Here is a 56,253-nt window from a genome sequence, read left to right on the forward strand (position 1 = left end):
AATATGAATCACTTCATAAACCTGACTTACTTTAGTGTGAGACTCTTGATACTTTCGCTATCTGATCCGAGGATCAGCTCGCTTTCATCAAGCGCCCACACTTATCGGCTGTTAATTTTTAAAGAGCGTTTCTGCGAGGAACTTCGCGTTTCCCGGCAGCGCTGCGTTTTCAGCAGCAGAGAAGCGAGATTATGAACCGTGTTTCGCAGTTCGTCAACAACTTTTTTACTGCATCGTTGCGACTGCGGGGCTCAACTTCCAGGCCAGCTGCGCGCTCCAGACTGCAAGCACACCACCCACCTTGCTTCCCTTCTCCCGCGCCGCGTTTCCGTTAGCGCGAAAGAGGCGTGATTGTAGGCAGCCTCTTCGATCTGCGCAAGGGGTTTCTCAAAAAAATATAAGGCCCCGCACGCTACCGCGTGCGGGGCCTTATATAGAAGCAGCCGAACCGTCAGGCCGCGCGCACCTGGCGCGCGACGATCTCCATATAGTGATCGAGATCCGGCGTCGCCTTGCCTTCCTCCTTCGCCGTATCGTCCCAGCGGCGCAGACGCAGCGCGTCCTCCGCGAACGGGCGCTGCAGGAACGCCGCCGTCTCCTCTTCACTGAAGATGCCGCCCTGCAGCGCGAGGCTGCGCACCGAGTCCGGCGACAGGCTCTCGAAGTAGCCGGCGTCCGTGCGGCACAGGCAGCGCTTCGCGTCGACGTGCAGCCGGATCGGCTCCAGCACCGCGTCGGAAAACAGCGGCCGCAGGAACGGCAGCACGTAATACTGATGCAGATCGTCGATCCCGCGCGCGCTCGGCGTCTCGCCCTGGCGATTCAGCAGATGCCCGAGGTCATGCAGGAACGCCGCCGCGACCAGCGCTTCGTCAGCCCCCGCCTCTTCGGCCAGCAATCCGCTCTGCAATGCATGCTCAAGCTGCGTGACCGGCTCGCCGCTATAGGCCACATGGCCATGCTCGCGATACAGCCCGTGGATCTCTTCCACCGTCAATGCCATTCATTCACTCCCAAGGCAGCGAAAACGTCTTCAGGTTCGTGAAGCTCTTCATCGCCTCCTGAACGCCTTCCTTGTAACCGAGCCCCGAATCCTTGATCCCGCCGAACGGTGACAGCTCGATCCGGTAGCCGGGCACTTCCCATACATTCACCGTGCCGACGTTCAGCTCGTTCACGAACCGCACGACCGCCGCCGTGCTGTCGGTACAGACGCCCGACGACAGCCCGAACGCCGTCCCGTTGCTGATCCGGATCGCGTCGTCGATCGTGTCGAACGTGATCACCGGCGAGACCGGCCCGAAGGTCTCCTCGCGCACGAGCGTCATCGACGGATCGACGTTGTCGAGCACGGTCGGCGCATAAAGCGCGCCGCGCCGCACATTGCCGGTCAACAAGCGCGCGCCCTGCGCGACCGCCTCTTCCACTCGCGCCTCGAACAGCCGCGCCGCTTCCTCGTCGATCACCGTGCCCATTTCGTTCACGGGATCGAACGGATCGCCGTACTTCCATGCACGCGTCTTCTCGACGAGCAATTCGGTAAACGCCGGCGCGATCGAACGCTGCACCAGCATCCGCTTGACGGCCGTGCAGCGCTGGCCCGAATTCCGGTACGAGCCGAGCACGGCCAGCGACGTCGCGCGTTCGAGATCGGCGTCCTCGAGGACGATCAGCGGATCGTTGCCACCCAGTTCCAGCACGATGCGGCGGTAGCCGGCCCGCGCGGCAATCGCCTTGCCGATCGCCACGCCGCCCGTAAACGTAATCAGCGACGCATGCGGATGCGTGACGAGTTCGTCCGCGATCTCGCGCGGATCGCCGGTCAGCACCTGCAGCATCGGCTCCGGCAGCCCGGCTTCATACAGCAGATCGGCCAGGTAGAACGCCGACAGGGGCACCTTCTCCGACGGCTTCACGATCACGCGGTTGTTGGTCGCGATCGCCGGCGCGATCTTGTGCGCCACCTGGTTCATCGGATGATTGAACGGCGTGATCGCGACGATCACACCGTCGAGCGGCTGGCGCTGCGAAAACACGCGGCGCGCCTTGCCGTGGGGCGTCAGGTCGCACGAGAAACTCTGCGCGTCGTCGCGCAGCGCCTCGACCGCTGCAAACTTCAACACGTCGGCCACGCGGCCGATCTCGTAGCGCGAGTCCTGTTTCGACAGCCCCGATTCGAGCGTGATCAGGTCGGACGCTTCCTCGGTGCGCTCGCGCAGCAGCGCGGCCGCACGCTCGAGGATCTGCGAACGCTCGTACCGCGTGAGCTTCGGCCGGTACGCCATCGCATAGTCGAATGCCGCGCGCACATCGTCGATGCTCGCCAGCGGCACCGTCCCGACGCGCGTGCCCGTGTAAGGGTCCATGACGTCGAGCGTGCGTTCCCGCGTCGCGCGCGTGCCGCACCAGCGCAGCGCCTCTGCACGAAACGCCGGGTGATCGTGTCGGGGATGAGCCATCATGTCGCGACCCGGTTCAGCACGAAATCGAACACGTCGAAGTTGCGCGGGCGACGCGCGTGATCGGCCGGCTCGATACGGCGATTGAACAGCAGCGGCACTTCCTGCTCCGACACGCCGCCATGCGAACGCAGCGGCACCGTGAGGCCCGACAGATCGTGCTCGCGCTCGCGCGTGCCGAGCGTCATGTCGCGGCGGCCGATCACGACGAGATCGCCGATCCGGTCGGCCGGCAGCTCGAAACGGGCTGCGGCTTCCGCGTTGTCGAGCACGAGCTCGACGCCGTCGAGGCCGCCGACGCGCCACATCGCCTCGGCCCGGTCGACGCCCGGTGCCAGATAGACGGTCGCAAACGAGCCGAGCGCGCCGTGGTGCACGACGTACGGATCCGTGATCGGCAGGATCACGCGCGCGGCCTGCGCGCCGTACCAGCCGTCGAATGCGTCCTGCAGATAGATGACGTTCGGCCGGCCCGTCGCGGGATCGTGCTTGGCGTTCATCCCGTGGTCGGCGGTGAGGCCGATCGCCCAGCCGAGCGCGTCGAGCTGCGCAAGATAGCCGTCCATCATCGCGTAGAACGCGTTCGCGCCGGCACTCCCCGGCTCGCACTTGTGCTGCACGTAATCGGTGGTCGACAGGTACATCAGGTCGACCTGGCGCGTCTGCGCAAGCCGCACGCCGGCCGCGAACACGAATTCGGACAACGCCGCGCTGTAGACGTCCGGCGACGGCAGGCCGACCCAGTCGAGCACGTCGACGATCCCGTTTTCCGCGAGATTCGCCTGCGCGGCCTTCTCGGCCGAAAAGCAGATGCCGTTCAGTTGCCAGCCGAGCAGCCGGCGCAGCTTGTCCTTCGCCGTCACGACGGCAACCCGCGCACCGGCGTCGGCCGCCGCCGCGAGCAGCGTGCCGGCCCGCAGGTAGGCCGGGTCGTTCATCATGACTTCGGCGCCGCGTCCGCCGTCGGCGGCCGAATCCCAGAAGTAGTTGCCGCAGATCCCGTGGACCGCCGGCGGCACGCCGCAGACGATCGACAGGTTGTTCGGGTTGGTGAAGGTCGGCACGACGCAATCGGCGCGCCAGGCCGGGCCTTCCGCGATCATCCGGCCGATGAACGGCGCGACGCCCGCTGCCACCGCCCGTTCGAGATAGTCGTACTCGCAGCCGTCGACGCAGACGACGACGGTCGGCTCGACCGGCAGCCGGTAGTGGCGGCCGTTGACGTCGACGGAACGTCCCGCGAGCCCCGTCGATGCGCCGGCCGCCGACGCTTCACCAGGCTGGCGCAAGGCGAACGCGGCGTTCATGATGCCACCCGCTTGCCGCGCGGCACGCGCGCCGCGATCAGCAGCAGCGCCGCGAGCGACGCGCCGAGCATCAGCAGCGACAGCGCCGATGCCGGAAGGTAATACCCGCGCTCCACCTGGCCGATCACGACGATCGGCACGGTGGCGAAGCCGGGCGGATACACCGTCAGCGTCGCGCCGAGTTCGCCGAGCGACAGCGCGAAACCGAGCGCGAGGCTCGCGCGCAGCGCCGGCACGAGCTGCGGCAGCAGCACGCGACGCAGCACCATCGCGGGCGGCGCACCGAGGCTCGCCGCCGCTTCGCGCAGCACGGTCAGTTCCGGACGCAGCGCGGCGGCCGCGCAGCGATAGCAGAACGGCAAGATCAGCGCGAGCTGCACGAGCACGACGATCGCCGCCGAGCTCGACAGGTCGACCGGCTTCTGGTGATACGCGATCAGCACCGCGAGCCCGAGCACGACGCTCGGCACACCGTTCGGCACCATCACGAGCGCATCGACCACCGCGCCGAGGCCGCGCCGGTCGCGCCCTTCGAGCGCCAGCGCGAGCCACAGCCCGAGGACCGTGCCGACCGCCGACACGCCGAAGCCGATTTCCAGGCTCGTCAGCAGCGCATCGTATTCCGGCGACCCGAGCCGCTCGAACCAGCGCAGGCTGTAGCCGGCCGGCAGGATCGTGCCCGACCACTGCGTCGACACGCTCGACAGCGCGACGACGATGACCGGCAACACGAACAGCCAGAAGCACGCGAACGCGGCCAGCGCGAGCGCCGCGCGCGACGCATGCTTGAGCACCGTGTCGCCCCAGCCGATCTGGTGGCGCGGCACGGCTTGCCCGATACGGAATTCAGCGGACATCGTTCCCTCCCGTCGCACGCCGGTTCACCCGGCGATAAACCGCATACAACGCCAGCGACAGCGCGAGCATCACGACCGCGCCGGCCGACGCGGTCGGCAGGTCGAGGTCGACCGTCGCGCTGCTGTAGATCGCAACCGGCAGCGTCACGAGCCGCGCGCTGCCGAGCACGAGCAGAATCCCGAATTCGTTCAGCGTCAGCAGGAAGCACAGCACGGTGCCGGCAGCGATGCCCGGCCATGCGATCGGCAGCACGACGCGACGTGCCAGCATCCAGCCGGACGCGCCGAGGCTGCGCGCGGCTTCGATCAGCCGCAGGTCGAGCGTCGCGAACGACGCGAGCGTCGGCCGCACGACGAACGGCGTATAGAACACGGTCTGCGCGAGAATCACGCCGCCGATGCCGAACAGGAAATCGAGCGGCGGATTCTCGAGATGGAACAGGTGCTGCAGCGCGATGCTGATCGAGCCTTGCGAGCCGTACAGGAAGATCAGCGTGAACGCGACGAGGAACGACGGGAACGCGACGTACAGCTCCAGGAAACGCGTGACGAGCGACGCGCCCGGAAACGGCTTGAAGAACAGCAGCGCGGCCAGCAGCACGCCGAGCACCGACGCGGTGCCGGCGCTCGCGAACAGCACGCCGAGTGTGGTCAGCAGCACGCTGCGCGTATCGGGGTTGCCGAAGAACGTGCGGTACGCGGCGAAACTCAGCCCGTGGTCGCCCGACACGCTCAGCAGCACGAGCCGCACCAGCGGATAGACGACAAGTGGGCCGAGCAGGACGATCGCGAGCGCGGCCAGGTGCAGGTCGCCCATGCGCTTGCGGCGCCGCGCGGCGGCGGCGTGCGCGGCGGCCGACGCGAGCACGTGCGGCGGCAGGCCGGCTTCAGGGCTCGATAAGGACGACATCGTCTGCCTCGCAATGCAGGGAAACGCGCGCACCGCGCTCGGGAGCCGCACCGCGGCCGCGTTGCATCGTGACGCGCACCGGCTCGTCGGGGGCCGCATCGATCGTGACCGCGATCGACAGGTCAGCGCCCTGCCATTCGACGGACGACACCGTGCCGTGCAGCCCGCCTGCGGCCGGCGGCATCAGGGTCAGGCGCTCGGGGCGCACGCAGGCCACCTTGCCGCGCACTTCGTGGCGCGGATCGCCGAGCGGGAAGATCACGTGCGGCGGCAGCAGGTTCGCCGGCCCGAGATAGCGTGCGACGTAGCCGTCCTGCGGCGCGTCGTACAGCTGCTGCGGCGTGCCGAGTTGCGCGATGTGGCCGTCGCGCATCAGCAGCGCGCGATCGGACAGCACGAGCGCGTCGTCGCGGTCATGCGTCACGCAGACGACGGTCAGGTTCGGCAGGCGCTCGTGCAGCGCCTTCAGTTCGCTGCGCACCGATGCGCGCAGGTTGGCGTCGAGCGCCGACAGCGGCTCGTCGAGCAGCAGCACGTCCGGCTCGATCACGAGTGCGCGCGCCAGCGCGACGCGCTGCTGCATCCCGCCCGACAGTTGCGCGGGCAGGTGATGGCCCGCATCGCCGAGCTGCACGAGCTTCAGCGCATCGGCGACGCGGCGCGTCACTTCCGACGACGCCATGCCGCGTGCGCGCAGCCCGAATGCGACGTTCTCGAACACCGTCAGGTGCGGGAACAGCGCGTAATTCTGGAACAGCAGACCAAGATTGCGCTTGTGCGGCGGCGCATAGGTCAGGTCGCGTCCGGCAACGGTCAGCGTGCCGGTCAGGCCGTCGGCCTTCACGAACCCGGCGATGAAGCGCAGCAGCGTGGTCTTGCCGCAGCCGCTCTTGCCGAGCACGGTCAGAAATTCACCGGCACCGATCGACAGCGACAGATCTTCCAGCACCGTGCGTGCGCCGTAGCGCACGCTCAGGTGTTCGATCTGCACGCCGCCCGGCGCGCCGGACCGCAGCGTAGCCTGCGGTTCGGCGGCGCCGAATGCGCCGGGATGGGTCAGGGCGGTTTCCACCGGGTTCATCCTCTTGCTCACAAATACAGGCGGCGTGCGCCGATCACTTCGGCTTGACGACGTCGAGCTGCTTGCCCGAGCTGCCGATCACGTCCTTCTTCCAGCGCTCGATCCATACCGGCTTCTTCGCCATCACCTGGGTCCAGTCGACCGGGATCAGCTTCACGCCCGCGATCGCCTTCTTGACCGCTTCGCCGTTCTTGCCGGCCAGCGGCACGTCCGTGCGGCCCGGGATGCCGTACATGTCCGGCACCTTCGACTGCACGTCCGTCGACATCAGGTAGTCGATCAGCTTCTTGCCGGCGTCCTGGTTCGGGCCGCTCTTGATCAAGCCGATGCCGTACGGGAGCTGGAACGTGGTCGGCTGGTCGCCTTCCTTCGCGGCCAGGAAGATCGGCTTGACGGACAGCGCGCCGTGTTCGGCATCGTCGAGGTCCATCTGCAGGTCGCCGTTCGCGACGCTGATTTCGTTACGCGACAGCAGCACGTTCAGGTAGCCCGTGCCCTTCGTGTGGAACTTCACGCTCTGCGACAGCTTCGCGAGGTAGTCGAACGCCTTGTCCTCGCCCATCAGCGACGTCGTCAGGATCAGCACGGCCATCCCGTCGCCGGCGGTGGCCGGGTTCGAGTACGCGACCTTGCCGGCGTAGGCCGGCGCGAGCAGGTCGGCGAACGTCTTCGGCTGGCTCTTCACGACGTCCGGGTTGATCGCGAACGAGAAGTAGTTGTTCACGAACGTCGCCCACGTGCCGTCTTCAGCCTTCGCGATGGCCGGCACGTTCTTGTAGTTCACGCTCTGGTACGGCTGCAGCAGGCCCATCTGGCCAGCTTGCTGAATGAACGGCGGCAGCGTGACGATCACGTCGGCCTTCGGGGAGTTCTTCTCGATGTTCGCGCGGTTGACGACTTCACCGCTGCCCGCCGTCACGATGTTGACCTTGACGCCTTCCTTCTTCTCGAAAGCCGGCAGCACATCGCGATAGAGGTTCTCGAGGCCGTCTGCCGTATACAGCACGACCGCGTTCGCCGCATGTGCGGGCAGCGCGGCGCCCATCAGGCCGGCGACGCTGGCGGCCAGCGCAAGCTTGCGGAACGCGCCGGCAGCGGCGCGCGAGGGTTTCTGCAGTGTCATCTGACTTCTCCGTAGGCGGAACACCAAATGGCCGGGGCACGATCCGGCTCTCCTGTTATCTCCGGGCGGGGCCGAGCGACGGCCCGCCTCGCTACCGCGCCGAGGTTAGGTTTCGCGCGGCAAGCGAAGGATCACAGCGTTCGATGACAAACCCGTGACGAATGCGGCAATTTCCAAAAAATGACACATTTTGCCAATATCATGCAAGTCATTCAGAAATGCCGCCCGGCGTTTCTTCCGATCTTTGCAAGGGAAAACCATGTCCGATCCGATTCTTCTTACGCCTGGCCCGCTCACGACGTCCGCCACAACCCGCCACGCAATGCAACATGACTGGGGCTCGTGGGATGCCGCATTCAATCAACTGACGGCCAGCGTCTGCGCCGATCTCGTCACGATCGCGCACGGCGGCGACGAGTACGTGTGCGTGCCGATGCAGGGCAGCGGCACGTTCTCGGTCGAAGCCGCGCTCGGCACGCTGGTGCCGCGTGACGGCGTCGTGCTGGTGCCCGACAACGGCGCGTACTGCGCGCGCATCCTGAAGATCCTCGGCCGGCTCGGTATCGAAGCGATCGCATTGCCGTTCGGCGAGGACGCGGCCGTCGATCCGGCCGCGCTCGAAGCCGCGTTCGCACGCGAGCCGCGCATCACGCATGTCGCGCAGGTGCATCTGGAGACGAGCGCCGGCATCCTGAACCCGCTCGACGACATCGCCGCCGTGTGCCGGCGCCACGACAAGCGGCTGATCGTCGACGCGATGAGCTCGTTCGGCGCACTGCCGATCACGCTGGCCGGCAGCGGCATCGATGCGCTGATCTCGGCGAGCGGCAAATGCCTGGAAGGCGTGCCGGGGATGGGGTTCGCGATCGTGCGGCGCGACGCGCTCGACGCGAGCGAAGGCAACTCGCCGTCGCTCGCGCTCGATCTGCACGATCAATATGCGTACCTGCGCAAGACGGGCCAGTGGCGCTTCACGCCGCCGACGCACGTGATCGCCGCGCTGCGCGCCGCACTCGATCAGTACCTCGCCGAAGGCGGCCAGCCGGCGCGCGGCGCGCGCTATGCGGACAACTGCCGGACGCTGGTCGAGTCGATGCACGCGCTCGGCTTCACGCCGTTCCTCGATGCGAGCGTGCAGGCGCCGGTGATCGTCACGTTCCACGCGCCCGACCACCCGGCCTACGATTTCCGCCGCTTCTACGACGCGGTGCGCGACGCGGGCTTCATCCTGTATCCGGGCAAGCTCACGCAGCTCGAGACGTTCCGTGTCGGCTGCATCGGCGCGATCGATTCGAACGATATCCGCCGCGCGGTCGCGGCCATTGCGCAGGCGGTCGAATCGCTCGGCATCGCAGTGCAGCGCGCGTAAGCGCCGTACCACGCAAAAAAGCCCGGCGGCCTTGCGGCTGCCGGGCTAACGCACAGGATCTGCGTGGAGCCGGTGATTACAGCTCGATCCGCTTGATGTCGCCGACCACGAAGATGTACGACGCTGCTCCGACCAGCGCGATCACGCCGATGAACACGAGCGCGCCGACGAACGACCCGGTCGACGCGACGATGAAGCCGACCACGAGCGGCGTGACGATGCCCGCCAGGTTCGCCGCGAAGTTGAAGATGCCGCCCGTGACGCCGAGCAGGCCGTCCGGCGCGATGTCCGACACGAGCGTCCAGCCGAGTGCAGCCATCCCCTGCGCGAAGAATGCGACCGACATGATCGCGATCACGGCTTCGTTGCTCTGCACGTAGTTCGCGAGAATGATCGTCGATGCGAGCAGCAGGCCCGCGATGATCGGCAGCTTGCGCGCGAGGTTCGCGGACTTGCCGCGACGCAGCAGCCAGTCGGAGAAGATCCCGCCGAACATCACGCCGACCGACGCGGCGATGAACGGCATCACCGCGAAGAAGCCGATCTTCAGCCAGCCCATGTGGCGTTCGGTGGCGAGGTAGGTCGGGAACCAGGTCAGGAAGAACACGAGCGTCGAGTTGCCGGCGAACTGGCCGAGGCAGATGCCCGCGAGCTGGCGCTTCTTCACCAATTTGCCGACCATCGACCAGCTGAACTTGGCCTGCGCCGGCTTGTCGCCCTTGTCGCCGCTCTTGCGCGCACCGTGTACGAGACCGCCGCCCGCCTCGATATAGGCCAGCTCCTCCGAGTTCGCACCCGGATGGTTGCGCGGCTCGTGATAGAACTTCCACCAGACCAGGCCGAACACGATACCCACCGCGCCGACGACCCAGAACAGCGAGCGCCAGCCGAACGCCCCCATCAGCGCGAACAGCACCGGGCTGAAGAACGCGAGGCCGATGTACTCGCCGACGGTATAGGTACCCGTCGCCATCGCACGCTCGTTTTGCGGGAACCACGTCGCGACGACGCGGCTGTTGGTCGGGAAGCACGGCGCTTCCGTCACGCCGAGGCCGAGCCGGCACGCGAGCAGCGTCGCGACGCCCGGCACGAAGCCTTGCAGGAACGTGCACAGCGACCACAGCGTCATCGACCAGTAATAGGTGATCTTGCTGCCGAAGCGGTCGAGGAACAGGCCGCCGGGAACCTGCATCGCGACATACGTCCACGAAAATGCGGAAAACATGATGCCCATCACGGCCGCGTTGATGCCGAGCTCCTTGGTGAGCTGAGGCGCAGCCACCCCCAGCACGGTGCGGTCGAGATAGTTGATCATCGTGCCGATCGCGAGCAGCGCGAGAATCTTGTAGCGCGCCGAAGTGCGCCGGACGGTGCCGGACGCCTGCGCCGGCGCGGCGCTCGTGTGGGTGGTGTGCTGCATGGTCGTCTCCTGGTCTCTCTTTATGGAAGGGGTCAGCGCGCGACGAGCGACTGAAAGTGTTCGAACATCCGCTCGGCGTCGGGCGTGCGTCCGGTGAAGATCTCGAACGCGTCGACCGCCTGGTAGACGGCCATCCCGCCGCCCGGCAGCGTGGCGCAACCGGCCGCGCGCGCCGCGTGGATCAGTTCGGTTTCGAGCGGGAAGTACACGATGTCGGCCACCCACATGCCCGCGTGGAGCAGTTCGGCCGGCAGCGGCAGGCCCGGATGCTTGGCCATGCCGGTGGGCGTGCAGTGGATCAGGCCCGTCGCGGCGCGCATCGAGGCCGCGAGATCGTCGCCCTGCACGACGCGTGCCGCCGGGAAGCGCTGCTGCAGCTCGGCGGCGAGCGCGGCGGCGCGCGTGCCGTCGACATCGAAAATCGTCAGTTCGGCCGCGCCCATCTGCAGCGCTGCGTGCGCCACGGCCGCGCCCGCGCCGCCCGCGCCGAGCTGGACGACGCGTTCGAGCGACGCGCCGGGCAACCCGCGGCGGAACGATTTCGCGAAACCCGACCAGTCGGTGTTGTGGCCGATCCGCTTGCCGTCCTTGAACAGCACGGTGTTCACCGCGCCGAGCGCGCGCGCATCGTCCGACAGTTCATCGAGGTGCTCGATCACGCGCTGCTTGCACGGGTGCGTGATGTTCAGGCCGTTGTAGCCCATCCGCTGCGCGGCATCGAGCAGTTGCGGCAGTGCGTCGACGGTCACGCCCAGCACGTCGAGATCGATGCGCCGGTAGACATAGCCGAACCCCTGGCGGAATCCTTCTTCCTCGTGCATCGCGGGCGACAGCGAGCCGCCGATGCCCTGGCCGATCAGGCCGATCAGAAACGACGGACGGCTCATCGTGCGGCTCCCTGCGCGAACAGCGTCGCCAGACGCTGCAGCGCGAACACGTAGCCCTCGGTGCCGCAGCCGCAGATCACGGCTTCGGCGAGCGCCGACACATAGGAATGGTGCCGGAACGCCTCGCGGCGATGCACGTTCGAGATATGCACTTCGATCACCGGCTTCGCGATCGCGGAAAGCGCATCGGCCAGCGCCACCGACGTATGCGTATAGGCGGCCGGGTTGATCACGATGCCGTGCGTGTCATGACGCGCGGCATGCAGCCAGTCGATCAGCTGGTGCTCGGCGTTCGACTGGCGGAAGTCGATTTCCAGCCCGAGCGCCTCGCCCGCCGTACGGCAGCGCTGCTCGACGTCGGCCAGCGTTTCCGCGCCGTAGATATGGGGCTCGCGTGTGCCCAACAAATTCAGGTTCGGGCCGTTCAGCACGAGCACCTTGTGCTTGCTCATCGTGTTTCTGCTCCTGAAACGGGGGCAGACCACGATCGGCGCCGCCCCGAAGACATCGGAATGTGGCGCTAGTGTGCGCCCGTGCAAGCGGGCTGTCTTTTCGGGTTTTCGCTAATTTGTACCACCTAGTTAGTTTGTACAATACGCATCACCAGCCTAGTAAATTCGGGATATGGCGCCCGCCAGGAACTCAACGACTGGTTCATTCAGGGCCGGTTCGGCCGACGCCATGCCCGCTCATCCTCAGGAATCGCCCATGCAGCGCTCGATCGCCACCGTGTCACTGTCCGGCACGCTCGCCGAGAAACTCGCCGCCGTCCAGGCCGCAGGCTTCGACGGCGTCGAAATCTTCGAAAACGACCTCGTCTACTTCGATGGATCGCCGGCCGACGTCCGGCGCATGGCCGCCGATCTCGGCCTCGACATCGTGCTGTTCCAGCCGTTTCGCGACTTCGAGGGGGTAAGCGCGGCCCAGCTCGCCCGCAACCTCGACCGGATCAAGCGCAAGTTCGACGTGATGCATGCGCTCGGCACCGACCGCATCCTGGTGTGCAGCAACGTGTCGGCCGACACGATCGCGGATGACGGGCTGCTCGTCGACCAGCTCGGCGCGCTCGCCGAAGCCGCGCGGCAGGCCGGCGTGGTCGCCGCGTATGAAGCGCTCGCGTGGGGCCGCGTCGTGAAGCGCTACGGCCATGCGTGGAAACTCGTGAATGCCGTGAACAGCCCGCACCTCGGCCTGGCGCTCGACAGCTTCCACACGCTGTCGCTCGACGATTCGCCGGACGCGATCGCGGACATCCCCGGCGACCGGATCGCGTTCGTGCAGATCGCCGATGCGCCGAAGCTCGCGATGGACGTGCTCGAATGGAGCCGCCATTTCCGCTCGTTCCCGGGCCAGGGCGACTTCGACCTCGCACGCTTCACCGCGCGCGTGATCGAGTCGGGCTATACGGGGCCGCTGTCGCTCGAGATCTTCAACGACGGCTTCCGCGCCGCGCCGACCGCGATCACCGCCGCCGACGGTCATCGTTCGCTGCTTTATCTGGAAGAACTGACGCGCGAGCGGCTCGCGCAGGACGGCCGCGCACCGGCCGCAGACCAACCGCTGTTCGCGCCGCCGGCGCCGCCCGCGCACGTCGGGTTCCAGTTCATCGAATTCGCGGTCGACGCGCAGGCGGCGGCGATCGTCGGCGAATGGCTCGGCCGGATGCGCTTCCGGCTCGCGGGCCGCCATCGCTCGAAGGACGTGACGCTGTTCCAGCACGGCGCCGCGTCGATCGTGCTGAACGCGGAGCGCGACTCGTTCGCCGATGCGTTCTTCCAGCAGCACGGGCTGTCGCTGTGCGCATCGGCATTCCGTGTCGACGACGCGAAAGTGGCGTTCGAGCGCGCGGCCGGCTTCGGCTATGCGCCGTTCTCCGGCCGCGTCGGGCCGAACGAGCGCGTGCTGCCGAGCGTGCAGGCGCCGGACGGCAGCCTCGAATACTTCGTCGACGAAGCGCCGAACGCGCCGACGCTGTACGAATCGGATTTCGTGCTGACCGACATCGACGGCCCGAGCGAAGTCGGCCCGCTGACCGGTATCGACCACGTGTGCCTTGCGCTGCCGGCCGACGCGCTCGATACGTGGATCCTGTTCTTCAAGACGGCATTCGGCTTCGAGGCGGAACGCAGCTGGCTCGTGCCCGACCCGTACGGGCTGATGCGCAGCCGCGCGGTGCGCAGCGCCGACGGCTCGGTGCGGATCGCGTTGAACGCGTCGGTCGACCGGCACACGGCGGTCGCCGAATCGCTCGACCGCTACCACGGCACGGGGCTGAACCACGTTGCGTTCCGCACGGACGACATCGTGAAGACGATCGCCGCGTTCGCGGCCGACGGCATTCCGTTCCTCCGCATTCCGCCGAACTACTACGACGATCTCGCCGCACGCTACGCGCTGCCGGACGACCTGATCGACACGCTGAGCACGCATCACCTGCTGTATGACCGTGACGAGCACGGCGGCGAATTCCTGCACGCGTATACAGAACTGGTCGACAACCGCTTCTCGCTCGAGATCGTCGAGCGGCGCGGCGGATACGACGGCTACGGCGCGACGAATGCGGCCGTGCGGCTCGCCGCACAGGCGCAGCGCAGGAAGTAACGGAAGGGAGCCGACCGGGATTCAAGGGGCGCATCACATTCACGGCCCGCGGCTGCTTCAAAGGGCCACATCATGCGCGCACCATCGCGGTGAATCGCTCGGCCGCGCCCCCGCCCGCGCGGCTCGCCGCGATCGGGCCGGAAACCGCATTCCATATGGCGTTACATCCCGTAACCCATACCGCAGCGCAGCATCCCGTCGCCCCGTGCGGTTTTAAGAATCGCTTAAGTCTTCGACGGCACCATCCGCAGCCAGTACCCGATGGTTATCTCGAAAAGGAGGAAAGCGATGAGCGCCGTAGAAGCACCCGCGGGCCGCCCGGCCGCGCCCCCTGCAAAGAAGACGATGCTGCGCCGCCTGCTCAGTCATCATGAAATCGCGACGCTGCTCGTGCTGCTGCACGCACCGATCGGCGCCAATGCCAAACCCGAACTGCCTGCGCTGCAGGAAGCCGGTCTCGTCGAGATGGTCAAGCTCGACACCGAAACGGCACCCAGCTTCCGGCTGACCGAAGACGGCACCGCCGTGCTGAAAGGGCTCGGCTACCGCTGAGCCGCCGTTTTCATCCCTTTCCCGTTTTCCCGCATCACCCCGATTCCCAGCGACTCGCCGGCCCTGTCGGCGTGTCGCGTCACCCTGCCCGCTCCTGCAGCATCAACCGGTATTCCGTCGGCGTGACGCCGACCGTCGCCTTGAACTGGCGCGTGAACGCGCTGTGATCCGTATAGCCGCATAGCGCCGCGACGTCGGTCACCTTGTCGTGCGTGACGAGCAGCGCGGTGGCCGCATCGAGCCGCGTCTTCAGCAGCACCTGGCGCGGCGTCAGGTGGAACACCTTGTGGAAGTAGCGTTCGAGCTGCGCGACCGACATCCCCGCCATCTGCGCGAGCTGCTTCAGGTTCAGCGGCTGCACGTAGTGATCCTGGATGTGCTGCACGACGTCGGCGAGCCGGCTGTACGCCGGGTGCGATCCCTCGTGCGCCTTCAGGTCGCGCGAGATGCCCGCGAGGCCGACCACCCTGCCCGCGGCGTCGCGCAGCGGCTCCTTGCAGGTCAGGCACCAGCCCGGCTGACGGCCCGGATACAGGTGCAGCTCGAGCTGGTCCACCAGTTGCTGGCCGGCGTTGATCGTCGCCATGTCCTGCTCGAAATAGCTGCGGCCGAAGCGGCGCGGAAACACTTCGTCGGCCGTCTTGCCGAGCAGGTCGCGCTTGTCCTTGTAGCCGCAGCGCATCGCCAGCGTGCGATTGACGATCGCGTAGCGGCCGCCCGCATCCTTCACGAAGAACGCGACGTCCGGCAGTGCATCGAACACCGGCTCGAGCAGGCGGAAGTGCGCAAGCATCGCGCCGAAATCGGCGTTGTCGGGCTGGTAGCGCAACGGTTCGGACAGGCTCATGGGCGGTACGGCAAGCAAGGGCGTCATCCCGGCAACCGCAATGCGAGTGGCAGATGGCGTCGATTATAGAAGCGCCCCTTCGATCGCGTCGCGCCGATCGCAAAGGCGGGCAAGTTGGCGGCGGCCGTCGCAACGCGCCGCCGATCGGCCGGCATCGTCATGCGACACAGGTTGCACGCGCAACCACTGCGTCGAGCGTGCGGCGGCCGGCCGCGAATCCGCTTGTGTCGACGCAGCCACCACGCGTGCGCCGGTGCCGACACGCCACGCGCGGACTGCGCATTCGCACACCGGCACCGTACGCCCGAACTCGCCAGCATAGAAATGCGGACGTGCAGCGTCTTGGCGCGTTTGCGCATTCGGCGTGACGATTTCGGCATATATCAGGGTTATCGACGATATGCCGATATCGTCGCCGGCCGCGCATCGAACGCGCAAGACGCACGCATTTTCGCTATCTAGACTTCGCTTCACGGTCACGAGACGACCTCACGCCGCGGCAGCAATCGGCATGCATGGCCTGCGGCATCGGCCATCAGGTGCGCCGATTCCGGCACAGCCCGGGCAGCACGCGGCACGCACGCATGGCCCTCGCATCGGCCTGCCGACCGAACCGTCTCGCCCGGTTTACCGGCGCCGGCCCGCCAGCCGGCGGCGACCCAACCACGCCATCAAGGGGAAGTGAAAGTGAAGCTGAAGGTATCGCACGTCGCGCTGGCCGCTGCCTGCGCACTGTCGGGCGCGCACGCCATCGCCGCCGACGTCGTCAAGATCGGTTTCGCCGCACCGCTGACCGGCCCGCAGTCGAACTACGGCACGGACATGCAGAAGGGCGTGCAACTCGCGATCGCCGATTTCAATGCGACGCGTCCGACGATCGGCGGCAAGCCCGTCACGTTCCAGCTCGATTCGCAGGACGACCAGGCCGACCCGCGCACGGGCACGACCGTCGCGCAGCGGTTGATCGACGACAACGTCCGCGGGATCATCGGACACTTCAACTCGGGCACGAGCATTCCCGCGTCCGACCTGTACGATCGCGCGGGGCTGCCGCAGATCTCGATGGCCACGTCGCCGCAATACACGGCGCGCGGCTACAAGACGACCTACCGGCTGCTGACGAGCGACGCGCAGGCGGGCCGCATCGTCGGCACGTACGCGGTGAAGACGCTGCGCTTCAAGCGCATCGCGATCATCGACGACCGCACGGCCTACGGCCAGGGCATCGCCGACGAATTCGCGAAGGCCGTCGAAGCGGCGGGCGGCACGATCATCAAGCGCGACTTCACGAACGACAAGGCGCTCGATTTCTCCGCGATCCTGACCAACCTCAAGGGGATGAACCCGGACGCGATCTTCTACGGCGGCGGCGACGCGCAATCGTCGCCGATGATCCGCAAGATGCGCCAGCTCGGGATGAAGTCGGCGTTCGTGACGGGCGAGATGTCGCGTTCGCCGACGTTCCTGAAGGTCGGCGGCGACGCGGCCGAAGGCGCGATCGTCTACATGGGCGGGCTGCCGAAGGAGAAGATGCCGGGCTTCGCCGGCTACGCGGCACGCTACAAGGCGCGCTTCAACGAAGACGTGATCACCTACTCGCCGTACTCGTACGACGGCACGATCGCGCTGCTCACCGCGATGAAGGACGCGAACTCGACCGACCCGAAGGTGTATACGCCGTATCTCGGCAAGGTGTCGGTCAAGGGCGTGTCGGCCCCCAGCATCGCGTACGACACGAAGGGCGACCTGAGGGATGCGCCGGTGACGATCTACAAGGTCGAGCACGGCGCGTTCAAGCCGGTCGATACGATCGCCGGCAACTGATACGCAAAACCCTGCCCCGCGCGGCGCGTCAGCGGCTCACCGGCCGCCCGCGCCGCGTGCGCTTTTGCCTCGGCTTCGGCTTCGCGATCCGAACCGTTCCTCGGCGCGCACCCACGCGCGTGCATTTCGCGCTCCTGTAGAATCCCCCCACCCGCTTTGACGCTTCGTCTCCGCCGCGCCCCATCCCGGTGCGGCGGCGCGTGTTTCGTGCCTCACCCGGCACGCGGCACGCTTCGACGACGCAAGCCGCGCCTTGTCAGTCCATGCCGAAAAGCGGGCCCTGGAGACGCAGCACCGACAACTACATTCGAAAACCGATCGTCCTGACCATGCAAGCTTCCGAATTGAGCGGCGTGCCTCGCGCCGCCGAACGCGCGCTCACGCGCAGCGACTACAAGACCCTTGGCCTTGCCGCACTCGGCGGCGCCCTCGAGTTCTACGACTTCATCATCTTCGTGTTCTTCGCGCCGGCGATTGGGCAACTGTTCTTCCCGCACGACATTCCCGACTGGCTGCGCCAGTTGCAGACGTTCGGCATCTTCGCGGCCGGCTATCTCGCGCGTCCGCTCGGCGGCGTGATCATGGCGCACTTCGGCGACCTGTTCGGCCGCAAGCGGATGTTCACGCTGAGCGTGCTGATGATGTCCGTGCCGACGCTGCTGATGGGCCTGCTGCCGACCTACGACACGATTGGCATCCTCGCGCCGGTGTTGCTGCTGCTGTTCCGCGTGCTGCAGGGCGCGGCCGTCGGCGGCGAAGTGCCGGGCGCATGGGTGTTCGTGTCCGAGCACGTGCCGTCGCGCCACATCGGCTATGCGTGCGGCACGCTGACCGCGGGCCTGACGGCCGGCATCCTGCTCGGCTCGCTGGTGGCCGCCGGCATCAACAGCCGCTACTCGAGCGCCGAAGTCGGCGCGTTCGCGTGGCGCATCCCGTTCCTGCTCGGCGGCGTGTTCGGCCTGTTCTCGGTGTACCTGCGCCGCTGGCTGCACGAGACGCCTGTGTTCGCCGAGATGAAGGCGAAGAAGGCGCTCGCGGCCGAAATTCCGCTGAAGGCCGTGCTGCGCGACCACGGCCGCGCGGTGATCGTGTCGATGCTGCTCACGTGGATGCTGTCGGCCGCGATCGTCGTCGTGATCCTGATGACGCCCGCGCTGCTGCAGAAGCAGTTCCACCTGACACCCGCGACGACGCTGTTCGCGAACAGCGTCGCGACGTTGTGCCTGACGGCCGGCTGCATCACCGCGGGTTCGCTCGCGGGCCGGATCGGCGCGAAGCGCGTGCTCGGCATCGGCGGCATCGGGCTGGCCGCGTGCTACTACCTGCTGTTCGTGCAGGTCGCGGCGGATGCGTCGACGCTGCCGCTCTACTACGGGATCGCGGGCTTCATGGTCGGCACGATCGGCGCGGTGCCGTTCGTGATGGTCAAGAGCTTCCCGGCCGTCGTGCGCTTCTCGGGCATCTCGTTCTCGTACAACGTCGCGTATGCGATCTTCGGCGGCCTCACGCCGGTGATCGTGTCGCTGATGATGAAGTCGAATCCGCTCGCACCGGTGGTGTATGTCGCGGCGATCTGCGTGGTCGGCGCGATCGCCGTGCAGTTCTCGAAGGATGCGAAGGAGGATTCGCCGCACTGAGCGGCGACGGTGCGCGTGCGGTAGCGTCCAGCGCCGCATTGAATGACCGAATGCACGCGCTCCATGAACAAAGGGCCGAATCCCGCGGGATTCGGCCCTTTTGTTTTGCTTCAGCGCAACGGCGACGGCGCGAGGATGTGCGATCAGCGCAGGCTGCCGTACGTCGTACTCGGCCGGCGCAGGCCGTCGATGCTCGCGCCGCCGGCGCCGGTGACGAACAGCAGCAGGAAACCGCCGGCAATCGCGATGTTCTTCCAGAAATGGATCACCATGTCGTGCTGGACCGCGGCGTCCGTCGCGTCCCAGAAATTGTGCCCGACCATCGCGGTCGCGACCGTGTAGAACGCCATCAGCAGCGCGAGCGGTTTCACCTTGTAGCCGACGATCAGCAGCAGCCCGCCGAGCCCCTCGATCGCGACGACGATCGGCCCGATCACCTGCGGATACGGCACGTTCAGACCATGCAGATAGCCGATGAAATCGCCGTAGCCGAGCAGCTTCATCACGCCGCCCCACAGGAACAACGCCGCCAGCGCCAGGCGCGCGAAAAAAATGACGCCGGAATCGACGGAACGCGTCATGCCTCTCTCCTCGTATGCAATTCGGCCGCCCGCGCGGGGCGCGCCCGGGCGGTTCGGCGCCGCGCGACCCTGCGGGGCCCGCGGCAAATGGGCCAGCATAGACAGAGTTTCGGCCGTGTCCAAGAAAAAGGTTGTAGCAAATCTTTACACGGCGGCGGCCGCGCGGCCCGAAGGCGGCGGGATGACAAGGCGTTTAGCCCGCGTCGCTCAACAACACGCCCTTCTTGAAGATGAAGCAGCCATAGCCGCGCAGCTCGCCGGTGACGATCACCGCGTACGTCTGCTGCGCGCGCTCGTAGAACGCGAACCGGTCGATGCCCGCGAGCGGCACCGCGCGCCCTTCCGCATGGTCGATCTCGGCCTGCACTTCGCGCTGCACGGGCGGCACCGCCGCCGCATCGCCGACGACTTCCATCCGCCACGCGGGGGTGTCGACGAACGTGTCGAGCGGCAGCACGGACAGCACCGCGCGCACGACGCGCGCCGAATCGGCACCGTCGATCCGCAACGCGCGGCCGACCACCGTGTGCTCCGCGACGGATTCCGCCGGGAAATTCGCATCGCAGATCGCGATTTCGTCACCGTGGCCCATCGCGCGCAGCGTGTGCAGGATGTCGGCGTGCAGCAGCGGGTCGAGATTCTTCAGCATGTCGGCTAGTCTCCGGGATCAGGAACGAATCGCATAACGTTACCCGATCCCGGTGGCCGCTGCGCATGCGTCGCTCGCGTCACGACGCCGCGGCCGGCATTTCGTCGATGAAACCCGTCACTGACGCGAGGCGGCCCGACGCGTCGACGGTGCCGAAGTCCGAGCCCTTCACGATCGCCGCGCCGTCGGGCGACACGAGCGCCCACGAGAACCTCAGGTGCTGGCCGAAGCCGTCGACGTCGGTCGTACGGCGGAAGCGGAACGCGGGAAAGCGCGCCTGCACGGCCGCGATCATCGCGTCGATGCCCGCGTGGCCGTCGCCGGCCATCAGCGGATCGCGATAGGCCGCGTCGCTCGCGTAGGTCGCGTCGATCAGCGCACGGCGGCGCGCGACGTCGGGTTCGTTCCAGGCGTCGAAGTAGCGGTCGATCAGGTCGGCGTGAACCGACGATGCGGACGAAGCGGATTGGGCGGTGTTCATGGCGAGGCTCCTTGGATCGATGAGAGGACGATGTCGCGAACGTGGCGTGTTGCGTGTTCGCGTGCAGACATCGTCGCCGGCCGCGCGCGGGCGGTCGATTACGTGCGGGGTAAGGAAATCGCGCCGGTCGCTTCGAGCCCATGGCTGCTCCGCACGCCGGACGTCGCCCGCCATGCATCAGTTCTCCTCATCGTGGACATCCAGCCGACACGTGCTCCGCCGAAATGAAAACGGGCGCCCTCGGGCGCCCGCTTCGTCCGGCGGCAACAGCCGCGCGTGTCAGGTCACCGGCGCCGGGTTGAACAGCGTCAGCGCATTCGCGAGCTTCCACTGCTCGGCCCACGTGCGGCGCTTGCCGCTCGCGACATCGAGCATCAGCCGGAACAGTGCCCAGCCGGTGTCCTCGATCGTGGCCGCGCCGGTCGCGATCTGCCCCGCGTCGAGATCCATCAGGTCGTGCCAGCGGCGCGCGAGGTCGCTGCGCGTCGCGACCTTGATCACCGGCACCTGCGCGAGACCGTACGGCGTGCCGCGGCCGGTCGTGAAGATGTGCAGGTTCATCCCGGCCGCGAGCTGCAGCGTGCCGCAGATGAAATCGCTCGCGGGTGTCGCCGCGTACAGCAGCCCCTTCTGCTTCGCGCGATCGCCGGGACGCACGACGCCGGCGATCGGCGCGCTGCCCGACTTCACGATCGAGCCCATCGCCTTCTCGACGATGTTCGACAGGCCCCCCTTCTTGTTGCCGGGCGTCGTGTTCGCGCTGCGGTCGACGCGGCCGCGCTGCAGGTAGCGGTCGTACCAGTCCATCTCGCGGATGATCTCGCGCGCCACGTCCTCGTTCGCCGCGCGCGACGTGAGCTGCGCGACGCCATCGCGCACTTCCGTCACCTCGGAGAACATGATCGTCGCGCCCGCGCGCACCAGCAGGTCGGCCGCGAAGCCGACGGCCGGGTTCGCGGTGAGCCCCGAGAACGCATCGCTGCCGCCGCACTGCACGCCGACGACGAGATCCGATGCCGGGCACGTTTCGCGGCGGCGGCGGTTGAGCCGCTCGAGATGAGATTCGGCCATCGTCATGATCGAGTCGATCATCGAGTTGAAGCCGACGTGCGCGGCGTCCTGCAGGCACACCACGCCGCCGTTGTCGGTCGCACCGTCGGCCGCGACCGGAATCGTGCCGGGCGGCAGCAGGCGCTCGGGCTGCAGCTTCTCGCAGCCGAGGCTCACGGTCATCACCTCGCCGCCGAAGTTCGGATTCAGGCTGATGTTGCGCAGCGTGCGGATCGGGATGTCGGCGTCGGGCGCGTCGATCGCCACGCCGCACCCGTACGTGTGCTCGAGCCCGACCACGTCGTCGACGTTCGGGTAGCGCGGCAGCAGCTCGGCCTTGATCCGCTTCACCGCGTGCTCGACGACGCCCGACACGCACTGCACGGTCGTCGTGATCGCGAGGATGTTGCGCGTGCCGACCGAGCCGTCGGCATTGCGGAAGCCCTCGAACGTATAGCCTTCGAGCGGCGGCAGCGGCGGCGCGGCGCGCGTCGCGAGCGGCAGGTCGTCGAGCCCCGGCGGCTCGGGCATGCGCATCGTGCGCTCGTTGACCCAGCTGCCGCGGCGCAGCTCGACCAGCGCATAGCCGATCACCACGTTGTAGCGGACGATCGGGTCGCCGGCCGCGAGATCGACCAGCGCAACCTTGTGCCCCTGCGGCACGCCTTCGCGCAGCGTCAGCCCGTCGGCGAACGTCGCGCCCTCGGGCAGGCCGCCGTCGTTGACGACGATCGCGACGTTGTCGTCCGGATGCACACGGATATAGAGCGGGGAAGCAGTCATCGGAATTCCTGGAGGCTATCGGCCATATCGTTAGTCATCATACGACATTCGACCTTGCTCGGCGATGCTGCGTAAACCCTTATCCGGAAAGACCCTACTATTTATCGAGCAGCAAACCGCTTGCGTCGCCCCTCCCCTCGTTGTACGATGACATACAACGACATCGCCAATGTGGCTCGTATGCCGTTCCCAACGAACCCAGCACTCGCGCTAGACGGACGACCCAACCATGACCTCACCGCAAGAACTCAAACAGATCATTTCCCACGGCCTGCTGTCGTTTCCGCTGACGGATTTCGACGCCGACGGCAGCTTCCGCCCGTCCACCTATGCCGAGCGCCTGGAATGGCTCGCGCCGTACGGTGCGAGCGCGCTGTTCGCGGCCGGCGGCACCGGTGAATTCTTCTCGCTCACGCAGCGCGAGTATTCGGACGTGATCCGTGTCGCGACGGAAACCTGCAAGGGCAAGGTGCCGATCCTCGCCGGCGCGGGCGGCGCGACGCGCGTCGCGATCGAATATGCGCAGGAGGCCGAGCGCCTCGGCGCGAGCGGCGTGCTGCTGATGCCGCATTACCTGACCGAAGCCAGCCAGGAAGGGATCGCCGACCACGTCGAGCAAGTGTGCCGTGCGCTGAAGATCGGTGTCGTGGTGTACAACCGCGCGAATTCGAAGCTGAACGCCGACATGCTCGAGCGCCTCGCCGATCGTTGCCCGAACCTGATCGGCTTCAAGGACGGTGTCGGCGAAATCGAAAGCATGGTGACGATCCGCCGCCGCCTCGGCGACCGTTTCGCGTACCTCGGCGGCCTGCCGACGGCCGAAGTCTATGCGGCCGCATACAAGGCGCTCGGCGTGCCGGTGTATTCGTCGGCCGTGTTCAACTTCATCCCGAAGACGGCGATGGCATTCTACGAAGCGATCGCGAAGGACGACCACGCCACGGTCGGCCGCCTGATCGACGAATTCTTCCTGCCGTACCTGAAGATCCGCAATCGCCGCGCGGGCTATGCGGTCAGCATCGTGAAGGCGGGCGCGAAGCTCGTCGGCCATGACGCAGGCCCGGTGCGCGCGCCGCTCGTCGATCTCACCGATGAAGAAGCGGCGGAGCTCGACGTGCTGATCAAGAAGATGGGGCCGCAATAAGCGGTGTTCGTCGGCGGCGCATGCCTTCATTGGCACCGCGCCGGCAGTGCTACATCGCGGCCGGCATTCGCCGGCCGCGACCTTTTGCGCGCTTTCCGCGATGACGCACGCATCCGCCGCCATGCGTGTCGCCACCGTCACATCTGCGCGATGACCCCGACGATCCGGTAACGCACGTTCCCCAGCTTGACGCGTGTCGCCTCGATCTGGTCCTGCGCACCCGATCGCGCGCGCGAATTCGATTCGCTGCCAAGGATCTGCCCGAGTACGTCGCGGTCAACGACCGCGTCGAAGAACCGGCCGACCGTGATCGTCGCCGACTGCTTCGCGGTCGCGAGCTGGCTGTTCGCCTGCATCAACGCTTCGGAGCGCAGGCCCGGATCGCGTTCATCGATGCCGCGCCGGTACTGGAGCGCGAACACCAGCGCTTCCATGTCCTGCCGGAAACGGCGAACGGCTTGACCGAACACGAGCGAATGCGCGTCGGAACCCGTGACGAGCCGCCCCTGGTTGATCGTGATGTCGAATTCGCTGCCGCCCAGGTCGCGCTGGAATTCCAGCAGTGCATTCGCGAGCACGCGTCCTTCGCTGTACTGGCCGATCTGGGTGCGCACGGATTTCGCGACGTCGCCGATCGCTTTCCACAATCCGGCCGCGAACAGGTGGTCGCCACGTTTGTTGATATTCATGGATTCGGTACCCTTTTAGACTTCTTCTGGATCTCTCAGGCTTCGCCCGCGGGTCGGTCGACCCGGGGCTTCGGTACTGTAGGAGAAAAGCGGGAGCGGCGAAAGTCTGCCGGGGTGGCATGCATCCGTTCTCCGACAGTTTCCGAAGCACGAAAAAAAGGCGGAAGCAGCCGACCGGCTACCTCCGCCTTTCCGATTTCAGGCATGAAATCGGCGCATTGACCGCCGTCATGACGCCATCAGTCGTACGTGCCGATTACTCCGCCTTCCCGTCCCGCAGCCGCGGAATCGCGAGCGGATTGCTTTCCTGCAACCCTTCCGGCAGCAGATCGTCCGGGAAATCCTGGTAGCACACCGGCCGCAGGAAACGCTCGATCGCCGTCGCGCCGACCGACGTGACGGCCGGGTTCGACGTGGCCGGGAACGGCCCGCCGTGCACCATCGCGTCGCACACCTCGACGCCGGTCGGGTAGCCGTTGACCAGCAGGCGGCCCGCCTTGCGTTCAAGGATCGGCAGCAGCCGGCGCGCGAGCGGCTTGTCGTCGGCATCCATCTGCAGCGTGGCCGTCAGCTGGCCTTCGAGCGCTTCGAGCACGCGCGCGACTTCGTCGAGATCGCGACAACGCACGATCAGCGACGCCGGCCCGAACACCTCGTGGCTGAACGCCGGCTCGGCCAGGAACGCCTGCGCGCCGACTTCGTACAGCGCGCCGCCGGCCTGGCAGTCGGTCTGCGCCGCCTCGCCCGCGCCGATCTCGCGCACGCCCGGCAGTTCGGCCAGCTTGCCGCGGCCGTTGCGATACGCATCGGCGATGCCGCGCGTGAGCATCACGCCGGCCGGCTTCTTCGCGAGCGCCTGCGCGGCGACGGTTTCGAAGCGGTCGAGATCGGGGCCGTCGATCGCGAGCACGAGGCCCGGGTTGGTACAGAACTGGCCGACGCCCAGCGTCAGCGAATCGACGAAGCCCGTCGCGATCGCGTCGCCGCGCGCGGCAAGTGCCGCCGGGAACAGCACGACGGGGTTGATGCTGCTCATTTCCGCGTAGACGGGAATCGGCTGCGGGCGCGCGTTCGCGAGCTGCACGAGCGCCATGCCGCCCTGCCGCGACCCCGTGAAGCCGACCGCCTGGACCGCCGGATGGCTGACGAGCGCCGCGCCGATCACGCGGCCGGGGCCGACCAGCAGCGAGAACACGCCCGCCGGCATGCCGGTTTTCGCGACGGCGGCGCGGATCGCGCGGCCCACCAGCTCGGACGTGCCGAGGTGCGCCTCGTGCGCCTTCACGATCACCGGGCAGCCGGCCGCGAGCGCCGACGCCGTATCGCCGCCGGCCACCGAGAACGCGAGCGGGAAATTGCTCGCCCCGAACACGACGACGGGCCCAAGCCCGACTTTCTGCAGCCGCAGGTCCGAACGCGGCAGCGGCGTGCGCGCCGGCTGCGCGGGATCGATCGACGCGGCGAGGAAGCGCCCGTCGCGCACGACGCGCGCGAATAGCCGCAGCTGGCCGACGGTGCGGCCACGCTCACCCTGCAGCCGCGCGACGGGCAGGCCCGTTTCGGCGTGCGCGCGCTCGATCAGCGCGTCGCCGAGCGCGACGATTTCATCCGCGATCGCGTCGAGAAACGCCGCACGGGCCGCGAGCGGCTGCGCGCGGTACGCGTCGAACGCATCGCGCGCGAGTTCGCATGCGCGGTCGACGTCGGCCTGCGCCGCAACGCCGAACGCCGGCGCGTCGATCGGCTCGCCCTTCGACGGGTCGAACGCGCGCAAGGTACCGGCCGAGCCGGCGACCGCTTCGGCGCCGATCAGCATCTCTCCAGTCAGTTGCATGGGGTGTGCTCCGTGGTTCGGGAATAGATCGCTCATTGTAGCTCAACAGATATGATGTCCGCCCACCTAACCTCAATATTCGCGTCAATTGTCGGGTTGGCGCCGACACGAGCAAAACCCTTATTTCACACGCCAATATCTGGGATTTCCACCCTTTCGCGCCACCATCCAGAGGGAAAACCCGATGTTTCTGCATCTGATTATTGCCAATAAACTGTCGACAAGTCATACGACGACATACATTAAAGTGCCTAATCAAACCCCTTCTCGCGAGCTTCCGCTCAACCTCGCGCGCACCGCGCGCCGGACCGCCGTGCGCTACTGGATCCTGGCGATGCTGTTCGTCGTCACGACACTCAACTATGCGGACCGCGCGACGCTGTCGATCACCGGCACGCCGATCCGCAAGGCGTTCGGCATCGATCCGGTGACGATGGGCTACATCTTCTCGGCGTTCAGCTGGGCGTACGTGCTCGCGCAACTGCCGAGCGGCTGGCTGCTCGACCGCTTCGGCGCGCGGCGCGTGTATGCGGCCAGCATCTTCCTGTGGTCGGCGTTCACGCTGCTGCAGAGCACGATCGGCCTCGGCGGCAGCGCCGCGTTCGCGGTCGCCGCGCTGTTCGCGATGCGCTTCGCGGTCGGCATCGCCGAAGCCCCCGCCTTTCCGGCGAACGCGAAAGTGGTCGCGAGCTGGTTCCCGACCGCCGAACGCGGCACCGCGTCGGCGATCTTCAACGCCGCGCAGTACTTCGCGGCCGTGGTGTTCTCGCCGCTGATGGCGTGGCTCACGCATGCGTACGGCTGGCACCAGGTGTATCTGTGGCTCGGCCTCGCGGGCATCGCGCTCGCGTTCCTGTGGCTGCGGGTCATGAAGGATCCGGCCGACCATCCGGCCGTGAACCGCGCGGAACTCGAGCATATCGAGCAAGGCGGCGGCCTCGTGCGCACCGCTGCACGCAGCAGCAACGGCGCGCGCTCCGAAAGCAGCCGCGTGGCCGGCTGGTACTACGTGCGCCAGCTGCTGTCGAACCGGATGCTGATCGGCGTGTACCTCGGCCAGTACTGCGTGAACGTGCTCACGTACTTCTTCCTCACGTGGTTCCCGATCTATCTCGTGCAGGCGCGCGGGATGTCGCTGCTGAAGGCCGGCTTCATGACGTCGCTGCCCGCGATCTGCGGGTTCCTCGGCGGCGTGCTCGGCGGGATGCTGTCGGACGGACTGATCCGCCGCGGCGTGTCGCTCACGCTCGCGCGCAAGATCCCGATCGTCGGCGGGATGGCGCTGTCGATGGTCATCATCGGCTGCAACTACGTCGACAGCGAAGTACTGGTGATCGTGCTGATGGCCGTGTCGTTCTTCGGCAAGGGGATCGGCTCGCTGGGCTGGGCCGTCGTCGCGGATACCGCGCCGAAGGAAGCGATCGGCCTGTCGGGCAGCCTGTTCAACATGTTCGGCAACACGGCCGGCATCATCGCGCCGATCGCGATCGGCTACCTCGTCGGCGCGAGCGGCTCGTTCAACGGCGCGCTCGTGTTCGTCGGGCTGAACGCGCTCGTCACCGTGTTCAGCTATCTCGTGATCGTGAAGGACATCAAACGCGTCGAACTGCGTCATCGCGACGCCTGACGTTCGGCTTCAAGACAAAGCGACGGCGGCCGCATGAAAACGGCCGCCGTCGTCGCATTCGACCTCAGGTATCCGCTGTCAGATCGACGAATGCGCGACGCGCAGCATGTCGTGCACGCCGGACGTCATCAGCGCGAGGAACGCGAGCAGGCCCACGTAGCAGAGCGCGTACGTCGTCTTCGTCTCGATCGACGTCGCGTAGTACACGCGGTTCTCCGGCGCGTCGGGATCGTAGCGCCACGCACGCTTCAGCTGCGGCAGCGCGAGGATCGCCATCACGATCAGCAACGGGCTCGGGCGATACACGAACAGCGCGATCAGCACCGGCACGCCCGCGAACCAGATGCGCGGCGACAGCACCGCGGTGATCCGCCCGCCGTCGAACGGCGACAGCGGAATCATGTTGAACAGGTTCAGGAAGAAGCCCGTGTACGACAGCGCGAGCAGCAGGTTGCTGTCGGTGTGGCGCGCGGCCGCGTAGCAGGCCAGCGCGCCGAGCGTGCCGACGAACGGCCCGGCGAGCCCGACGTACGCTTCGGTTTCCGCGTCGTGCGGCATCTCCTTCAGCTGGATCCACGCGCCGACGAACGGGATGAAGGTCGGCAGCCCGACGTCGAGCCCGCGCCGCTGCGCGGCGATGTAGTGGCCAGCCTCGTGCACCAGCAGCAGCGCCACGAAACCGGCGGCGAACCGCCAGCCGTAGAACAGCGCGTAGACCGCGATCGACGCCAGCATGGTGCCCGCCGACATGAGCACCTTGCCGAGCTTGAGGCCGCCGAAGATCAGCAGCAACAGCTTCGTCATTCCTTGCGCTCCGTGCCGGACGTATCGGATACGCTGGATGTCTCGGCGACGGCCGGCACCGCGGCCGCCTTCGGCTTGCGCCCGAAGAAGCGCTTCAGTGCCGCACCACCGGCCAGCAGCGCGACCGCACCGATCTTGAAGAACTTCACCGCGAACGCACCGATCAGCGCGAGCAGGCCGAGCTTCTTCGCGCCGACGCCGACGATCAACGCCGCGAGGCCGTACTCGGCGACGTGGTCGGTCGACTTGTTGAAATCCGCATAGCGCTTGCCGTCGTTGAAGCGGATGTTCGACAGCAGCTCGTCGGCCGACGCCTTGTACTTCGGCAGGTCGGCAAGCGTCGACGCCATCGTCAGCGACAGGTAGCCGTCACGGCCGAGCACGAGCGTCCGGTAGTTCACGCCGTCGTTCTCGGCGTTCGGGGCCGCGCCCTTGTCGCGGATGATCGCCGACCACACGAGCCGGTGTGTGGCCGCGTCGTACGCGGGCGCCTTCGCCCAGCCGACCACCTCGGTCTCCGGCAGGCCGCGCTCCTTGCGCCCCGGGTTGTCTTCCTCGGTGCCGGACTGCAGGCTCTTCAGCAACTCGTCGGGCTTCCAGTCCTTCGCGTCGTCGTCGCGGATATAGCCGCTCGGCTCGAACGACACGACCGAGATCCAGTCGGCATCGGGATCGTCGGGCAGCACGAGGCCGACCAGCTTGGATTCGTCGATCGAGTTGCCCATCGAGCGCAGGTAGCGGCCGGCTTCGGCGGCCGGCACGAACGATTCGCCGGCTTTCAGCTTCAGCACGGCTTCGTGTTTTACGTCGATGTCGGTCGGGCCCTTCACGACCGCGTCGTTGGCGGCCGCGGCGGCGGCCCTCATTTCCACCTGCGCAGCTTCGGTCTGCGCGTGGCCGGTGGTCGCGGCGAATGCGAGCGTCGCCACGCAGGCGAGCCGGACGGCAAGTTTTTTCATTGTTGGATTCCCCTGGAATGCCTTGTCGTAAATATGCACGGCACCGGCCCAGGCGTTTTCAATCGCGGGTCCGGCGTCGTCTCTCAGTTGGCACGGGGGCTATGGTAACGCAGCGCGGTGACACGCCCGGGGAACGGCGCGATGCTTACGTCCGAGGTAATGCCCAAGGTGCGCGGGATTGCCTATCATCTGCCACATGAACCCGACCGCCGCCCTCCATTCGCCCTCCCCGTCCGCCGGCCGCGCGCCAGGCATCGGCCCGCTGCTGCGCACGTGGCGGCAGCGCCGGCGCCTGAGCCAGATGGCGCTCGCGCTCGACGCGGACGTCTCCGCGCGCCACCTGAGCTTCGTCGAATCGGGCCGCGCGCAGCCGAGCCGCGAGATGGTGCTGCATCTCGCCGAGCGCCTCGACGTGCCGCTGCGCGAGCGCAATGCGCTGCTCGTCGCGGCCGGCTTCGCGCCGCTGTTCCGCGAACGGCCGTTTTCGGATCCGCAACTGGATGCCGCGCGCCATGCGGTCGAAGCCGTGCTGCGCGGCCACGAGCCTTATCCGGCGCTCGCTGTGGACCGCCACTGGACGCTGCTCGCCGCGAACCGGATGCTCGGCGCGCTGGTCGCGCAAGCCGACCCGGCGTTGCTGCAGCCGCCCGTCAACGTGCTGCGGCTGAGCCTGCATCCGGACGGGCTCGCGTCGCAGATCGTCAACTGGCACGAATGGCGCGCGCACATCCTGCATCGGCTGCAGCGGCAGATCGATGCGAGCGGCGACCGCACGCTGCACACGCTGCGCGACGAACTCGCCGCGTATCCGGCGCCGGCCGGCCAGCCCGACGACACACAGGCGCGCACCGATTTCGCGGAGATCGCCGTGCCGCTGCGGCTGCGCACGGCGGCCGGCGAGCTGACGTTCTTCAGCACGACGACGGTGTTCGGCACGCCGGTCGACGTGACGCTGTCGGAACTCGCGATCGAGGCGTTCTTTCCGGCGAACCCGGAGACGGTGGAGGCAATGCGGGCGCTGGCGGACGCGTTGCCGGCGGAATAAAGCCGGCAGGCGCGCCGGCGCCGCGGCCGCGATCAGCGGCGCTCGAGCGCCAGCTTCACGCCCAGCCCCAGCAGCACCACGCCGCTGACGCGATGCATGCGCGTCAGGATGCGCGGATTGCGGCGGATCGATGCAGACAGCAGGCCCGCGAACAACGCGACCGGCCCCTTGACGAGAAACGTCAGGCCGGCAAACGTCGCGCCGAGCACGAACAGCGACAGCATCGGATGCGCGGTGCCCGCCGGCACGAATTGCGGCAGGAACGCCAGATAGAAGAGCGCGACCTTCGGATTCGACACGTTGGACAGCGCGCCTTGCGCGAATGTGCGAAGCCGCGATGCCTGCGCACCGTCGCGGCCGCTCGCGAGCGCCAGTTCGCCCGACGACCGCAGCAACGTGATGCCGAGGTACAACAGATACAGCGCACCGATCACCTTCAGCGCCGTGAACAGCCATTCGGACGCCTGAAGAAGCGCGCCCAGACCGAGCGTCGCGAGCATCGTATGAACGAGCAGCCCGACGCTGACGCCCGCGGCCGTCACGAGGCCCGCGCGCGTGCCGCCGGACAGCGTGCGCGACATCACGAGCACCATGTCCTGACCCGGCGTGACGATGATCAGAAGCGACGTTGCGATGAATGGCAGCCAGGATAGATGTGACATGGAAGCGCTCCTGAAGGGATAGCCGGCGGGCGGGAATCGCCCGGCCGGCCTTCAGATTATCGGTGCCCTTCCGTGGAGATTGGATGCGTATTTGGCTACGTTAAATCAGCGATTTGGAGCTAATCTCTAGTTTTAAAGCCTCTGGTAGCAAAAAATGCCAATCAAACTGGACGCGATCGACCGGCGCATTCTGCGTGCATTGCAACGGAATTCGAACCAGACGAATGCCGAACTCGCGCAACAGGCCGGGCTGTCGCCCACGCCATGCCTGCGCCGCGTTCATCTGCTCGAGGAACAAGGCGTGATCGATGCGTATGTCGCACTCTTGAACCCGGCTGCCGTCGACCTGAGATTCACCGCGTTCGTGCGCGTCACGCTGGAGCGCCAGGATAAGACCACCGTCGAACGCTTTGCGCGCGAAATGGAGCAAGCGCCCGAAGTACTCGAATGTCATCTGATGGCCGGCAGCTACGACTATCTGCTGCGCGTGATCGCGCGCGATCTCGACGACTACCAGCGCTTCCAGATGGAGACGCTCACGCAGATCGAAGGCGTCCGCAACGTCGAAACCGAGATTCCGCTGAAGCGCATCAAGCAGACGGTTCGCCTGCCGATCTAGGCATCCAGAAACGTCACGGCCTGCCCTGCCGGCTCCCCGTTCAGCGCACCATCGCGCACCACGACCTGCCCGCGCACGACCGTGTGCACGGGCCAGCCTGTAACCGCACAACCGTCGTAGGGCGTCCAACCGCTCACGCTGGCAATCCATTCGTCCCGAATGATGCGACGCGCACGCAAGTCGACGATGCTGAAATCGGCGTCGTAGCCCGCCGCGATCCGCCCTTTCCCCGCGATGCCGAAGATGCGCGCCGGCCCGGCACTGGTCAGGTCGACCAGCCGTTCGAGGCTCAGGCAGCCCGCATGCACGTGATCGAGCATCAGCGGCAGCAGTGTCTGCACGCCGGTCATCCCGCTCGGCGACTGCGGATAGGGCCGGCGTTTTTCATCGCGCGTATGCGGCGCGTGATCGCTGCCGATCACGTCGACCACGCCATCGCGAACGGCCTGCCACAGCGCGTCCTGATGATGCCGCTCGCGCACCGGCGGATTCATCTGCGCGAACGTGCCGAGCCGCTCGTAGCAATCGGGCGCGTACAGGCTCAGGTGATGGGGCGTGACCTCGACGGTCACGCGCTGCCGGTGCCGCGCGAGGAACGCCATTTCGCCGGCGGTGGACACGTGCAGCACATGCAGCCGGCGGCCCGTCTCGGCAGACAGCCCGACGATGCGCCGCGTCGCGGCCAGCGCGCTTTCCTCGTCGCGCCAGTGAGGATGATCACGCACGTCGCCGCTCGCTTCGACGAGCGCCCGGCGTTCGCGCAGCCGCGCCTCGTCTTCCGCGTGCACGGCCATGCGCCGCCGCCCGTTGCGCACGATTCGGCGCAACACGGCTTCGTCGTCGGCCAGCAGGTCGCCGAACGAACTGCCCATGAAGACCTTCACCCCCGCGCAGCCCGGCAGGTTTTCGAGTACCGGCAGCCGTTCGGCGTTCGCGGCCGAGCCGCCGATGTAGAACGCGTAGTCGCACCATGCACGGCCGCGCGCAAGATCCAGCTTGGCCTGCAGGTCCTGCGCGGTCAGCGTCAGCGGATGCGTGTTGGGCATCTCGAAGATCGTCGTGACGCCGCCGAGCACCGCGCCGCGCGTGCCGGCCTCGAGGGTCTCCTTGTGCATCAAGCCCGGTTCGCGGAAATGCACCTGGCTGTCGACGACGCCCGGCAACACGTGCAGGCCGCCGGCATCCAGCAGGACGTCGGCGCTCCACGTGCCGTGCAACGCACCCAGCGCAACGACACGGCCGCCCACGCACGCGATGTCGATCCGCTCGGCCCCGTTGGGTGTCATCGCGATGCCGCCATGCACGAGCAGGTCGGCGTGACGTCGCTTCAGCGCGTCGCTCACGCCCGCTTCACGTCGGATAGGCTCGTCCATGACTCAGAACTCGTTCTGGATGTGCTTGTAGCCCAGCACCAGCGCGTTGTTCGTGCGTGCGACATCCTCGGAGAAATCGCTCGCGTCAGCCGTCACCTGCGGCAACGCGGCGAGATCGGTTTCCGGCCCGATGCGCTCGGTCGAACGCACGTAGAAACCCGGCGGCAGGTGGCAGCCGTCGACGACCGCGTTGTAGCGCACCACGCAGCCGTCGTCGATGGTGCAGTTGAACAGCACGCTGTTGAAGCCGACGAACACGCCGTTACCGACCTTGCACGGCCCGTGGACGATCGCGCGATGCGCGATCGACGTGTGCTGGCCGATGGTGACGCTCGCGCCCGACTTCGAATGGATCACCACGCCGTCCTGGATGTTCGAATGCGCGCCGATCACGATCGGCGCGATCCGGCCGCCGGCATCCGTTTCGTCGGCGCGGATCACCGCGTACGGGCCGATGAACACGTTCTCCTCGACGATCACGAGCCCGCACAGAATGGCGGTCGGATCGACGAAGGCGCTCGGGTGGATCTGCGGCAGGTCGCCGCGCGGGTTCTTTCTGATCATCAGGATTCCTGCCTTGAAGTGGGGCGGCCGCGCTTGATCCGCTCGAACAGGCCCGGATCGCGCCACTGTCCGGCGATGGCCGGCGCGAACACGATGTCGTCCAGGTCGATGCGGCCCATGCGCGGGTTGAACGCATCGTCGCGAAAGCACTGCGCGTAACCGGTCTCGGTCTCGTGAACGATGATCGAATGCAGCCGCACGTCGGCTTCGCCGTTCGTCATGCGGGTGCCGGACAGCGCCGCATCGACGAGGCGAAAGAACACACGCGAGAACTGCTCGGCGCTCGGCGACACGGGCAGCAGCACCCAGCGCTCGGAATGCCGGCGCATGCTCTCGACATAGCAAGGGTCGTCATCCGACCACAGCGTCACGGCGTGATCGAATGCGTCGATCAGGTCGCGCACGTCGCCCTTGAGCAGCCCGAAGTCGTAGATCATCTGCCCGTGATCCAGCGCGTGCGCTTCCAGCAACAGCTCGACGCGGTACGAATGGCCGTGGATCGAATGCGAGCAGCGCCGCGTGCTGCAGCCGCGCACGACGTGCGCGTTCTCGAAGCGGAACAGCTTGCGTCGGCGCCTTCGCGCACCGGCGCGGCCCAGGCCACCGCATCGTGCGGATGCAGGCTTTCCAGATGGCGCACGTGCACGTGCGGGGTTGCATGGTAGCCGTCCAGCGCGGCCTGGACCCGGCGCGCGGCATCCTCGACGAACATCAGGTTGCCGCCGTTCAGCACCGCGAAGGCCTGCTCGTCCGCGCGCTTGACGGCCGTCTGCACCGGCGTGCCGAGCGCGTGCTCGATGCGATCGATCAGGTCGATCAGCCCCAGCGTCGCGCCATCGTCGGGCAGCGCCACGCTGACGACGGCTTCGCTGCGCTGGCTGTGCGGCGTGGCCGCCGTCGCGTGCCGCTTCAGCCACGCGGCGACTGCCGCCGGCTCCACGCGATCGTCGCGGCCGAATGCCGCCAGGAACGCCTGCTCGACCCAGTGCCGCGACAGCGCGGCCGAGCACGGGCACGTCGACGAATAGACTACCGTCACCTGCGCGCGCAGCGCGAACCGGGAGCCGGTCAGCGTCGCGTCGAGCCGGACCGGATAGGCTTTCCATCCGGCCAGCCCGTCGGTCACCAGCGCGGCGCGGCGCGCCAGCAAGTCGAAGCGCAACCGGAGCCGCGCGCTGCGCGTGTCGCAGTCGCGATGGCTGTCGACCATCGCATGCAGCACACGCTGAAGGCCGGCCGGCGACAGCGCCGCGCCATCATCGAGCCCGTCGAGCCCGTCGAGCAGCCGGTACAGCCGCGACATGTGGATGCCCTTCACGTGCGGCGCAGGCAGATCGACCTGCACGTCGGCGCGCGCATGCACGTCGCGCCGGCAGCCGGGCTCGGCCACGGCAACGGGCAGGTCGATGCCCTGCATGCCGACCCATTCGAGCGGGCGGCCGCCCGGCGCGGCATCAGTCAGGGAAATATCGGGAAGGGGTGCGTTCATGCTCGGAATCCGGTGGAGCGCCTTCTCCATCCGGATCGATGCAGGAAGCGCGTTCAGGTCAGGGCCAGTCGCGAAACGGGTTGTCCCACGTGGTCCAGTGTTCGGGGCCGGTGGCCATCTCGGCATCGGTCAGCAGACACGCGTCGAAGCGCGCGCGCAGCGCGGGCTCGTCCATGTCCATGCCGATCAGCACGAGTTCCTGCCGCGCATCGCCGACGTGCTCGTCCCAGCGCGCGCGGATCTGCGCGACGGCTTCCGCGTCCTGCGGCCAGCGCTCGGGCGGCATGGCCGCCCACCAGTAGCCGGCCGGCCCGTGCCGCGCGACCGCACCGGCCTGCGACCACGAACCGGCCACGGTCGGGTGGGTGGCGAGCCAGAAGAATCCCTTCGAACGGACGACGCCGGGCCATTCGCTTTCGACGAGATCGAAGAAACGCTGCGGATGGAACGGCCGACGCGCGCGATAGACGAAGCTGCGAATGCCGTACTCGTCGGTCTCGGGCGTGTGCGTGCCGCGCATCTCCTGCAGCCAGCCCGGTGCGCGCGATGCGGCTTCGAAGTCGAACAGGCCCGTGTCGAGCACGCGCTCGAGCGGCACCTTGCCGAATTCGGCGATCTCGATCCGTGCACGCGGGTTCAAGCCGCGCAGCAGCGCGACCAGCCGCTCGCGCGCGCTTGCGTCGATCAGGTCGATCTTGTTGATCACGATCACGTCGCAGAACTCGATCTGGTCGATCAGCAAATCGACGACCGTGCGCGCATCCTCCTCGCCCATCGATTCGCCGCGCGACTGCAGGCTGTCGCGCGACGCGTAGTCGCGCAGGAAATTGAACGCATCGACCACCGTCACCATCGTGTCGAGCCGTGCGACTTCGCCGAGGCTGCGGCCATCCTCGCCTTCGAACGTGAACGTCTCGGCCACCGGCAGCGGCTCCGAGATGCCGGTCGATTCGATCACGAGCTGGTCGAACCGCCCTTCGCGCGCGAGACGGTCGACCTCGATCAGCAAATCCTCGCGCAGCGTGCAGCAGATGCAGCCGTTGCTCATCTCGACCAGCTTCTCGTCGGTGCGCGACAGCCCCGCGCCGCCGTCGCGCACGAGCGCGGCGTCGATGTTGACCTCGGACATGTCGTTGACGATGACCGCGACGCGCCGGCCCTCGCGATTGTTCAGGATGTGGTTGAGCAGCGTCGTCTTGCCGGCGCCGAGGAAGCCGGACAGGACGGTCACGGGAAGCCGCGTGGACGGGGGGAGTGCGGGGCTCATCGGGCGATTCCGGAAGGAGGGTGGACGATCGTCGAGTGATACATTATATCGCAACGATATAACATATCATTTCAAACGTCCAGCATGCCGGTCAGGTTTTGTCCGGAGCGGACCGCGCCGCTCCGGCATCACGCCGTCATGTATAGAGCGACGCCTGCGGCAACTCGGCCGTCAGCGCGAACCGGCCCACATCCCGCAACCGGTAGTCGAGCGGATCGTGCAGCGTATGCGTGCGCGCGTTCCGCCAGAAGCGGTCGAGGCAGAGCGACGCGGCTGTCGCGCGTGCGCCGCAGGCGTCGAACAGCGCCTCGCCGTTCTCGAGCGCCGCGCGCTGCGCGACGATCTTCGCCTCCGATACCGCGAGCGCCACCTCGGCGCGCTCGTCCGCCGTCAGCGCATCCTGCCGCGCCCATGCACGCTGCAACGCGGCGGCCGCGCGATCGGCCAGCGCCGCTGCGGCGACCGCCCGCACGCGCATGTCGCCGAAGCGCTGCAGCGTGTACGGATCGTCGCTCGCCTGCGCGACCTCCGACTGGATCCAGGGCCGGCCATGCTTCAGCACGTAGTCGCGCGCTTCCGCCAGCGCGCCTTCCGCGAGCCCGACGAACAGGTTGGTCAGCACGAGCTGCGACACGAGCGTGCGCAGCGTCGCGCGCGGGGTCGGCGGCGTCTCGGAACGGTGCAGCACCTCGTCCGCCGCAAGCGTCACGCCGTCGAAGCGCACGCTGCCGCTGTCGGTCTGGCGCTGGCCGATCGGATCCCAGTCTTCGTTGACCGTGATCCCCGCGCGATCGGTCGGCACCACGCCGAACACGGTGCGGCCGGTGTCCGGATCGTGCGCGGACACCGTCATGCGCTGCGAGCCGCGTGTGCCCGAACAGAAACCCTTCACGCCATCGAGCCGGTAGCCGCCGTCAGGCGTGGCCGTGGCCACGAGCCGCGTGTCGAGCGGATTGACCGCATTGCCCCACCACCATTGCTGCTCGACCGTGCCACGCAGGTAGCGTTCGCGCTGCGCGGCGTTGCCCCACACGTCGACGCTCACCACCTGCAGGCACTGGAACCCGACGAGATGCGCGAGCGCGCTGTCGACGCGCGCGATCTGCCGGATCGCGTCGTAGATCCCGGGCCACGCGGCTTCCTGCCCGCCGAACGCACGCGGCACCGCGAGCGTCAGCAAGCCCGCATCGGCGAGCCACTGCTTCTCCTGTGCCGCATGACCGCCCGCGCGGTCGCGCGCGGCGGCCGTGGTGCGCAACGCGTCGATCGCGCGCGCCAGCGCGGCGTGGTCGAAGGCCGGGGCATCGGTATCGGGCGCGAAGGTCGCCGGGCCGCGTGGATCGTTCATGCGACGGCTTCCTGCGCAACCGCTTCACCCGACAGCGGCACCAGCGCGTCGAGCGTGCGGCCGGTCAGCCGCGACAGGATCTCGCGCCGCCAGTCGTCGTAGATCGCGCGGTATTCGGCGATATCCGCGCCGAACACGTGCGCGGTATGCGCGTACTCGTCGTGCAGGTAACCGTCGAGCCGCGCCTGCGTTTCCTCATCGGCCGCGATCACGCGATCGATCAGCGCATCGCGTTCGGCTGCCGGCAGCGCCTTCAGCGTGTCGAACCACCACTGGACGATCTGCACGCGATGCCATTCCTCGTCCGGCCGGATCCGGTTCTCGCCGTGCTCGCGCATCTCGGAATCGCCGATGCGGCCGGTCTTGCGCTGGATCCACAGCTTCGCGAGGATGTGCAGCTCGTAATGCCATTCGAACGCGAGAAAGCCCGCGATGTCGCGCACCGCGATGTCGCCGATGCGCGCCCAGTGCGCGGCGACGAGCCGGTCGACTTCCGGCAGCGGGTCACGCCCCGTCAGTTCGGTCACGCGTTCGCGGCCGATCACCGCGTGCGCGCCGTCGTCGCCGAGCTGGCGCGACAGGATCAGCTGGAAATGCGGATCGTCGCGGAACAGCGTGTCGATCGCCTTCGCGACGACCTGCACGATGAACAGGTCGTGCGACGCCATCTTCGTGTAGTAGTCGGCGACGGCGGCCAATTCGTCGTCGTTGCGCGGCTCGCGCGGCGGCGTGGCGAGCTTCGCCGGGAAGTCAGGACGATGGCGTCGCGCCACGTCGAGAAACAGCGCTTCCTCGAATTGTCCGTTCCATTCGCGCGGCGCGCCGATGGGCAAGGTCATAGGTTTCTTTCTCTCAGGATCATGAATGAAGCGAGCGGACGCTTGTGGCGTCGCTCAGGTACGCCGGGTCACGCGTCGGACCAGGCGGTCGCCCGTGATTTGCACGGCCGAGACGAGCGCGATCAGGATCACGATCACGGTCGCCATGACGGTGGTGTCGAAACGCTGGTAGCCATAGCGGATCGCGAGATCGCCGAGGCCGCCCGCGCCGACGGCGCCCGCCATCGCCGTCGAGCCGATCAGCGCGACGACGGTAATGGTGAAGCCGCCGAGCATGCCGGGCAGCGCTTCGGGCAGCAGCACGTGCCAGACGATGTGGCGGCGTTTCGCGCCCATCGCGAGCGCGGCCTCGATCAGCCCGCGGTCGACTTCGCGCAGGCTCACCTCGGCGATCCGCGCGAAGAACGGGATCGCGGCGATCGACAGCGGCACGACGGCCGCCCAGACGCCGATCGTCGTGCCGATCAGCACGCGCGTGAACGGCAGCAAAGCGACGAGCAGGATGATGAACGGCGTCGAGCGGAACACGTTGACGAGCGCGCCGAGCACCGCATTCACGCCGCGCCGCTCGTAGATGCCGCCGGGCGCGGTCGTCACGAGGATCACCGCGAGCGGGATGCCGATCAGCGCGGCAATCACGGCCGACGCTGCGACCATCGACAACGTGTCGCGGATCGCGTCGAGCAGTTCGGGCCACCAGAGGTCAAACATAGCCGAGCACCTCCGCGTGATTCGCGTGGCGACGCGCGCGTTCGAGCAGCGCGGCCACCGCGCCGCCGCGGGCGGTCGATTGGCCGGCGTCGTCCGCACGCAGTGCCGCCGCGATCACGAGCCGCCCCTGTGCGTGCCCCTGGATGCGCTCGATCCCGCCGTGCAGGAAACGCACCGAGCCGCCGAGCGCCACTGCAAGCGCGCCGACATCCGGCTCGCCGCCGCTCTCGCCCGTATAGCGGACGTCGAGCACGACCTGCGCGCCTTCAGGCAACGCGGCTTGTTCCGGCAACGGCTGCACGCGCGCGGCCAGTTCGGCCGGCAGGTCGTGCACGAGCGTGCTGAGCAGCGCGCGCGTCGCGCCGTGGCGCGGATCGCCGAACACGCGCCACACGGGGCCCGTTTCGACGACTTCGCCCTGCTCGATCACCGCGACCGTGTCGCACACCGCGCGGATCACTTCCATCTCGTGCGTGATCAGCACGATCGTCAGCCCGAGGCGACGGTTGATGTCGGCGAGCAGCGCGAGGATCGACTGCGTCGTCTCGGGATCGAGCGCCGACGTCGCCTCGTCGCACAGCAGCACCTCCGGATCGTGCACGAGCGCGCGGGCAATGCCGACGCGCTGCTTCTGCCCGCCCGACAAGCTGGCCGGATACGCGTCGCGCTTCGCGGCGAGCCCGACGAGGTCGAGCAGCGCCTCGACCTTGCGCACGCGTTCGGCCTTCGGCACGCCGGCGATCTTCAGCGGCAGCGCGACGTTCTCGAACACCGTCTTCGCGGACAGCAGGTTGAAATGCTGGAACACCATGCCGGTGCGGCGCCGCAGCGCGACGAGCCCGTCCTCGTCGAGCGCGCCGACGTCGACGCCCTGCACGCGCACGCGGCCCGAACTCGGCCGCTCGAGCCCGTTCACGAGCCGCAGCAGCGTCGACTTCCCGGCGCCGCTGCGGCCGATGATCCCGAAGACCTCGCCGCGCCGCACGCCGAGCGTCACGTCGCGCAATGCGGCGGCCTGGCCGCGCGGCGTCGCGAACACCTTGCCGACCTGCTCCAGCGATACGGCGGCGCCGGCGCGGGTCGATTCGGCCGACGCGGCCGCTTCGTCATGTGCCGTTGCCTCGGCTCCCGCACGTACTGCCGACGTCTCAATGAAACCCAGCGTATCGAACAATTGCGTCATCGCTTCGCTCCGTCACGTTCAGACATGCGCGGGATGCGCGGATTCGGCGTGCACGGCGGCGCCCGGCCGGTGCTGCGCGCCGGTATGCCACGCGGGCAGGCGCGGGCCCGCGCCGAACAGCTTCTCGCGCAGCGTCGGCGCGGGATCGTAGTCTTCCTTGTAGACGCCGCGGTTCTGCAACTCGGGCACGACCCAGTCGACGAAATCCTCGAACGACTCGGGCATCACGGTGCGCGTCAGGTTGAAGCCGTCGATGCCGGTCTCGTCGATCCACGACTGCAGCTCGTCCGCGACCTGCGACGGCGAGCCGACGATCGGCGCATAGCGGCCGCCGAGCGACATCTGTTCGAGCATGCGGCGCACGGTCCACGTGCCGGTCGTGCTCTTGCGCGAGATCGCGTCGACGGCCGACTGGATCGAATCGGTCTTCACGTACGAGATCGGTTCGTCGAGGCCGTACTTCGCGAAGTCGATGCCGGTCGAGCTCGCGAAATGCGCGAGACCGGCTTCGGCGCTTGCGTAGCGCCGGTACTCGTCGAACTTCTCGCGGGCAAGCAATTCAGTCTCGGCCGTCACGACGCTCACGCCGGCAAAGATCTTGATTGACGCAGGATCACGGCCCTGCCGTGCAGCGGCCGCGCGAATGTCGAGTGTCGCCGCGCGCGCGGCGGCCTTGCTTTGCCCGTTCACGAACACGCATTCCGCGTGACGCCCCGCGAACTCGACACCGCGCGCGGACGAACCGGCCTGGTACAGCACCGGCGTGCGTTGCAGCGACGGCTCGCTCAGATGAATCGCGTCGATCGAATAGAACGGCCCGTCGTGCTTCACGCGCCGCACCTTGCCCGGCTGCGCGAACACGCGCGCCTGCGCGTCGCGGATCACCGCATCGTCGTCCCAGCTCTGTTCCCACAGCTTGTAGACGACGTCCATGTAGTCGTCCGCGCGCTCGTAGCGGTCGTCGTGGCCGATCTGCTGCGCGAGGCCCATCCCGCGCGCGGCGCTGTCGAGATAGCCGGTGACGATGTTCCAGCCCACGCGCCCTTTTGTCAGATGATCGAGCGTCGACATGCGGCGCGCGAACAGGTAAGGCGGCTCGTAGGTGAGGTTCGCGGTCACGCCGAAGCCGAGGTGCCGCGTGACCTGCGCCATCGCGGGCACGAGCAGCAGCGGATCGTTGACGGGCACCTGCACCGATTCGCGCAGCGCGGCGTCGGGGCCGCCGCCGAACACGTCGTACACGCCGACGATGTCCGCGAGGAAGATCCCGTCGAACTTGCCGCGTTCGAGCGTCTTCGCGAGGTCGGCCCAGTAGTCGAGATCGGTGTAGTGCGCGGAGCGGTCGCGCGGATGCGTCCACAGCCCGTGGTTGATGTGCCCGACGCAGTTCATGTTGAACGCGTTGAGCAGGATTTTCTTGCGGTTCGCCGTCGTCATGCCGCCTCCGTCACCACGCGATCGCGTACAGCGAGCCGAACGCGTTGTCGAGCGCCTTGCGCACGGCCGGCGAGTGCTGGTAGATCGAGATGAACTTGCGGATGCGCGGATCGTTCACGCTGTCCGGCCGCACGACCCACTGGATCGCGAAGATCTTGTTCTCGGTGCCGTCGAACAGCAGCGCGCTGTTCGGGTCGGTCGTGCCGGCGAGCTTGATGAAGCTCGGGTAGCCCTGCGCGAGATCGACGTCGTCGAGCGAGCGCGCGAGCTGCGACGCTTCGAGCGGGATGATCTTCAGGTGCTTCGGGTTCGCGACGATGTCATGCGTCGTCGCGCGGTAGTCGGCGCCCGGCTTCAGCGTGATGAGCCCCGCGCGCTGCAGCAACAGCAGCCCGCGCCCGCCGTTCACCGGATCGTTCGCGATCGCGACTTTCGCGCCGTCCTTCAGCTCGCTGAAGCTTTTCACCTTCTTCGAATAGAGGCCGATCTTCATGATCGTGCCGGGCGCGATCGACACGAAGTTGTAGCCGCCCTGCTTGTTCGCGTTCTCGAGGAACGGGATGTGCTGGAAATAGTTGACGTCGATGTCCTTGTTCGCGAGCGCCGCGTTCGGCGTATTCCAGTCGGTGAACTCGACGATCTTCACGTCGAGCCCCTGCGCCTTCGCCTCCTTCGCGGCAACTTTCAGCGCCTCGATCTGCGGGCTGGTCGAGATGCCGACCTTCAGCGGCGCGGTGTCGGCGTGCGCGCCATTGAGCAATGCGACGCCAAGCACGGCGGCAGCCAGCAGGCGCGCGACGCGGCCGGCGGAAAAAACGGCATGCAGCATGAAACCACTCTCCTGTCCAAAGACGGTATCGATGGATGAGCGACGCCGCGGAGAACGCACGGGCGTTCTCCGGACAGAGGTCAAACGCATCGGAAAAGATCAGCCGATGATAGAGAGCGGCGCGGGAGCGGTCTACGAAGCGATTGTGCGAAGAAAATCGCGCGCGGCGATATGGCGGGCGGCCATGCGGGATCGGCGGCCTGACCGGGCGCCCGGCCGGCCGCCAGGCCGAAATCTAGGCCTGGGCGCCGGGCGAATTCCGAAATCTCGGCCAGCCGGTCGGGCCGCCCTTTCCGCAGACGAAACAAACCCCTTATAAATCAATGCATTAAAAATATTCCGACAGGCCGGATTTCTGGCACGGGGGTTGCGTAATAGACCGCACACGATGCCGCGAAGCCATGCAGGCATACCAACATCAGGAGACACGTCTTGCAGACCTCTATCCATACCCCGTCCCATCCGGAGCCGGTTTCCGACGCCGTCGCCACCCCGCGCGAGCGCTTCTGGCCTGAAGGCTGGTGGAAACTGATGGAAATTCGCATCGGCATCATTCCGCTGCCCGTCTACTTCATCCTGCTCGCGCTGATCGTCGGCTTCTCGGTGACCGGCAAGGTGCCCGGCGAGATCTCGATGGCGATCGCGGTGCTCGCGTTCTTCGGCTTCACCTGCGCGGAACTGGGCAAGCGCCTGCCGCTCTTGCGCAACATCGGCGCGGCCGCGATCTTCGCGACCTTCGTGCCGTCGGCGCTCACGTACTACCACGTGCTGCCCAAGCCGGTGCTGAACCTCACCGTCGAATTCACGAAGTCGACCAACTTCCTGTACCTGTTCATCGCGTCGATCATCGTCGGCAGCATCCTGAGCATGGATCGCCGCGTGCTGATCCAGGGCTTCGTGAAGATCTTCATCCCGCTCGCGGCCGGCTCGGTCGCGGCCGCGATCGTCGGCACGGCGGTCGGCACCGCGCTCGGCCTCGGCGCGCGCCACACGCTGCTGTACATCGTCGTGCCGATCATGGCCGGCGGCGTCGGCGAAGGCGCGATTCCGCTGTCGATCGGCTATTCGGAACTGATGCACCTGCCGCAAGGCGAGATGTTCGCGATGGTGCTGCCGCCGGTGATGCTCGGCAGCCTGACCGCGATCATCCTGTCGGGCGCGCTCGACATGCTCGGCAAGCGCTTCCCGCACCTGACCGGCAACGGCCGCCTGCAGGTCGGCGAATCGGGCGACATGACGCCCGAGAACGAGGAAATCCGCGGCCACGTCGACGTCTCGCACATCGCGGGCGCCGGCATCACCGCGATCACGCTGTACCTGGTCGGCCTGATGGCGCACAAGCTGTTCGGCCTGCCCGCGCCGGTCGCGATGCTGTTCCTCGCGGTGCTCGTGAAGCTCGCGCGCGCGGTGTCGCCGCCGCTGCAGGAAGGCGCGTTCGTCGTCTACAAGTTCTTCTCGACCGCCGTCACGTATCCGCTGCTGTTCGCGATCGGCGTCGCGATGACACCGTGGGACAAGCTGACCGCCGCGTTCACGATCGTCAACGTCGTCACGATCGTGTCGACCGTCGCGACGCTGATGGGCACCGGTTTCGTGGTCGGCCGCCTGATGAAGATGTACCCTATCGACACCGCAATCGTGAACGCCTGCCACAGCGGGCAAGGCGGCACCGGCGACGTCGCGATCCTGACCGCCGCGAACCGGATGCAGCTGATGCCGTTCGCGCAGATCGCGACGCGGATCGGCGGCGCGATCGTCGTCACGGTCACGCTGATCCTGGTCGCCCACTTCGGATGACGCGCCGCCGCGCGCACCGTCGCGCAGGCCGCTTTGCACGCGCCGCCGCCGGCCCAGCCGGCGCGCGGCGCGCGTCGTTCGGGGCGTCGTTTCGGGCGTCACGCCGTGCGGACGGTTGCGGGTTTCGATGAGGGCGAACGTGCAGAAGAGCTTCAAGGGCATCCCGTGGTGGGGCTGGGCATCGGCCGGCGTGCTGTATGTGTGCGTGGCGGCCGCGGCCGTCGATTTCGCGTGGGAACGCGCGATCGACGCGCTCGAGGAAACCGGCGCGCACCGGCTCGACCTGTATGCGTCGAGCCTGAAAAGCGAGCTCGGCCGCTTCGAGATCCTGCCCGGCCTGGTCGCGCGGCAGGACGGCGTGCGCGCGATGCTGAAAGCCGCGCCGCATGACGCTCCCGAACTCGTGCACACGGTCGACACCTACCTCGAAGCCGTGAACCGCGACGCGGGCAGCGGCGCGGTCGACGTGATCGACCTGCAGGGCGACGTGATCGCCGCCAGCAACTGGAACGAGACGCTCAGCTTCGTCGGCACCAACGTGTCGTACCGGCCGTATTTCAAGGACGCGCTCGCGCGCGGCAGCGGCCGCTTCTTCGGCATCGGCACCAACACCGGCGTGCCGGGCGTCTACTTCGCCAGCGCGGTGCGCGACGAAGGCGTGCCGATCGGCGTGGCCGCCGTGAAGATCAGCGTCGATTCGCTCGAATCGGCGTGGCGCGCGCCGGGCGTCGCCGCGATGGTCGTCGACAGCAACGGCGTGGTCGTGATCTCGACCGAACCCGCCTGGAAATTCACCGCGCTGCGCCCGATCACCGCGCAGCAGCAGCGCGACATCCAGGCGTCGCGGCAATACGCGGGCCGCACGGTCGACGCGCTGCCGTACCGCCATATCGGCGACCGCAGCGCGGCCGCGTGGTTCGGCACCTTCCCCGATACGCGCCACAGCGGCCGCACCACGCGCTATCTCGTGATGTCGCGCCCCGCGCCGCAGGCCGGCGATTCGCTGATGGTGCTGCTCGACATCGCGGGCGCGCGGCGCCAGCAGCAGACGGCCTTCGTGTTCGTCACCGGCGCGTTCCTGATCGCCGCGCTGCTCGCCGGCTACGCGATCCAGCGCCGCCGGGCGATCGTCGCGCGGCTGAACGCGCAGGACGCGCTGCGGCGCGCGAACGACCAGCTCGAGCTGACCGTCGCGCAGCGCACGGCCGCGCTGACGGCCGCGAACGAACGGATGCAGCGCGAGATCGTCGAGCGCGAGCGCACCGAGCAGCGGCTGCGCGCATCGCAGCAGGAAGTCGTGCATGCGGGCAAGCTCGCGGTGCTCGGACAGATGGCCGCCGGCCTCACGCACGAGCTGAACCAGCCGCTCGTCGCGATCCGCACGCTGTGCGACAACGCGCGCACGTTCTTCGAGCGCGGCCAGCCCGCGCCGGCGCTCGCCAATCTCGAACGGATCGGCAAGCTCGTCGACAGCATGGCGGTGCTCACCGGCGAGCTGAAGACCTTCGCGCGCAAGCCGGACGTCGAGCGCGTCGCGGTGTCGCTGAACGAGGCCGTCGCGCATGCGCGGCTCATCTACGATGCGCGGATCCGCGACGAAGGCGTGCAGCTCGACGTGAACATCGCGCCGGGCACCGCCGTGTCGGCCGAATCGAGCCAGTTGCAGCAGGTGATCGTGAACCTGCTCGGCAACGCGCTCGACGCGGTGCACGACGCGCCCGTGCGCCGCATCGTCATCGAGGCCGCCGGGCCGGACGAAGCCGGCCGCGTGCGCTTCACGGTGGCCGACAGCGGCGCGGGCATCGCGCCCGACGTGCTGCCGCACCTGTTCGAGCCGTTCGTCACGACCAAGCCGCGCGGTCAGGGCCTCGGGCTCGGCCTCGCGATCACGTCGCGCATCGTCGAGGCGTTCGGCGCGAAGATCGCCGCGACGAACCGCGACGAAGGCGGCGCGCAGTTCAGTATCGAATTCGCGGCGGCCACGCTGCAAAGGACAGAGCATGGAAGATGAGATTCGGGTGCTGGTCGTCGAGGACGATGAAAACGTCCGGATCGGCGTCGAGCAGGCGGTAGCGCTTGCCGGCTTCGCGGTCGATGCGTTCGCGTCGGCCGCCGACGCGCTGCATCACGTCGCGCCCGGCGCGCCGGTCGTGATCGTGTCGGACGTGCGGATGCCGGGCATCGACGGGCTGCAGCTGCTCGATCGCGTGATGGCCATCGACGCGCAGATCCCGGTCGTGCTGATCAGCGGCCATGCCGACATCTCGACGGCCGTCGGCGCGATGCAGGTCGGCGCGTACGACTTCATCGAGAAGCCGTTCTCGTCGGACGTGATCGCGGGGCGCGTCGCGCGCGCGGTCGAGAAGCGCCGCCTGACGCTCGAGGTCCAGGGGCTGCGCGCGGCGCTGAACAACTGGCAGGGCATCGAGGCGTTCGTGCTCGGCAAGTCGCCCGCGATGGCCGACGTGCGCAAGAAGATCCTGCGCCTCGCCGATACGTCGGTGTCGGTGCTGATCACCGGCGAAACGGGTACCGGCAAGGAACTGATCGCGCGCAGCCTGCACGACTTCGGCGGCCGGCGCGACGCGCATTTCGTCGCGCTGAACTGCGGCGGCCTGCCGGAGCAGGTGTTCGAGAGCGAACTGTTCGGCCATGAAGCCGGCGCGTTCACCGGCGCGATCAAGAAACGCATCGGCAAGATCGAATGGGCGGACGGCGGCACGCTGTTCCTCGACGAGATCGAGACGATGCCGATTCCACTGCAGGTCAAGATGCTGCGCGTGCTGCAGGAGCGCGTGGTCGAGCGGCTCGGCGCGAACGAGCTGATTCCGGTTGACTGCCGCGTGGTCGCCGCGTCGAAGGCCGATCTTGCCGAGCTCGCGGCCGACGGCCGCTTTCGCGCGGACTTGCTGTATCGCCTCAACGTCGCGCAGATCGAACTGCCGCCGCTGCGCGAGCGGCGCGAGGACGTCCCGCTGCTGTTCGAGCATTTCGTGCTCGCGGCCGCACGCCGCTTCGGGCAGCCGGCGCCGGTCGTCACGGCTGCGCAGGTATCCGAACTGATGACGCATGCGTGGCCCGGCAACGTGCGTGAGCTGCAGAACGTGGCCGACCGCTTCGTGCTCGGGCTGACCGGCGACAGCCTGCTGTCGTCCGGCGGCACGCCGGCCGCAGGCGGCACGCTCGCGGAACAGCTCGCGTATTTCGAGCGGATGCTGATCGAGGACATGCTGCAGCGTCACAACGGCAACGTCGCGGAGGCAAGCGAAGCGCTCGGGATGCCGAAGAAAACGCTCTATCACAAGCTGCGCAACCTGCGGATTCCCGCGCGCGGCGACGCGGCGGCCGATGGCGGCGAATGACGAGAACGAGGACACGCACTCCAGCATGGATCGCATCGACATCACCGAACACGGCCGCGTCACGGGCCACCTGATCCGCGGCGTCACGCACGCGCAGAAAACCTTTCGCCCGAGCGACTGGCCCGAACGCCTCGCGGGCGTCATCACACTGTTCGTCGGCGAACGACGGCCCGGCTATCCGTGCGCGCTGTCGCGGCTCGCGATGCCCGTCGTCGACGGCAACGTCAAATGCCTGTTCGTGTCGGACGAATTGCGCACCGTGTGTGCGGACGCATTCGATTTCGCGATGCAGTTCGCGACCGACAACGACCTCCCGGTCGTGCTTCAGACCGCGCCCGCGCTGGCGGTGCGCTGACGCGCGCGCCGCTTTCGGCGGCTCGCGTTCTTCCCGTTTTCTAAAAGTGCGATGCGCTGCTTCGCAGGCCGCCGCACGTCCCTTTTTGTCCTTTCCGGCGCCTCGACCAATCGTCAGATGATTGAAAGCATCGACACCCGCCCCCTTCCGACAAGGGTTTGCGGCCGAGCCATCAATAAAATTGATCGTCACGATGAAAATTATGCGTTTTCCTTGCAGGTCGCCGTGATGCATAGTTGCGTCGTGTTGACGCACCTTTGAGTCTTTCAGTCATGAACATGCGAATCGAGCCGTCCGTGCTCGCGAACCCCGACCTGCAATTTGCGACGCTTTCGTCAGGCATCAGCCTGCCGTATGTCGAGCGGGGCAGCGGCGCGCCGATGGTGTTCGTGCACGGCTCGCTGTGCGACTACCGCTACTGGGATCCGCAGCTCGCCGCGCTGTCGGCCCACTACCGCTGCATCGCGCCGAGCCTCAGCCATTACTGGCCGGCCGTCGAAGCGGGCATCCAGGACGAGTTCAGCTGGCAGAACCATGTCGACGAGCTCGCCGAATTCATCGACGCGCTCGATCTCGGCCCGGTGCACCTGGTCGGCCACTCGCGCGGCGGCAGTGTCGCGTTCAACGTCGCGCGCCAGCATCCGCATCTCGTCGAATCGCTGACCCTCGCCGATCCGGGCGGCCCGCTGCAACAGCCGGGCGTGCGCGAAGCCGCGCTGCCGGCCGCCGCGATCGCGCTGCGCACGCAGGCCGTGAACCTGATCGGGCAAGGCGACGTCGAATCGGGCCTCGAGATGTTCGTCGATTCCGTGAGCCTGCCGGGTGCATGGAAGAAGAGCACGTCGCGTTTCCGCACGATGGCGATCGACAACGCGAGCACGCTGCCGAAGCAGCTGCGCGACCCGCTGCCCGCGTACTCGCAGCACACGGCCGGCGACATCGCATGCCGCACGCTGCTGATCGACGGCCAGCGCAGCCCGAAGATGTTCCGCAACAACGTCGACACGCTGTCGCAGTGGATAGGCAATGCGCAACGGCAGACCGTTGCCGGCGCGTCGCACGGGATGAACGCCGCGAGCCCCGCCGTGTTCAACCGCTTCGTGCACGAGTTCGTCGCCGCGTAACGCTCGCGGGCGGTTTCCGCGCCGCCCGTTCTCCTCGCTGTTCAACGACGATGCGGATACGCGCCGCATCGCCGCTTCATCAACCGCCGTGCGTCACCGGCGCGTCCGCCCCGTCAATCCGCCTGCGCCATTCCGTCAGCACGGCTTACCACACGGCCGGCTCCGGCTCCGCCTTGCGCGTGACCGCATCGGGCAGCCCGAACACGCTGTCGAACGCCCAGTTGTACGTGAACGTGAAGATCGGGAAGAACACGATCAGCACCGCGTCGTACAGGAACGCCTGCAGCAGCGACACGTCGAGCCACCACGCGATCAGCGGGATCAGGAACGTCACGAGCGCAACCTGGAAGCCGATCGCCTGCAGCACGCGGCGCCCGACCGTGCGCGTCGTCGCCGCGCTCCTGCGCTCCCACGCCTCGAACGCGAGGTTGTACAGGAAATTGACGGTGACGCCCGTCGTCGAGATCATCACGCCCATCGCGCCGCTCGTCGCCACGCTCGCGCCGCTCAGCATGCCGAGCACCGACGATGCGATCAGGATGCCGAGCACTTCGAACACCACGACGTAGACTATGCGTCTCTTCCACCCTTGCATGACCATCCACCTTCTATCGAACGAGGTGGCGAGACTATCAGCGGGTAGCGTGTCCGCAAAAGTCAGGTCCTTTCAATTTTTCTGACAGGAGGCCAGTGCATGCTGACCAGCGACCACATCGACATGCTGCTGACCGTCATCGACAAAGGCTCGTTTTCCGCGGCCGCGCGCGCGCTCGGCCGCACGCCGTCGGCGATCAGCATGGCGATCGCGAACCTCGAGGCCGAGCTCGACCTCATGCTGTTCGACCGCGGCACGCGCGAACCGACGCCGACCGCCGCGATGGCGGCGCTGCTGCCCGACGCGCGGTCGATCGCCGAGCGGCTGCACGCGCTGCGCGCGCATGCGCAGCACCTGTCGGAAGGCGTCGAGGATACGTTGCGGCTCGGCCTCGCCGCCGAACTCGACGGCGCGCCCGTCGCCCGCGCGCTGACGGCCGTCGCCGCGAAATACCCGGCGCTCGCGATCAGCATCGTCACGGCGCCGCAGGACGTGATCATCGATGCGCTGCATCGCGGCGCCGTCGATCTCTGTGTCGCGTATGGCGGGCTCGACCTGCATCCGCAGGAGCAGATCCACGCGCTGTGGACCGAGACGCTCGTCGCGGTCGCCGCGCCGAGCCATCCGGCGATCGCCGAATGCGCGCAACCGGAAGCGATCGAGCGGTTGTCGGGCTTCAGGCAGATCGTGATCGCCGATCCCGAACGGCCGCTCACCGACGTGCGGCCGGTGATCGGCAACCGCACGTGGAAGGTGACGGACATGGCCACCGCGATCGCGCTCGTGAAGGCCGGGCATGGCTGGGCGAATTTGCCCGAATCCATGATCGGCCGATACGTCGCCGACGGCGAACTCGCGCCGCTCGTGTTCGCGAACATCCGCAACGGGCTGCCGCTGCCCGTGTACCTGCGGCGGCCGAAGCATACGGGGCTCGGCAAGGCGGCCAACGAACTGGTTCGCGCGCTGCGGGTGGCGGGTGACGAAAATTAGGGGGGTATCCGTTCGTGGCGGCGGCGTCCGAACGCGAGTAGCTAGATGCTGTCGCCACGATCGACCTCGGCGAGTGACGCCGACCGATCTCGTGGGCAGTTGGTCCACGGAGCACCCGCGTGCTCGACCTTGTCTTTCCCATTCCCTTACCTTAAAGCAGGGAAAATTGGAGCCATCACCATGACCACTGCAACCATCACTTCGAAGGGCCAAGTCACGATTCCCGTCGACGTGCGGAATCGGCTTGGCTTGCGGTCCGGCGACCGGATCGAATTCAGCTACAACGAGACCACGGGCCGGTACGAGGTCTATCCAGCCACACGCTCGCTCGCGTCGCTCAAGGGCATCGTGAGGAAGCCCTCGAAACCGGTGTCGCTCGAAGAGATGAACCGGGCCATCGCCGAGCCGGGAGCATCCGCGCGATGATTGGGCTGGATGTAAAAACGTGCTGGTTCGTTACTTCGCCCAGGATGACGTCGTGCAGTCGAAGAAGGCGACAGCGCTGATGGAGAGCCTTTCGGCCGAACGGCCGGGGTACGTTTCGCAGGTCGCGCTGGTCGAGGTCGTGTGGGTGCTCGGTCGCTGCTACGGTGTCGAACGTGAGCAGATGAAGGACATTATCGATTCGATGATCGCGACCAAGGAATTGGTCGTTGAAGGTGCGGACACGGTGCGAAAAGCGCTTCGCGCTTTCATGTCATCTGCGAAGGCCGATTTCGCCGACTGCCTGATCGAGCGGTCGGGGCACGCCGCCGATTGCGAGTACACGGCAACTTTCGATGTCACGGCCTCGAAGGTCGCCGGGATGCGTTTGATCAAGTAATTTTGGCGTAAACCGACACGCGTGGCACCGGGTGCGAATGCGGCGTGGCGGCGAGCGCCGCCACGCCGTCGGTCAACGCCGGACGGCTTGACCGTTAGTTGCGATCAGTGCGCAGCAGCACGCTGGATCGAATCGACGAGTGCCGCGTTGTCGTAGCGGCGCCCGGCAATGCTCCACCCGCCGTCGACCGCATGAACGACATTCACCCACACCTGCGCGGCCGTCAGCCGCCCACCTGCCCAGCGCAGCACGATCGCGGTCGCCCGTTCGACGAATTCCCGCTGCCGCTCGGGCGCCGCGAGCGCCACGGCGGGCAACTTCAGCTCGACGAACGCGGCAGGCTCCGCGCGCCCATGCACGAAGGTCCGGTGTCGCGGCAGCACGTTGAGCGTGCCCACCACGTTCGGCGCCAGGAACGCATTCCCGGTCAGTCCCTCAACGTCCAGCAGCGCATCGGTCAACTCGGCAAACACCGCCCCCTCGTCGTCCGGCGTGAAAACCCCTTCGGATACTGTCAGCGTAATCGGCATCGCACTTTCTCCTGGTCAGGTCATCGGTCAGGTGACGTGATATAAATACCAGTCACTCTCTATACATTAGACACTGATCGCTCTCTATGCAAGATAAAGAGTGATCGCTCTGAAGCGAGCCTGTCATGCGTTATTCCGTCGAGCACAAGCACGAAACCCGTACGCGCATCCTCGAAGCCGCGAGCCGGTTGTTCCGCGAGGAGGGGTATGGCGGCTCCGGCATCGGTCCGCTGACGAAGGCGGCGGGCGTCACCAACGGCGCGTTCTACGGCCATTTCAAAACGAAGGGCGAAGCGTTCCGGCAGGTCGTCCTCGATGGCCTCGCCCAGCTCCGGCACGGCGTCGCGACGTTCAAGGCCGAGCATGGCGCGCGCTGGCGGCGCCCGTTCGTGTCGTTCTACCTCGGCCCGCGACGCACCTGCGAACTCGGCGAAAGCTGTGCGCTGCCGAGCCTGTCCCCGGAAGTGATGCGCGCCGACGACGAAACGCGCGACGCGTACGAGCAGGCACTGCGGCAGATCGTCGACGACGTGTCGGCCGGAATGGATAACCCGCCCGACGACGATCGGGCCATCGCGTTCCTCGCACTGCTGTCCGGCGGCGTCACGCTTGCGCGCGCGGTGCGTGATCCCGAGTTCGCGCAACGCATTGCCGATGCGGTCGGCCGCTACGCGGTGGTGATCGCCGAGCGCACGGACGTGAAGCCGGAGCAACAGGCCTGACCGCCCTGACTGACCGCCAATAAAAAACCCGATCCGCGTCGCCACGGATCGGGGTGCTTCGATCGACTACCCGGTAAGTCGGCCCGTCTCGGGCCGGTGCCTCACCGCGCCGCCACCTCCGCCTTGCCCGTCGCCGCATCGCCCACCGCCGTCGGAGCCGGCCCCCATCCGCCGCCCAGCGCGCGGATCAGGTTCACGGTCGACACGGCCTGCGCGCCGGTCAACTGGTTCGACTGCAGTTGCGACTGCAGCACCGAGCGCTCGCTGTCGATCACGTCGAGATACGCGACCTCGCCTTCCTGATACTGCGTGCGCGACAACGTCGCCGCGCGCCGCGACGCGTTGACGGCCGCATCCTGCGCGCGGATCTGGTCGTCGAGCAGGCGCAGGTCGGCGAGATTGTCCTCGACCTCGCGGAACGCGACGAGCACCTGCTGCCGGTAGTTCGCGACCTGCTCGTCGTACTGCGCGCGCGCCTGCTGCACGCCGGCCGCACGACGGCCGCCGTCGAACAGCGGCAACGTCAGCGCGGTGCCGGCGAACGGCCCGAGCAGGAACGTGCGGCTCGACCACAGGAACAGGTTGCCGAGCGTCGACGCCTCATACCCGAACGCGCCCGTGATATCGAGCTTCGGGAAGTACGCCGACTTCGCGAGGCCGATCCGCGCGTTCGCGGCCGCCATCGCGCGCTCTGCCGCCGACACGTCCGGACGGCGTTCGAGCAGCGCGGACGGCAGGCCCGGCGGCACCTTCACCGCGACCGGCACGATCGGCGTTTCCTTGAACGCGAAATCCGCGGGCGCCTTGCCGAGCAGGATCGCGAGCGCATGCTCGGACGCCGCGCGCCGCCGCGCGACGCCGACCGCATCGGCCTGCGCGGTCGCCAGCTCGTTCTTCGCGCGCGACACGTCGAGCTCGCTGATGTCGCCTTCGTTGAAGCGGCGCTGCACGAGCTTCAGTGCCTGCTCGCGCAGCTCCACCGTGCGGCGGTACAGGTCCTGGTCGGAATCGAGCTGACGCAGTTCGAAGTAGTTCTGCGCGACGTCCGCCTGCAGCGCGAGCTGCACCGAGCGGAACAGCGCTTCGCTCTGCGCCTGGTCGGCACGCGACGCCTCGACGTTGCGGCCGACGCGGCCGAACAGGTCGGCTTCATACGACACGGTGCCCTGCGCGCGCCACAGCGTCGCGTTGGTCGGCCCCGTGCCCTGCGGCTGGAACTGCGACGCCGACGACAGCCCTTCGCGCGTCGGCCCGAAGCCGGCACCGACCTGCGGGAACCACTGCGAGCGCGCCGAACGCGTCGCCGCGCGCGCTTCCTCGACCCGCGCGGCCGCGGCCTTCAGGTTCTGGTTCGCGGCGAGCGCCTGCGTCTCGAGCGAATCGAGCACCGGGTCGCCGAACACCTTCCACCATTCGCCGCGATGCGCGCCGTCCGCCGGCTCGGCCGTCTTCCACGTGCCGGCCTGCTCGCCGGCGGCGAGCGTCGGCGCTTCCTTGAACGCGGCGGGCGTCGGCGCGTCCGGGCGCTTGTAGTCGGGCCCCACCGCGCAAGCGGCGAGCAGCGTCGCGAGCAGGGTGCTCGCGGCCGCCACCTTCGCGAAGCGCATCAGGCCATTCGTGTTGTGCAAGTTATTCATCTTCCTGTCCTCAAGCATCCGAAGCCGGCACGTGCTGGGACGGCACACCGTAACCCGCCGAGTCCTTCCCGGCGACGTGGATCTTGCCGCCCGCGAGCGTGCGCAGCACGACGTAGAACACCGGCGTCAGCATCAGCCCGAACAGCGTCACGCCGAGCATCCCGAAGAACACGGCGACACCCATCGCATGGCGCATTTCCGAACCGGCACCCGTCGACGTGACGAGCGGCACCACACCCATGATGAAGGCGATCGACGTCATCAGGATCGGGCGCAGCCGCAGCCGGCTCGCCTCGATCGCGGCCTCGAGCGGCGTCCTGCCGTCGTGTTCGAGTTCACGCGCGAATTCGACGATCAGGATCGCGTTCTTCGCCGACAGCCCCACCAGCACCATCAAGCCGATCTGCGTGAAGATGTTGTTGTCGCCCTGCGTGAGCCACACGCCCGTCAGCGCCGACAGAATGCTCATCGGCACGATCAGGATCACCGCGAGCGGCAGCGTCAGGCTTTCATACAACGCCGCGAGCACGAGGAACACGAGCAGCACGCTGATCGGGAACACGTACATCGCCGAATCGCCGGCAAGAATCTGCTGGTACGTGAGGTCGGTCCATTCGAACCGCACGCCGCGCGGCAGCGTTTCATGCGCGATGCGCTCGATCGCGGCCTGCGCCTGGCCCGACGAGAAGCCCGGTGCCGGGCCGCCGTTGATGTCGGCCGCCGTGTAGCCGTTGTAGCGCACGACCATTTCCGGGCCGAACGTCGGCGTCACCGTGACGAGCGATGACAGCGGCACCATCTCGCCCTTGTCGTTGCGTGTCTTCAACTGCAGGATGTCGTCCGCGCGCTGACGGAACGGTGCATCGGCCTGCACGCGCACCTGGTACACACGACCGAAGCGGTTGAAGTCGTTCACGTACAGCGAGCCGAGATATACCTGCATCGTGTTGAACACGTCGGTCACCGGCACGCCCAACTGCTTCGCCTTCACACGATCCAGATCGACGTTGAGCTGCGGCACGTTGATCTGGTAGCTCGTGAACAACGGGCCGAGTTCAGGCGCTTGCTGCGCGCGCTTGATGAAGTCGTTGGTCGCATCCGCGAGCCGCGCATAGCCGACCGCGCCGCGATCCTCCACCTGCATCTTGAACCCGCCCAGCGTACCGAGGCCGAGCACCGGCGGCGGCGGGAACACCGCGACGAACGAGTCCTTCATCGCGCCGTACTTCTGGTTCAGCGCCCCCGCGATCGCGCCGGCCGACAGCGCCTTGCCGTGCCGTTCCGAGAACGGCTTCAGCGTGACGAACACGATGCCCGCGCTCGAGCTGTTCGTGAAGCCGTTCACCGACAGCCCCGGGAACGCGACCGCGCTCTCGACGCCCGGCTGCTTCAACGCGATCGACCCCATGTCGCGGATCACCTTCTCGGTGCGGTCGAGCGACGCGCCGTTCGGCAGCTGCGCGAACGCGATCAGGTA

The 56,253-nt window shown here is 67.5% G+C and carries 52 protein-coding genes and 1 pseudogene (1 of these 53 only partly in view); 18 read left to right on the forward strand and 35 right to left on the reverse strand.

Annotation, left to right across the window (positions count from 1 at the left end):
- Nucleotides 1–451: 451 nt before the first annotated feature.
- Genes G3N98_RS01885 through phnS form a run of 7 tightly spaced genes read right to left on the reverse strand, consistent with a single transcriptional unit; the run spans nt 452 to nt 7,737 of the window.
- Nucleotides 452–1,003 (reverse strand): phosphonate degradation HD-domain oxygenase, encoded by a 552-nt coding sequence (locus tag G3N98_RS01885; RefSeq protein ID WP_089475711.1) that lies wholly within the window; start codon nt 1,001–1,003, stop codon nt 452–454.
- 4 nt (nt 1,004–1,007) lie between these two features.
- Nucleotides 1,008–2,462, reverse strand: a complete 1,455-nt coding sequence (gene phnY, locus G3N98_RS01890) for a phosphonoacetaldehyde dehydrogenase (RefSeq protein WP_206147039.1) — start codon at nt 2,460–2,462, stop codon at nt 1,008–1,010.
- Nucleotides 2,459–3,766 carry a phosphonoacetate hydrolase gene (phnA, locus tag G3N98_RS01895; RefSeq protein WP_206147040.1) on the reverse strand — a complete coding sequence of 436 codons (1,308 nt, stop codon included), beginning with the start codon at nt 3,764–3,766 and terminating at the stop codon, nt 2,459–2,461. Before phnA ends, phnY begins: the two co-directional genes overlap by 4 nt.
- A complete protein-coding gene (gene phnV, locus G3N98_RS01900; protein WP_060074338.1) occupies nt 3,763–4,623 on the reverse strand; it encodes a 2-aminoethylphosphonate ABC transport system, membrane component PhnV in 861 nt (286 codons plus the stop codon). The genes phnA and phnV overlap by 4 nt, the downstream gene beginning before the upstream one ends.
- Nucleotides 4,613–5,533 carry a 2-aminoethylphosphonate ABC transporter permease subunit gene (locus tag G3N98_RS01905; protein ID WP_069252528.1) on the reverse strand — a complete coding sequence of 307 codons (921 nt, stop codon included), beginning with the start codon at nt 5,531–5,533 and terminating at the stop codon, nt 4,613–4,615. The genes phnV and G3N98_RS01905 overlap by 11 nt, the downstream gene beginning before the upstream one ends.
- Nucleotides 5,511–6,614 (reverse strand): 2-aminoethylphosphonate ABC transport system ATP-binding subunit PhnT, encoded by a 1,104-nt coding sequence (phnT, locus tag G3N98_RS01910; protein WP_174974178.1) that lies wholly within the window; start codon nt 6,612–6,614, stop codon nt 5,511–5,513. The genes G3N98_RS01905 and phnT overlap by 23 nt, the downstream gene beginning before the upstream one ends.
- Nucleotides 6,615–6,648: 34 nt before the next feature.
- On the reverse strand, nt 6,649–7,737 hold the full coding sequence (phnS, locus tag G3N98_RS01915) for a 2-aminoethylphosphonate ABC transporter substrate-binding protein (protein WP_089429023.1): 1,089 nt from the start codon (nt 7,735–7,737) through the stop codon (nt 6,649–6,651).
- Nucleotides 7,738–7,996: 259 nt separating this feature from the next.
- Between phnS and G3N98_RS01920 the strand changes: the two genes are divergently transcribed.
- Nucleotides 7,997–9,106 (forward strand): 2-aminoethylphosphonate--pyruvate transaminase, encoded by a 1,110-nt coding sequence (locus G3N98_RS01920; RefSeq protein WP_206147041.1) that lies wholly within the window; start codon nt 7,997–7,999, stop codon nt 9,104–9,106.
- A 76-nt stretch (nt 9,107–9,182) separates the two neighbouring features.
- Here G3N98_RS01920 and G3N98_RS01925 read toward each other — a convergent pair whose 3' ends face one another.
- Genes G3N98_RS01925 through aroQ form a run of 3 tightly spaced genes read right to left on the reverse strand, consistent with a single transcriptional unit; the run spans nt 9,183 to nt 11,865 of the window.
- Complete coding sequence (locus G3N98_RS01925; RefSeq protein WP_089429021.1) at nt 9,183–10,526, reverse strand: MFS transporter; 1,344 nt, start codon at nt 10,524–10,526, stop codon at nt 9,183–9,185.
- A 32-nt stretch (nt 10,527–10,558) separates the two neighbouring features.
- The gene (locus tag G3N98_RS01930) at nt 10,559–11,413 is read right to left on the reverse strand and encodes a shikimate dehydrogenase (protein ID WP_089475716.1); all 855 of its coding nucleotides are present in this window, start codon (nt 11,411–11,413) and stop codon (nt 10,559–10,561) included.
- Nucleotides 11,410–11,865 carry a type II 3-dehydroquinate dehydratase gene (aroQ, locus tag G3N98_RS01935; RefSeq protein WP_089429019.1) on the reverse strand — a complete coding sequence of 152 codons (456 nt, stop codon included), beginning with the start codon at nt 11,863–11,865 and terminating at the stop codon, nt 11,410–11,412. Before aroQ ends, G3N98_RS01930 begins: the two co-directional genes overlap by 4 nt.
- Nucleotides 11,866–12,121: 256 nt before the next feature.
- On the opposite strand from aroQ, the gene G3N98_RS01940 reads away from it, so the two are divergent.
- A complete protein-coding gene (locus G3N98_RS01940) occupies nt 12,122–14,014 on the forward strand; it encodes a sugar phosphate isomerase/epimerase and 4-hydroxyphenylpyruvate domain-containing protein (protein ID WP_206147042.1) in 1,893 nt (630 codons plus the stop codon).
- A gap of 288 nt (nt 14,015–14,302) precedes the next feature.
- The gene (locus G3N98_RS01945; RefSeq protein WP_039367795.1) at nt 14,303–14,566 is read left to right on the forward strand and encodes a hypothetical protein; all 264 of its coding nucleotides are present in this window, start codon (nt 14,303–14,305) and stop codon (nt 14,564–14,566) included.
- A gap of 79 nt (nt 14,567–14,645) precedes the next feature.
- Here G3N98_RS01945 and G3N98_RS01950 read toward each other — a convergent pair whose 3' ends face one another.
- Nucleotides 14,646–15,440 (reverse strand): AraC family transcriptional regulator, encoded by a 795-nt coding sequence (locus G3N98_RS01950; protein ID WP_089429017.1) that lies wholly within the window; start codon nt 15,438–15,440, stop codon nt 14,646–14,648.
- Between the two features lie 660 nt (nt 15,441–16,100).
- Between G3N98_RS01950 and G3N98_RS01955 the strand changes: the two genes are divergently transcribed.
- Both G3N98_RS01955 and G3N98_RS01960 read left to right on the forward strand, forming a co-directional pair.
- A complete protein-coding gene (locus tag G3N98_RS01955) occupies nt 16,101–17,237 on the forward strand; it encodes a branched-chain amino acid ABC transporter substrate-binding protein (protein ID WP_089433550.1) in 1,137 nt (378 codons plus the stop codon).
- 329 nt (nt 17,238–17,566) lie between these two features.
- Nucleotides 17,567–18,874 carry an MFS transporter gene (locus tag G3N98_RS01960; RefSeq protein WP_206147043.1) on the forward strand — a complete coding sequence of 436 codons (1,308 nt, stop codon included), beginning with the start codon at nt 17,567–17,569 and terminating at the stop codon, nt 18,872–18,874.
- 143 nt (nt 18,875–19,017) lie between these two features.
- Here G3N98_RS01960 and G3N98_RS01965 read toward each other — a convergent pair whose 3' ends face one another.
- The 4 genes from G3N98_RS01965 to garD all read right to left on the reverse strand — a co-directional run bounded on the left by G3N98_RS01965 (nt 19,018) and on the right by garD (nt 22,418).
- Complete coding sequence (locus G3N98_RS01965; RefSeq protein WP_069260786.1) at nt 19,018–19,455, reverse strand: DoxX family protein; 438 nt, start codon at nt 19,453–19,455, stop codon at nt 19,018–19,020.
- 193 nt (nt 19,456–19,648) lie between these two features.
- A complete protein-coding gene (locus G3N98_RS01970; RefSeq protein WP_206147044.1) occupies nt 19,649–20,104 on the reverse strand; it encodes an RbsD/FucU domain-containing protein in 456 nt (151 codons plus the stop codon).
- Nucleotides 20,105–20,183: 79 nt separating this feature from the next.
- Nucleotides 20,184–20,585, reverse strand: a complete 402-nt coding sequence (locus G3N98_RS01975; RefSeq protein ID WP_206147045.1) for a nuclear transport factor 2 family protein — start codon at nt 20,583–20,585, stop codon at nt 20,184–20,186.
- A gap of 279 nt (nt 20,586–20,864) precedes the next feature.
- Nucleotides 20,865–22,418 (reverse strand): galactarate dehydratase, encoded by a 1,554-nt coding sequence (gene garD / locus G3N98_RS01980; protein WP_206147046.1) that lies wholly within the window; start codon nt 22,416–22,418, stop codon nt 20,865–20,867.
- A 229-nt stretch (nt 22,419–22,647) separates the two neighbouring features.
- On the opposite strand from garD, the gene kdgD reads away from it, so the two are divergent.
- Nucleotides 22,648–23,562 carry a 5-dehydro-4-deoxyglucarate dehydratase gene (gene kdgD, locus G3N98_RS01985; protein WP_011546881.1) on the forward strand — a complete coding sequence of 305 codons (915 nt, stop codon included), beginning with the start codon at nt 22,648–22,650 and terminating at the stop codon, nt 23,560–23,562.
- Nucleotides 23,563–23,699: 137 nt separating this feature from the next.
- On the opposite strand, the gene G3N98_RS01990 is transcribed toward kdgD, so the two are convergent.
- Both G3N98_RS01990 and G3N98_RS01995 read right to left on the reverse strand, forming a co-directional pair.
- Nucleotides 23,700–24,251, reverse strand: a complete 552-nt coding sequence (locus G3N98_RS01990; protein ID WP_206147047.1) for a hypothetical protein — start codon at nt 24,249–24,251, stop codon at nt 23,700–23,702.
- Nucleotides 24,252–24,507: 256 nt separating this feature from the next.
- On the reverse strand, nt 24,508–26,085 hold the full coding sequence (locus G3N98_RS01995; RefSeq protein ID WP_206147048.1) for an aldehyde dehydrogenase (NADP(+)): 1,578 nt from the start codon (nt 26,083–26,085) through the stop codon (nt 24,508–24,510).
- 247 nt (nt 26,086–26,332) lie between these two features.
- On the opposite strand from G3N98_RS01995, the gene G3N98_RS02000 reads away from it, so the two are divergent.
- Nucleotides 26,333–27,712 carry an MFS transporter gene (locus G3N98_RS02000; protein ID WP_089475724.1) on the forward strand — a complete coding sequence of 460 codons (1,380 nt, stop codon included), beginning with the start codon at nt 26,333–26,335 and terminating at the stop codon, nt 27,710–27,712.
- Nucleotides 27,713–27,790: 78 nt separating this feature from the next.
- Here the strand turns inward: G3N98_RS02000 and G3N98_RS02005 are convergent, their stop codons facing one another.
- Nucleotides 27,791–28,516 carry a site-2 protease family protein gene (locus G3N98_RS02005; protein ID WP_089462013.1) on the reverse strand — a complete coding sequence of 242 codons (726 nt, stop codon included), beginning with the start codon at nt 28,514–28,516 and terminating at the stop codon, nt 27,791–27,793.
- Complete coding sequence (locus G3N98_RS02010) at nt 28,513–29,475, reverse strand: DUF2167 domain-containing protein (RefSeq protein WP_206147049.1); 963 nt, start codon at nt 29,473–29,475, stop codon at nt 28,513–28,515. The genes G3N98_RS02005 and G3N98_RS02010 overlap by 4 nt, the downstream gene beginning before the upstream one ends.
- A gap of 196 nt (nt 29,476–29,671) precedes the next feature.
- Between G3N98_RS02010 and G3N98_RS02015 the strand changes: the two genes are divergently transcribed.
- Nucleotides 29,672–30,520 (forward strand): helix-turn-helix transcriptional regulator, encoded by an 849-nt coding sequence (locus tag G3N98_RS02015; protein ID WP_206147050.1) that lies wholly within the window; start codon nt 29,672–29,674, stop codon nt 30,518–30,520.
- A 32-nt stretch (nt 30,521–30,552) separates the two neighbouring features.
- Here G3N98_RS02015 and G3N98_RS02020 read toward each other — a convergent pair whose 3' ends face one another.
- Nucleotides 30,553–31,182, reverse strand: coding sequence for a LysE family translocator (locus tag G3N98_RS02020; RefSeq protein WP_206147051.1), 630 nt, complete (start codon nt 31,180–31,182; stop codon nt 30,553–30,555).
- A gap of 154 nt (nt 31,183–31,336) precedes the next feature.
- Between G3N98_RS02020 and G3N98_RS02025 the strand changes: the two genes are divergently transcribed.
- Nucleotides 31,337–31,801, forward strand: coding sequence for an Lrp/AsnC family transcriptional regulator (locus G3N98_RS02025; protein ID WP_089462011.1), 465 nt, complete (start codon nt 31,337–31,339; stop codon nt 31,799–31,801).
- On the opposite strand, the gene G3N98_RS02030 is transcribed toward G3N98_RS02025, so the two are convergent.
- The 11 genes from G3N98_RS02030 to G3N98_RS02080 all read right to left on the reverse strand — a co-directional run bounded on the left by G3N98_RS02030 (nt 31,798) and on the right by G3N98_RS02080 (nt 42,841).
- A complete protein-coding gene (locus tag G3N98_RS02030) occupies nt 31,798–33,174 on the reverse strand; it encodes a dihydroorotase (protein WP_206147052.1) in 1,377 nt (458 codons plus the stop codon). The genes G3N98_RS02025 and G3N98_RS02030 overlap by 4 nt on opposite strands.
- Before the next feature lie 3 nt (nt 33,175–33,177).
- Nucleotides 33,178–33,738 (reverse strand): carbonate dehydratase, encoded by a 561-nt coding sequence (locus tag G3N98_RS02035; RefSeq protein ID WP_089433370.1) that lies wholly within the window; start codon nt 33,736–33,738, stop codon nt 33,178–33,180.
- Nucleotides 33,738–34,274: a 6-carboxytetrahydropterin synthase gene (locus G3N98_RS02040; RefSeq protein ID WP_346779059.1), complete on the reverse strand. Its 537-nt coding sequence runs from the start codon at nt 34,272–34,274 to the stop codon at nt 33,738–33,740. The genes G3N98_RS02035 and G3N98_RS02040 overlap by 1 nt, the downstream gene beginning before the upstream one ends.
- Entirely contained in the window at nt 34,172–35,227 is a 1,056-nt protein-coding gene (gene folE2, locus G3N98_RS02045; protein WP_206147054.1) for a GTP cyclohydrolase FolE2, read from the reverse strand. Before folE2 ends, G3N98_RS02040 begins: the two co-directional genes overlap by 103 nt.
- A gap of 58 nt (nt 35,228–35,285) precedes the next feature.
- On the reverse strand, nt 35,286–36,494 hold the full coding sequence (zigA, locus tag G3N98_RS02050; protein WP_206147055.1) for a zinc metallochaperone GTPase ZigA: 1,209 nt from the start codon (nt 36,492–36,494) through the stop codon (nt 35,286–35,288).
- A 136-nt stretch (nt 36,495–36,630) separates the two neighbouring features.
- Nucleotides 36,631–37,842, reverse strand: coding sequence for an acyl-CoA dehydrogenase family protein (locus tag G3N98_RS02055; RefSeq protein ID WP_206147056.1), 1,212 nt, complete (start codon nt 37,840–37,842; stop codon nt 36,631–36,633).
- Nucleotides 37,839–38,681, reverse strand: a complete 843-nt coding sequence (locus tag G3N98_RS02060; protein ID WP_206147057.1) for a hypothetical protein — start codon at nt 38,679–38,681, stop codon at nt 37,839–37,841. Before G3N98_RS02060 ends, G3N98_RS02055 begins: the two co-directional genes overlap by 4 nt.
- A 54-nt stretch (nt 38,682–38,735) precedes the next feature.
- Nucleotides 38,736–39,392 (reverse strand): methionine ABC transporter permease, encoded by a 657-nt coding sequence (locus G3N98_RS02065; RefSeq protein ID WP_046546161.1) that lies wholly within the window; start codon nt 39,390–39,392, stop codon nt 38,736–38,738.
- Nucleotides 39,385–40,575 (reverse strand): ATP-binding cassette domain-containing protein, encoded by a 1,191-nt coding sequence (locus G3N98_RS02070; RefSeq protein ID WP_206147058.1) that lies wholly within the window; start codon nt 40,573–40,575, stop codon nt 39,385–39,387. Before G3N98_RS02070 ends, G3N98_RS02065 begins: the two co-directional genes overlap by 8 nt.
- An 18-nt stretch (nt 40,576–40,593) precedes the next feature.
- On the reverse strand, nt 40,594–42,012 hold the full coding sequence (locus tag G3N98_RS02075; protein WP_089429229.1) for an LLM class flavin-dependent oxidoreductase: 1,419 nt from the start codon (nt 42,010–42,012) through the stop codon (nt 40,594–40,596).
- Nucleotides 42,013–42,022: 10 nt separating this feature from the next.
- Entirely contained in the window at nt 42,023–42,841 is an 819-nt protein-coding gene (locus G3N98_RS02080) for a MetQ/NlpA family ABC transporter substrate-binding protein (protein WP_206147059.1), read from the reverse strand.
- A 432-nt stretch (nt 42,842–43,273) separates the two neighbouring features.
- Here G3N98_RS02080 and G3N98_RS02085 point away from each other — a divergent pair, with 432 nt between their 5' ends.
- The 5 genes from G3N98_RS02085 (at nt 43,274) to G3N98_RS02105 (ending at nt 49,479) form a co-directional block, all read left to right on the forward strand.
- On the forward strand, nt 43,274–44,638 hold the full coding sequence (locus G3N98_RS02085; RefSeq protein WP_206147060.1) for a 2-hydroxycarboxylate transporter family protein: 1,365 nt from the start codon (nt 43,274–43,276) through the stop codon (nt 44,636–44,638).
- A gap of 127 nt (nt 44,639–44,765) precedes the next feature.
- Complete coding sequence (locus tag G3N98_RS02090) at nt 44,766–46,649, forward strand: ATP-binding protein (protein ID WP_206147061.1); 1,884 nt, start codon at nt 44,766–44,768, stop codon at nt 46,647–46,649.
- Complete coding sequence (locus G3N98_RS02095; protein ID WP_089428993.1) at nt 46,639–48,000, forward strand: sigma-54 dependent transcriptional regulator; 1,362 nt, start codon at nt 46,639–46,641, stop codon at nt 47,998–48,000. The genes G3N98_RS02090 and G3N98_RS02095 overlap by 11 nt, the downstream gene beginning before the upstream one ends.
- Before the next feature lie 25 nt (nt 48,001–48,025).
- Complete coding sequence (locus G3N98_RS02100) at nt 48,026–48,355, forward strand: DUF3579 domain-containing protein (RefSeq protein WP_089459283.1); 330 nt, start codon at nt 48,026–48,028, stop codon at nt 48,353–48,355.
- Nucleotides 48,356–48,627: 272 nt separating this feature from the next.
- Nucleotides 48,628–49,479 carry an alpha/beta hydrolase gene (locus tag G3N98_RS02105; protein ID WP_089433378.1) on the forward strand — a complete coding sequence of 284 codons (852 nt, stop codon included), beginning with the start codon at nt 48,628–48,630 and terminating at the stop codon, nt 49,477–49,479.
- Nucleotides 49,480–49,624: 145 nt separating this feature from the next.
- Here the strand turns inward: G3N98_RS02105 and G3N98_RS02110 are convergent, their stop codons facing one another.
- Nucleotides 49,625–50,074, reverse strand: a complete 450-nt coding sequence (locus tag G3N98_RS02110; protein WP_206147062.1) for a PACE efflux transporter — start codon at nt 50,072–50,074, stop codon at nt 49,625–49,627.
- A 99-nt stretch (nt 50,075–50,173) separates the two neighbouring features.
- On the opposite strand from G3N98_RS02110, the gene G3N98_RS02115 reads away from it, so the two are divergent.
- From G3N98_RS02115 to G3N98_RS02125, 3 genes and pseudogenes are all read left to right on the forward strand, one after another.
- Nucleotides 50,174–51,064 (forward strand): LysR family transcriptional regulator, encoded by an 891-nt coding sequence (locus G3N98_RS02115; protein ID WP_206147063.1) that lies wholly within the window; start codon nt 50,174–50,176, stop codon nt 51,062–51,064.
- Between the two features lie 180 nt (nt 51,065–51,244).
- Nucleotides 51,245–51,490 (forward strand): AbrB/MazE/SpoVT family DNA-binding domain-containing protein, encoded by a 246-nt coding sequence (locus G3N98_RS02120; RefSeq protein WP_089475742.1) that lies wholly within the window; start codon nt 51,245–51,247, stop codon nt 51,488–51,490.
- Nucleotides 51,487–51,887: pseudogene (locus G3N98_RS02125) on the forward strand (type II toxin-antitoxin system VapC family toxin). Before G3N98_RS02120 ends, G3N98_RS02125 begins: the two are co-directional and overlap by 4 nt.
- Nucleotides 51,888–51,991: 104 nt before the next feature.
- On the opposite strand, the gene G3N98_RS02130 reads toward G3N98_RS02125, so the two are convergent.
- Complete coding sequence (locus G3N98_RS02130; RefSeq protein ID WP_206147064.1) at nt 51,992–52,417, reverse strand: Tautomerase enzyme; 426 nt, start codon at nt 52,415–52,417, stop codon at nt 51,992–51,994.
- Between the two features lie 125 nt (nt 52,418–52,542).
- Here G3N98_RS02130 and G3N98_RS02135 point away from each other — a divergent pair, with 125 nt between their 5' ends.
- On the forward strand, nt 52,543–53,139 hold the full coding sequence (locus G3N98_RS02135) for a TetR/AcrR family transcriptional regulator (protein WP_206147065.1): 597 nt from the start codon (nt 52,543–52,545) through the stop codon (nt 53,137–53,139).
- A 101-nt stretch (nt 53,140–53,240) separates the two neighbouring features.
- On the opposite strand, the gene opcM is transcribed toward G3N98_RS02135, so the two are convergent.
- Both opcM and ceoB read right to left on the reverse strand, forming a co-directional pair.
- A complete protein-coding gene (opcM, locus tag G3N98_RS02140; protein ID WP_089428987.1) occupies nt 53,241–54,776 on the reverse strand; it encodes a multidrug efflux transporter outer membrane subunit OpcM in 1,536 nt (511 codons plus the stop codon).
- 10 nt (nt 54,777–54,786) lie between these two features.
- Nucleotides 54,787–56,253: the end of a multidrug efflux RND transporter permease subunit CeoB gene (gene ceoB / locus G3N98_RS02145; protein WP_046546174.1), read on the reverse strand. Its footprint extends 1,734 nt past the window's final position; only the last 1,467 of its 3,201 coding nucleotides appear in the window; its start codon lies off the right edge, out of view; the stop codon is at nt 54,787–54,789.

The sequence above is a fragment of the Burkholderia sp. Tr-20390 genome (assembly GCF_017104595.1).
Lineage (GTDB): Bacteria > Pseudomonadota > Gammaproteobacteria > Burkholderiales > Burkholderiaceae > Burkholderia.

Bases quoted from the DNA above. Each gene is read 5' to 3' on its own strand.
- G3N98_RS01885 (WP_089475711.1), bottom strand. From the start codon at position 1,003: ATGGCATTGACGGTGGAAGAGATCCACGGGCTGTATCGCGAGCATGGC.
- phnY (WP_206147039.1), bottom strand. From the start codon at position 2,462: ATGATGGCTCATCCCCGACACGATCACCCGGCGTTTCGTGCAGAGGCG.
- phnA (WP_206147040.1), bottom strand. From the start codon at position 3,766: ATGAACGCCGCGTTCGCCTTGCGCCAGCCTGGTGAAGCGTCGGCGGCC.
- phnV (WP_060074338.1), bottom strand. From the start codon at position 4,623: ATGTCCGCTGAATTCCGTATCGGGCAAGCCGTGCCGCGCCACCAGATC.
- G3N98_RS01905 (WP_069252528.1), bottom strand. From the start codon at position 5,533: ATGTCGTCCTTATCGAGCCCTGAAGCCGGCCTGCCGCCGCACGTGCTC.
- phnT (WP_174974178.1), bottom strand. From the start codon at position 6,614: ATGAACCCGGTGGAAACCGCCCTGACCCATCCCGGCGCATTCGGCGCC.
- phnS (WP_089429023.1), bottom strand. From the start codon at position 7,737: ATGACACTGCAGAAACCCTCGCGCGCCGCTGCCGGCGCGTTCCGCAAG.
- G3N98_RS01920 (WP_206147041.1), top strand. From the start codon at position 7,997: ATGTCCGATCCGATTCTTCTTACGCCTGGCCCGCTCACGACGTCCGCC.
- G3N98_RS01925 (WP_089429021.1), bottom strand. From the start codon at position 10,526: ATGCAGCACACCACCCACACGAGCGCCGCGCCGGCGCAGGCGTCCGGC.
- G3N98_RS01930 (WP_089475716.1), bottom strand. From the start codon at position 11,413: ATGAGCCGTCCGTCGTTTCTGATCGGCCTGATCGGCCAGGGCATCGGC.
- aroQ (WP_089429019.1), bottom strand. From the start codon at position 11,865: ATGAGCAAGCACAAGGTGCTCGTGCTGAACGGCCCGAACCTGAATTTG.
- G3N98_RS01940 (WP_206147042.1), top strand. From the start codon at position 12,122: ATGCAGCGCTCGATCGCCACCGTGTCACTGTCCGGCACGCTCGCCGAG.
- G3N98_RS01945 (WP_039367795.1), top strand. From the start codon at position 14,303: ATGAGCGCCGTAGAAGCACCCGCGGGCCGCCCGGCCGCGCCCCCTGCA.
- G3N98_RS01950 (WP_089429017.1), bottom strand. From the start codon at position 15,440: ATGACGCCCTTGCTTGCCGTACCGCCCATGAGCCTGTCCGAACCGTTG.
- G3N98_RS01960 (WP_206147043.1), top strand. From the start codon at position 17,567: ATGCAAGCTTCCGAATTGAGCGGCGTGCCTCGCGCCGCCGAACGCGCG.
- G3N98_RS01965 (WP_069260786.1), bottom strand. From the start codon at position 19,455: ATGACGCGTTCCGTCGATTCCGGCGTCATTTTTTTCGCGCGCCTGGCG.
- G3N98_RS01970 (WP_206147044.1), bottom strand. From the start codon at position 20,104: ATGCTGAAGAATCTCGACCCGCTGCTGCACGCCGACATCCTGCACACG.
- G3N98_RS01975 (WP_206147045.1), bottom strand. From the start codon at position 20,585: ATGAACACCGCCCAATCCGCTTCGTCCGCATCGTCGGTTCACGCCGAC.
- garD (WP_206147046.1), bottom strand. From the start codon at position 22,418: ATGACTGCTTCCCCGCTCTATATCCGTGTGCATCCGGACGACAACGTC.
- kdgD (WP_011546881.1), top strand. From the start codon at position 22,648: ATGACCTCACCGCAAGAACTCAAACAGATCATTTCCCACGGCCTGCTG.
- G3N98_RS01990 (WP_206147047.1), bottom strand. From the start codon at position 24,251: ATGAATATCAACAAACGTGGCGACCACCTGTTCGCGGCCGGATTGTGG.
- G3N98_RS01995 (WP_206147048.1), bottom strand. From the start codon at position 26,085: ATGCAACTGACTGGAGAGATGCTGATCGGCGCCGAAGCGGTCGCCGGC.
- G3N98_RS02005 (WP_089462013.1), bottom strand. From the start codon at position 28,516: ATGACGAAGCTGTTGCTGCTGATCTTCGGCGGCCTCAAGCTCGGCAAG.
- G3N98_RS02010 (WP_206147049.1), bottom strand. From the start codon at position 29,475: ATGAAAAAACTTGCCGTCCGGCTCGCCTGCGTGGCGACGCTCGCATTC.
- G3N98_RS02015 (WP_206147050.1), top strand. From the start codon at position 29,672: ATGAACCCGACCGCCGCCCTCCATTCGCCCTCCCCGTCCGCCGGCCGC.
- G3N98_RS02020 (WP_206147051.1), bottom strand. From the start codon at position 31,182: ATGTCACATCTATCCTGGCTGCCATTCATCGCAACGTCGCTTCTGATC.
- G3N98_RS02025 (WP_089462011.1), top strand. From the start codon at position 31,337: ATGCCAATCAAACTGGACGCGATCGACCGGCGCATTCTGCGTGCATTG.
- G3N98_RS02030 (WP_206147052.1), bottom strand. From the start codon at position 33,174: ATGGACGAGCCTATCCGACGTGAAGCGGGCGTGAGCGACGCGCTGAAG.
- G3N98_RS02035 (WP_089433370.1), bottom strand. From the start codon at position 33,738: ATGATCAGAAAGAACCCGCGCGGCGACCTGCCGCAGATCCACCCGAGC.
- folE2 (WP_206147054.1), bottom strand. From the start codon at position 35,227: ATGAACGCACCCCTTCCCGATATTTCCCTGACTGATGCCGCGCCGGGC.
- zigA (WP_206147055.1), bottom strand. From the start codon at position 36,494: ATGAGCCCCGCACTCCCCCCGTCCACGCGGCTTCCCGTGACCGTCCTG.
- G3N98_RS02055 (WP_206147056.1), bottom strand. From the start codon at position 37,842: ATGAACGATCCACGCGGCCCGGCGACCTTCGCGCCCGATACCGATGCC.
- G3N98_RS02060 (WP_206147057.1), bottom strand. From the start codon at position 38,681: ATGACCTTGCCCATCGGCGCGCCGCGCGAATGGAACGGACAATTCGAG.
- G3N98_RS02065 (WP_046546161.1), bottom strand. From the start codon at position 39,392: ATGTTTGACCTCTGGTGGCCCGAACTGCTCGACGCGATCCGCGACACG.
- G3N98_RS02070 (WP_206147058.1), bottom strand. From the start codon at position 40,575: ATGACGCAATTGTTCGATACGCTGGGTTTCATTGAGACGTCGGCAGTA.
- G3N98_RS02075 (WP_089429229.1), bottom strand. From the start codon at position 42,012: ATGACGACGGCGAACCGCAAGAAAATCCTGCTCAACGCGTTCAACATG.
- G3N98_RS02080 (WP_206147059.1), bottom strand. From the start codon at position 42,841: ATGCTGCATGCCGTTTTTTCCGCCGGCCGCGTCGCGCGCCTGCTGGCT.
- G3N98_RS02090 (WP_206147061.1), top strand. From the start codon at position 44,766: ATGAGGGCGAACGTGCAGAAGAGCTTCAAGGGCATCCCGTGGTGGGGC.
- G3N98_RS02095 (WP_089428993.1), top strand. From the start codon at position 46,639: ATGGAAGATGAGATTCGGGTGCTGGTCGTCGAGGACGATGAAAACGTC.
- G3N98_RS02100 (WP_089459283.1), top strand. From the start codon at position 48,026: ATGGATCGCATCGACATCACCGAACACGGCCGCGTCACGGGCCACCTG.
- G3N98_RS02105 (WP_089433378.1), top strand. From the start codon at position 48,628: ATGAACATGCGAATCGAGCCGTCCGTGCTCGCGAACCCCGACCTGCAA.
- G3N98_RS02110 (WP_206147062.1), bottom strand. From the start codon at position 50,074: ATGCAAGGGTGGAAGAGACGCATAGTCTACGTCGTGGTGTTCGAAGTG.
- G3N98_RS02115 (WP_206147063.1), top strand. From the start codon at position 50,174: ATGCTGACCAGCGACCACATCGACATGCTGCTGACCGTCATCGACAAA.
- G3N98_RS02120 (WP_089475742.1), top strand. From the start codon at position 51,245: ATGACCACTGCAACCATCACTTCGAAGGGCCAAGTCACGATTCCCGTC.
- G3N98_RS02130 (WP_206147064.1), bottom strand. From the start codon at position 52,417: ATGCCGATTACGCTGACAGTATCCGAAGGGGTTTTCACGCCGGACGAC.
- G3N98_RS02135 (WP_206147065.1), top strand. From the start codon at position 52,543: ATGCGTTATTCCGTCGAGCACAAGCACGAAACCCGTACGCGCATCCTC.
- opcM (WP_089428987.1), bottom strand. From the start codon at position 54,776: ATGAATAACTTGCACAACACGAATGGCCTGATGCGCTTCGCGAAGGTG.